Genomic DNA, 57422 nt, shown 5'->3' with positions numbered 1-57422 from the left:
ACCCTGCTGGCGCTGCTGGCCCTGGCCCGGCACCTGATGCAGAGCCGCTACGGCGAACTGCTGGTCGCCGTCCGCGACTCCGAGGAGCGGGTCCGCTTCCTCGGCTACGACCCGGCGACCGTGAAGCTCGTCGCGTACGTCGTCGCCGCCGGCATGGCCGGGCTGGCCGGTGCGCTCTTCGTGCCCGCGGTCGGCATCATCTCACCGGCGCTGATCGGGATCGTGCCCTCCATCGAGTTCGTCATCGGCGTCGCCGTCGGTGGTCGGGCCACCCTGCTCGGGCCGGTGCTCGGCGCGGTCGCGGTGGCGTGGGCGCGGACCGCCCTGTCGGAACGTTTCCCGGGCACCTGGACGTACCTCCAGGGCCTGCTCTTCGTGGTGGTGGTGGCGTTCCTGCCCGGCGGCCTGGCGTCGCTTATCGGCCTGGCCCGCCGGCGCGGCGACGGCGAGCCGCGGCCCGGGCTGCTCCGCCGACTACGCCGGTCCAGGGCGGAGGTGAGCTGATGACCGAGCAACTGCACGGCCTCTACGTACGCGACCTGCGGGTCAGCTTCGACGGGTTCACCGCCGTCGACGGGGTGAGCCTCGACGTCGCCCCGGGCGACATCCGGTTCCTCATCGGACCCAACGGAGCAGGCAAGACCACCCTGGTCGACGCGGTCACCGGGCTGGTCCGCGCCACCGGCTCGGCCCGCTTCGGCGACCGGGAACTGCTCGGCCGACCGGTGCACCGGATCAGCCGCCTCGGCGTGGGGCGCACCTTCCAGACCTCGACGGTGTTCGAGGAGCTGACGGTGCTGCAGAACCTCGACATCGCGGCCGGGGCCCGGCGCGGCTGGGCGACGCTGCTGCGCCGCCGGCACGGCGTACCCGACGAGGTGGCCGAGGCGCTCGACGTGATCGGCCTGGCCGGCCGGGCCGACCAGCTCGCCGGCACCCTCGCCCACGGGCAGAAGCAGTGGCTGGAGATCGGCATGCTGCTGGTGCAGGACGTCCGGCTGCTGCTGCTCGACGAGCCGGTGGCCGGGATGAGCCACGAGGAACGCGACGCCACCGGCGCGCTGCTGGAAAAGGTCAGCCAGGACCGCACGGTGGTGGTGATCGAACACGACATGGACTTCCTGCGCCGCTTCGCGCGGACCGTCACCGTGCTGCACGCCGGCAAGGTGCTCAGCGAGGGCACCGTCGCCCAGGTGCAGGCCGACCCGCGCGTGCAGGAGGTCTACCTCGGCCACCCGGTCGAGGCCGCCGCGACCCCGCTGGAGGCATGATGCTCAGTCTGCGCGACGTGTACGCCGGCTACGGGCGTAGCCGGGTGCTGCACGGCGTCGACGTGACCGTGCCCGGCGACGGGGTCGCCACGGTGCTCGGCCACAACGGTGCCGGCAAGTCCACACTGCTCCGGGTCGCCGCCGGCCTGCTGCGTCCGAGTGGCGGCCGGGTCGAGTTCGACGGCGAGGACATCACCCGGCTCGCCCCGCACCAGCGGGTCGCCCGGGGCATCGCGTACGTGCCGCAGGGCCAGCAGTGCTTCCCGCACCTGACCGCGGCGGAGAACCTGCGCCTGGTCGCCGACGGCCGGCCCGACGGGGCGGTCGCCACCGCCGAGGCGCTTGACCTGTTCCCGGCGCTGCGTCCGCTGCTGCGCCGCCGGGCCGGGCTGCTCTCCGGTGGCCAGCGCCAGCAGTTGGCGATCGCCCGGGCCCTGATCACCCGGCCCCGGCTGCTGATGCTCGACGAGCCCACCGAGGGCATCCAACCGTCGGTGGTGACCGAGATCCAGGACCGGATCGTGGCGCTCATCGCGCAGACCGGGTTCAGCGTCCTTCTGGTCGAGCAGCACCTCGGGTTCGCGCTGCGGGTGGCCGACCGCTACCACGTGTTGGAGTCGGGTCGGGTCACCTCGTCGGGCGACGGCGGCGCCACGGCGGAACGTACCGTCCGGGAGGCCCTCGCGGTCTGACCATGGCAGTGGCCGTCCGAGGTCTGGATACGGCAGTGGCCGTCCGAGGCGCGACGCACCCCGGACGGCCCCGCGCGGCCCGGGCCTGGGGTGGGCCGCGTCATCGTGTCCGCATCGACTACGCCAGCCGGATGGCGTCCCCGTCGACCGTGACGTTCGCGGTGGGCAGCGGGGCATTCGCCGGTCCACTGCGTACCGAGCCGTCCGCGATGTCGAACACGCTGTTGTGGCAGGCGCAGGTGATCACGCCGTCGGCGACCGAGGTGACCGTGCAGCCCTGGTGGGTGCAGGTCGAGGAGTACGCCTTGATGTTGCCCGCCGTGGGTTGGGTGACCACCACACCCGCGTCGGCGAAGATCTGCCCACCGCCGACCGGGATGTCCGCCAGGGTGGTCAGCGCCGGGGTGCCGACGTCCCCGCCGCCGGCTGCGGCGCTGCCGGACGGATCCGCCGACGGGTCGCCGCTGGCCGCCGGTGGCGCGGCGGGTGCGGGTGGGGCCGCCGTCGGCTGGCCGTACGTCGCGCAGCCGGTCAGCGCGGCCACTCCGACCGCACCGGTACCGGCCAGCATGGCCCGTCGCGACCGGCAGCAGCCGGCCTGCTCGTGGTTCATCCGATCTGCCTTGCCTTTCGAGGATCAGTGCTGCCGAGGATCGTGCTGTGGCCGCTGCCAGCAAGGATCAGAGCTGGAAGCCGAACGTGGTGAAGTACCAGACCGACGAGGTGAGGAAGATGCCGATCAGGGCGACGAAGACGGCCCCGCCGATCACCGGCAGCACCCAACCGGCGAGTCCGCGCTTGGGCAGGGTCAACATCTTGGTGGCGAACACCCCGAAGAAGAAGCAGCCCAGCAGGGAGTGCAGCAGCGTACGGGTGTCGTAGTCGGCGAAGCCGAGCGCGTAGAGGCAGTGCACGGCGACCGGGACGGTGAGCAGGAAGGCGATCCGGCCCGACCAACGGTGCGCCGGGCCGGCCCAGGACGGGGAGAACCCGCCGAGCCGGCCCCACATGGACAGCGCGGTGATCAGCTGGATGACGGCGAAGAAGGCCGCCGCGGTGCCCAACCACACCTTCACCGTCAACGGCGAGGAGAAGCCGGCCACGTTGACCGCGATCCCGGTCGGGGTGTGGGTGCGACCGTAGACGCCCAGGGCCACCGCGACCCCCGCCCCGACCACAAGCGGGACCAGCAGCGAGGGTCGGCGGCGCGGCGCGCTCGGCGAGGGGCTGTCGAAGTCGCGCAGCACCTCGACGGTGGGCTCGGGCGAGCGGCGCGGCACCGTGCGTACGCTGCTCATGCGGTGCTCGGCCATCACCGTGCCCCGGGGACGACCGGCTCGGCGGTGATTGTGACTCCGTTGACCACGGTGCTGTAGAAGGCGGGATCCAGCGGCGGCGCCGGGATCGGTTCGCCGTTCCAGGTGACGATGCCGATCTGGCTGCCGTCGGGCAGGAAGATCCAGCCGCCGTCGATGCCGGCCTTGCGGACCTCGTCGGTGGCGCGGTAGATCGCCGGAGTGGTGACCGAGCCCGACTTCACGATCGCCTCGTCCACCACCTTCTCCTCGGGCTGGGCGGTGAACTTCCACCGACGTACGCCGACGATCATCTCGCCGCTGGCGCTGTCGCCGCGGATGATGCCGCTCAGCTTCGCGTCCTTGCCGGTCAACTCGATCTTCCCGTCCCGCACCGTGCCGGAGAGCCACACCTCCATGGCCCGGCCGTCGCAGACGTACGCCTCGGCCTTGCCGTCGCGGACGGTGATCGCGATGGTCGCGCCGTTCTCCAGCTGGCCGATCCAGTTCTGTTCGACCGACGCGACCTCGGTACCGGCCGACGACGGGTCGGACTCGCGCGGTGGCGCGGTGCCGGGTGGCCGGGCGTTGGCGGGATCCGGTGCCGCCTCGTCCCCTCCGGCCTCGACATCGGCCTCCGGCTCGGGGTCGGCCTCCGGCTCGGCCTCGGGTGCCGGCGCGGCGGCTGGTGGACCGCCTCCGGCCACGGGTTGGGTGCTCGGCGGGGATGCCTGTGCACTCATCGTGAACAGCACGGCGGCCGTCACCGCCCCCGACAGGAGGGTCAGCAACGGAGTCAGGCGCTTCATGGGCCACTCCCTTCCCCCACAGGTACGCGCCCCACCCCCGCATCGGTTCAAAGGAAGGGCCCCTTATTAACGCCTCAGGTATAGGAAGGGCCCCTTCCTAACATCTCGTCCGGAGAGTCGGGGCCGACGCCTTCGGAAGCTGACGACGTCCCGGAGTGGTCTGGGTCACACTCGGCGGAGTGGATGTCGAAGTGTCGGCGGGTCGGTCGTCGCTCCAGTGGAGGGTGGCGCGGTGCCGCCCGCGAGGAGGCGAGGATCATGCGACTCACGCTCACCACGTTCCTGACCCTGGACGGCGTCATGCAGGGGCCCGGCGGGCCGGACGAGGACCGCAGCGGCGGCTTCGAGTCGGGCGGCTGGGTGGTGCCGCACTTCGACGAGACGCTCGGCGCTCACATGAGCGACATCTTCGCTCGGGCCGACGCCTTCCTGCTCGGCCGGAACACGTACGACATCTTCGCCGCCTGGTGGCCGAAGCAGGAAGATCCCGAAGACCCGATCGCCGTTGCGCTGAACCGCCTGCCCAAGTACGTGGCGACCACCCGCGACGACGAGCTGAGCTGGTCGGGCACCCGGCGCCTCGGCGGTGACCTGGCCTCGGCCGTCACCGAACTCAAGCGCCGCCCCGGCCGGGAGTTGCAGGTGCACGGCAGCGGACGGCTGGCCGCCGCGCTGATGCGCGAGGGGCTGATCGACGCGTACCACCTGATGATCTTTCCGGTGGTGCTGGGCGCCGGGCGCCGTCTCTTCGCCGACGGGGTGCCGCCCGCCGGCCTGCGCCTGGTCGACAGCCGTTCGTCCGACGCCGGCGTGACGATACTTACCTACCACGCCGTCGGCGCACCGGCCTTCGGCTCGATGGGGGGCTGACTCCGCGCCGACGCGTGGCTCAGACGGGTACGCCGGAGAGCGGTTTGGCTCAGACGGCCACGCCGGGGAGCGGGGTGGCTCAGACGGCCACGCCAGGGAGCGGTTTGGCTCAGACGGGTACGCGCGGAGCGGGGTGGCGGGCGGCGAGCGCGGGTTTCTGGGCGTTGACCCGGTGCCGGACGGCCTCGGCCGGGGTGACGTCGACCCGTACCACCTCGCTGCCGCCCCCGGCCGCGTCCAGTTGGGCGAGGGCGTCGTCCAGGGTCTCGAAGATCGGGAAGACCCCGTCGAGCTTCATCGTGTGCAGCACCGTGCGGATGAACCGCGACGGCGCGGCCAGACAGAGGCGGGCCTCGCGCTCGCGTACCTCCCGGTGGGCGCGGACCAGCAGGCCCAGCCCGACCGAGTCGATGACGTGGACCCGGGCCAGATCGACCACCACGGTCCCGCCCACCTCGACCGCCTCGCGCAGCGCGACGCGCAGCGCGTCGTCGGCCTCCGGGGCGAGTTCGTCGGAGTCGACGAGTACCGTCACGTCGCCGACCCGCGCGGTGTCGGCTCCCGTTCCGGCGGTGCGGCCACCGAGCGGGCCCGTGCCCGGCCCGGCAACAGGTTCACCGGGCGAGCCCGGGGCCGGCGGGAGCGTGCTGCACCGTGGGCAGCGATGCGGGCCGGTGGCGAAGGGTGAACCGCTCCAGCCGTGATCGGAGACGAGCGTCCAGACGACCTCGGCGTCGGGCAGCACACATGCGGTGCCGGTGGTGGTCTCGCCGCACGCGTCGCAGATCAGGGTCATCAGGTTGTCGTCCGGTACGACGGTCATCCTGCTTCCTCTCCGGTGCCTCGGCCGTCGCGGCCGGGTCACGGACTCGGGGCGTCGGGCGGAGGGCGCCGTCGCCATGCGGACGGTCAGCGGGAGTCGGAACGTTCCTTGCCGGCGGTGGCGACCACGATCACCACGCCGACCGCGGCGAGGCCGGCCTGCACGACCAGGCCCAGCAGGCTGAGCCCGCGGACTCCGGCGAGCCAGGCGCTGATGGCACCGAGCAGCGCGGCGACGGCACCGATGGTCATGGTCAGCCACAGCGGCACGCTCGACCGGCCGGGGACGACGAGCCGGCCGACCGCACCGACGGCGAGGCCGACGGCGAGGGCCGCGGCGATCCCGGCGACGGTCATGCTGCTCCTCGTACTCGCGGACGGCTGGTGCGGATCAGGTGCGGACGGTGACGGCCGCGCGGCCGTAGGCGGACTGGCGCGGCACGGTTCCCGGGAGCACGGGATCGCCGGCCGGCAGTTCCGTCCCGGTGGCGTCGCCAGTGTGCACCGGCAGGATCTGATCCAGCCGGGCGGCCTGGAGGATGCGGGCGATGCGCGGGTTGGGATTGCGCAGCGCCAGCACACCGCCGGCGCGCACCATCTGGCGGTGCACGTCGAGCAGCAGACCGATCGCGGCGGCGTCGATGTGCCGGCAGCCGGAAAGATCGATCACGACCTGCGTCGGTCGCAGGGCGAGCAACTGGTCGAACACCGCGCCCGTCTCCGGCAGGCAGGCCAGGTCGAACTCGGTGATGGCCACCTCCACGAGGGGCACGGTGCACTCGGGGCGGGGTGGCGTGGTCACGTCGGTGGCCTCCTCTCCTGTGGTCCCCAGGTCGGCTCTCACCCTGCCGACCAGGATTGGCGGGCACCGCGCGGACGTATGACAGTTGCATGACAAAAGACGCGCAGGCCGGGCGCGGTTGGCTGACCAGGTGCGGCCTTGGGGATGATTCCGGTATGACAGCGGTACTGGTGATCGAGGACGACGACCGGATCCGGTTGGCGTTACTGCTCGCCCTGGAGGACGAGGGTTACGAGGCGCGCGGCGCGGCTACCGCCGAGGAGGGGCTGCGCTCACAGCGCCGGGATCCCGCCGACTACGTGCTTGTCGACCTGATGCTGCCCGGGATCGACGGCTTCGAGGCCATCCGCCAGCTGCGCCGCGACGACGACGTGCCCATCGTGGTGGTCAGCGCCCGCGACGACACCCACGACATCGTCGCCGCGCTGGAGGCCGGTGCCGACGACTACGTGGTAAAGCCGGTGGCGATCAAGGAGCTGACCGCCCGGCTGCGGGCGCTGCGCCGCCGGGCCCGCGCGGTGCCGGCGGTGGAGACGCCGGTGCCGGTGCTCGCCTTCGGGGAACTGGAGGTCAGCCCCGAGGCCGGCGAGGTACGCCGAGCCGGCGAGCCGGTCGCGGTCACCCGCACCGAGTTCCGGCTGCTCTGCGAGCTGGCCGAGCATGCCGGGCGGGTGCTCTCCCGCCAGCAGCTGCTCAGCCGGGTCTGGGGGTACGACACCGGCGACGAGCGGCTGGTGGACGTGCACGTGGGCCGGCTGCGCCAGAAGATCGAGAGCGATCCGGCGAACCCTCGACACCTGGTGACACTGCGCGGGCTCGGCTACAAGCTGCAACGATGAGACGCCTCGGACTGCGGGCCCGGGTCACCGCCGCGTTCGCCGTGGGCGCCCTGTCGCTGTCGGCCTCGATGGCCCTGGTGTCGTACGAGCTGACCCGTCGGACGCTGCTCGACGAGCGGGAGCGCACCGTGCTGCGGGCGGCGTACTACGACGCGGCGGTGGTCCGCGCCGGCCTCGACAGCGAGAACCCGGAGGTCGCGGAGGCCCTGCGGACGCTGGACACCGGCACCAGCCGCCGAGCCCTGCTGCTGCTCGACGAAAGGTGGTACGGGCGGGCCGCGGAACCGGGCGTCACCGCCGCCATCCCGCTGCGGATGCGGGAACTGGTGTCGTCGGGTGAGCCGGCGGTGCAGCGGATCCGGGTCGACGACCAGCCGGTCCTGCTGGTCGGCGTGCCGCTGTCGGAGTCGGCCTCGTTCTACGAGATCGCCTCGCTGCGGGAGCTGGAGCAGACCTTCCAGGTGCTGGCGCTGGCGCTGACCGCAGTCGCGATCATGGTGGCCGGATCGGGAGCGGCGCTCGGCTGGTACGCCACCCGGCACGGGTTGCGCCCCCTGACGGCCGTCGCCGACGCGGCCGAGCGGATCGCCGCGGGTGACTTCACCACCCGCCTCGCCCCGGACACCGACCCGGACCTGAACCGCCTCTCCACGTCGTTCAACCGGATGGTCGACGAGCTGGCCCAGCGCATCGACCGGGACCGACGCTTCGCCGCCGACGTCAGCCACGAACTGCGCTCACCCCTCCAGACCCTCGCCGCCGCGGCGAGTGTGCTGGCCCGTCGGCGGGAAAGCCAGGACGAGCGGACGGCGACCGCGGCCCGGCTGGTGGCCGACGAGATCGACCGCTTCCAGCGGCTCGTCAACGACCTGCTGGACCTGGCGCGCAGCGATCAGCCGGTGCACCGGGAACCGGTCGAGCTGACCGAACTGGCCCGGCAGGCCTGCCGCGACCGGGACCTGCCGGAGTCGATGGTGCACCTGGCGGCGGACACCCCGGCGACCTGGCAGGTGGACCGGCGGCGGATCGCGCAGGTGCTGGCGAACCTGCTCGACAACGCCGAGCGCTACGGTGCCGGCCCGGTGGCCGTGCGGCTGCTCCGGGCGGAGGACGCGGGAGTGATCGAGGTGGACGACGAGGGACCGGGGGTGCCGGTGGAGGACCGAGAAGCGATCTTCGGTCGGTTCGTCCGTGGCCGGGCGGCCAACTACCGTGGCGGCGGCGACGGCACCGGCCTCGGGCTCGCGCTGGTGGCCCAGCACGCCGCCGCGCACGGCGGCGAGGCCTCGGTCAGCGACCGCCCCGAGGGTGGGGCACGGTTCCGGGTCACCCTGCCCGGGAGCCTCTCGTGACCTCCGTTCGCCCGCCGACCGCCAGGCGTCGCGCGCTGCCCGCCGGCCCGCCCGGCCGGCCCACCGCCGTGCTGCGGGCCGTGCTGCTGGTCGTCCTCTTCGGTCTGGTCGCCGCGTGCGGGGTGCCGGCCGAGGACCTGCCCCGGGCGGTGACCCCACCGCCCGGCCCGTTCCCGTCCCCCGCGACCGCCGCACCGGCGCCGGCCGAGACCGGCGCGGCGACCGAGCTGCTCTACCTCACCCGCGACGACCGGCTGGTACCGGTGATCCGCCGGGTCGACCAGGTGCCCGCGGTCGACGCGCAGCTGCGGAACCTGCTCGCCGGGCCGACCCCGACCGAGCGCGACGACGGCCTGACCAGCGCCCTGCCGGGCGCGTTCAGCAACGCCGTGGTGGCGCTCGTCGACGGACAGGCGCGGGTCACGGTGACGCCGGCCGACGCGGAGACCGGCCGCAACGACCAACCGCTCGCGTACGGGCAGATCGTCTGTACGCTCACCGCCCGCACCGACGTCACGGCGGTGATCTTCCTGCGGGACGGCGCGGCGCTGAGCGTTCCCCGGGCGGATCTCTCCCTGTCACCGGGGCCGCTCACCGCAGCCGACTACGCGGTCCTGATCAGCCCTCGCTGATCCCGGGACCGTTGCGGCGGCCGACGGCGGTTCATGACAGCCGTACGGCGGAAGTGTGACGGTTACCGCACAATGCGCGGTACGACAGGGGCTCGCGTTTGCCGGACCCGCCAACCCGGGCACCGTGTCTGGCGACGGAAACGCTCGGAGGGACGGCTCTCATGGAAATCCAAGGTTTCTTCACCGCCATCATCATCGGTCTGGTCATCGGGGCGCTCGGTCGGCTTGTCGTGCCGGGTCGGCAGCGCATTCCGTTCCTGCTGACCATCCTGATCGGTATCGTGGCCGCGATCCTCGGCACGTTGGTCGCCGGGCTGCTCGGCGTGGACGACACCGCCGGCATCGACTGGATCGAGCTGTTCATCCAGGTTGCCTTCGCCGCGATCGGCGTCGCGCTGGTCGCCGGCACGTACGGCCGTCGCCGCTGACCGCCAGTGTCGCCGCCACCGGCCCGCTCCGGCCGTGGAGCGGGCCGGTGGCCTGCGCGGGGCGGCGACGGTCCGATCCGGAGCAGCGACGCGCCCACCCGATGCACCCGGGTGGCGACGGATCGTATCCTTCTCCTGAATCGTCATGACTGACGGGGAGAGAGGGGACTCGGTGTGAACGACCGGACCGAGACGTTGGAATTCCAGGCTGAGGCGCGCCAGCTGCTCCAGCTGATGGTCCACTCGATCTACTCGAACAAGGATGTCTTCCTCCGCGAGTTGATCTCGAACGCCTCCGACGCGCTGGACAAGCTGCGCATCGCCGCGCTTGTCGACAAGGACCTCAGCGTCGACACCGACGACCTGCACATCACCATCGAGGTCGACCGGGACGCCCGTACCCTGACCGTGCGGGACAACGGCGTGGGGATGACCCGCGACGAGGTCGTTTCCGTAATCGGCACGATCGCCAAGTCCGGCACCGCCGAGCTGCTGCGCCAGCTGCGCGAGGCCAAGGACGCCGGGGCGTCGCAGGAGCTGATCGGACAGTTCGGGGTTGGCTTCTACGCCGCGTTCATGGTTGCCGACAAGGTCGAGTTGACCACCCGTCGGGCCGGCGAGAGTGGCGGCACCCGCTGGGAGTCCTCAGGTGAGGGCACCTACACCATCGCCGCGCTCGACGACGCGCCCCAGGGCACGGCGGTGACCCTGCACCTCAAGCCGGTCGACACCGAGGACAACCTGCACGACTACACCGCCGATCTGACGATCCGCGAGATCGTCAAGCGGTACTCCGACTTCATCGCCCACCCGATCCGGATGACCGTGCAGCGTCCGGGTGCCGACGGCGCCGAGGCCACCACCGAGACGGTGACGCTCAACTCGATGAAGGCGCTCTGGGCCCGCCCGCGCGGCGAGGTGGAGCCGGCCGAGTACCACGAGTTCTACAAGCACGTCAGCCACGACTGGTCCGACCCGCTGGAGACCATCCACATGCGGGGCGAGGGGACCTTCGAGTACGAGGCGTTGCTCTTCATCCCGTCGCACGCCCCGCTGGACCTCTTCTCCCCGCAGGGGCACCGCGGCGTGCAGCTCTACGTCAAGCGCGTGTTCATCATGGACGACTGCGACGCGCTGATGCCGAACTACCTGCGCTTCATCAAGGGCGTGGTGGACGCCCACGACCTGTCGCTCAACATCAGCCGGGAGATCCTCCAGCAGGACCGGCAGATCCGGGCGGTACGCCGCCGGCTGGTGAAGAAGGTCCTCGCCACCGTCAAGGACCTCAAGAACGAGCAGCCGGAGCGGTACCGCACCTTCTGGACCGAGTTCGGTGCCGCGGTCAAGGAGGGGTTGGTCGACGACACCGACAACCAGGACATCCTGCTGGAGGTCCTGTCGGTGGCCTCCACCAACGACCCCGCCGAGCTGACCGACCTGGCCGGCTACGTCAGCCGGATGAAGGACGGCCAGACCGACATCTACTACGCCACCGGCGAGAACCGCGCCACCATCGAGAACTCCCCGCACATGGAGGCGTTCCGGGCCAAGGGCTACGAGGTGCTGCTGCTCACCGACCCGGTCGACGAGGTCTGGGTGGAGCGGGTCGGCAGCTACGACGGCAAGACGCTGCGCTCGGTCGCCAAGGGCGAGGTCGATCTGGACACCGAGGAGGAGCGCAAGGAGGCCGAGTCCGAGCGGGAGCGGCAGCGTGCCGAGTACGCCGACCTGCTCACCTGGATGGGCGGGGTGCTTGCCGACTCGGTCAAGGAGGTACGCCTGTCGTCGCGGCTGACCACCTCGCCGGCATGCGTGGTCGGTGACGCCCAGGACATCACGCCGACGCTGGAGAAGATGTACCGGGCGATGGGGCACGAGGTGCCGAAGGTCAAGCGGATCCTGGAGCTGAACCCCGGCCACCCGCTCGTCACCGGCCTGCGCAAGGCGCACGAGCAGGGCGAGACCGGCAGCACCCTGGCGGAGACCGCCGAGCTGCTCTACGGCACGGCCCTGCTCGCCGAGGGCGGTGACCTGGCCGACCCGTCGCGGTTCGCCCGCATCCTCGCCGACCGCCTCGCCCGCACCCTCTGAGGTGTAAGGAAGGGCCCCTTCTTAACGCCTCGTGCATAGGAGGGGCCCCTTCTTAACGCCGCCCCCACGTCCGCGCCGTGTCCGCGTCCGCGCCGTGTCCGCGTCCGCGCCGTGTCCGCGTCCGCGCCGTGTCCGCGTCCGCGCCGTGTCCGCGTCCGCGCCGTGTCCGCGTCCGCGCCGTGTCCGCGTCCGCGTCACGTCCGCCCTCGGCGGGCGGGTGGTGCGGGGTCAGTCGCTGCCGGGGAGGCCGGCTCGCACGGGTGCGGTGGCCGGGGCCGGGGCGGGCGTCGTGCGTCGTCGGGTACGCCAGGCCAGGGCTCCGGCGGCGAGGCACCCGGCGGCGGCGAGGATGAGCGGTGGCCGACCGCCGAGTAGCACGGCGGCCGAACCGAGCGGGTTCGTCGCCGCGATCGGCCCGAACATGACCGTGTTGGCGGTGGCGGCGACCCGGCCGAGCAGCGCGTCGGGGCTGTGGGTCTGTACGGCGGTGACGGCCGCGACGAGGGCCCACGGTAGACCTACTCCGGCCACGACCGACGCGGCCACCACCGCCGGCCACCAGGGCAAACACCGCCCCAGGCAGCTCACGCCGAAGAGTACCGTGCCGGCGACGGCCACGGCCGTCGGGTCGAAGCGGGCGATCAGTCGGCCGACGACTACGCCGCCGGCCACCGAACCGACACCCTGGGCGCTGACCAGTACGCCCAGGAACGTGATCGGCAGCCCGAGGGCGTCGGTGACGATGGCGTAGCCGGCGGCGGTGGCGAAGCCGGACATGCCGATCGCCACGGTTGCCAGCACCACCGGCAGCCGGATCGCCGGCGAGCCGAAGAGCACGGCCAGGCCGGCGCGGACACCCCGGGCGCGGGGCGCGGCGGATGACGGCGTACGGGTCAGGCGCAGTGCGGCGTAGCCGGCGGCGGCCAGGGCCGGCAGGCCGGCGGCGAGCAGCGCGACGACGGGCCCGCCCTGCCAGGCGTACAGGCTGGCACCGGCCAGCGGGGCCACGAGTTTGACGCCCTCCTGGGCGCTGGAGCGCCAGCCGTTGACGTTGCCGAGTTCGGCGGGGGAGAGGGCGGCGGGCAGCAGGGCGCTCTCGCCGGCGTCGATCAGGACGTACGCGACGCCGTAGACCGTGGACACGACGTAGAGGAGCCACACCTGATCGGGCCCGCGGACCGCCAGCAGGGTGGGCAGGGCGGCGGCGAGGGTGAGGTTGGCGGCGATGATGACCGGGCGTCGGGGCAGCCGGTCGACGAGACCGCCGAGCCACGGGCCGGCGAGAGTGGGCGCGTACACGCAGATGGCGGCGAGCGCGGCCAGGCTGGGGGACGCGGTGAGGTCGAAGATCCAGAGGCCGGTGACCAGGGCCATGGTGCTGCCGCCGAAGCCGGACAGCAGGGACACCAGCACGAACAGGACCGCGTTGCGCCGCACGAGCCGCTCCCAGGATTGAGTCGAGGTGACTCAGAGCCTCACTCCTGAGTCGAGTAGAGGCAAGACAGGTCGGCGTAGGTCAATGATCTGTTGACAGCGCGTTGATCAGTTCCCGGGTGACACCGCGTACCGGCTTGGGTAGGCCCGGTCCGGAGCGGGCGAGGTCGGTGGCGACGTGCCGGGCCAGGTCGTGGAGGCCGCCTGGCTCGGCCGCCAGCGCGAGCGCGGTGGTCCGCCGGATCAGCGCGGCCCGGGGGAAGCGGTTGTCCCAGCGGCGGTCCGCGTCGATCCATCGGTGCAGGCTGGCGAGGACGGCCCGGAGGTTCGCCACATCTGTCGGCCAGTTCCGGTCGGCCGCCGCCCGACGGGCCTGCCGGGTGGCGACCAACCGCTGGCGGCGTTGTTCGGCGGCCTGCCGGCTGCCCAGCCCGAGCGCCTCGGCGACCTGGGTCCAGGTGGCACCGGACTGTCGGGCCCGATCGATGAGGTCCAGCTCGGCGTCGTCCAGCCGCTGGCGGGCGGATGGGATGGCGGTGAGGCGGTCCAGCGGCTCAGGCACCTGTCAACGCTACATTGACACCGTCGGCCGTCGGCCGGGCCATACGGGCGCCTCCGCAGTGGACTGTCGGCCAGCGGCCGGGCCCCGGAGGTGGGCTGCGTGCCGGGTCAGGCGGCGGCCGGGTTCCGGCCGGCACGCTCCTGGGCCCAGTTGGGCCGGGTGGCCGGTGCCGGCCAGTTCTGCTGCGGCGCCTGCGGCTGGGCCGCCTCGTCGGTCCGGTCGCCCTGGGCCAGGCTGAGGGCGCGCTGGGCCTGCTGCCACGGGCCGCAGGGCCATTCCTCGCCGGCGCAGATGAGGTGGACGCAGCCGCCCTGCTCGGCCGGGGCGTGAGTATCGGCGACGTCCAGGGCTAGCCGCCACAGCAGCGGATCGGTCACCTCGTCGGGACGGTCGGTGACGTGGCTTGGCCGGTCGGCGTTCTCGGACACGCGTGATCCCCCCTCGTTTCGAGCCTCAGGCTCCTGTCTCCAGTTTGCCCGCAGGTCAAACGCACTTCCGAGCCCGCTTGAAAAGAGGTGGGCAGCCTCACCTGTCCATTCTTTGGGATGATTGACAGACCGGCGAGCGCGGGCGAAGGATGTTCGCAACCTGATCACTCCTATGTGCCGGGGTGTGACGCTGCGTAATCGGTGCTGCGGGCAGCGTCCGCGCCGGGCGCTGCGTCGTGGCTGTTTACGGGGCTGAGACAGCCAAGGCGATGGCGCGAACTCCTCGTCCGTGCCGCACGCCGAGAAGAGGGGCCACAAGCCTCATGTCTCATCTCCGTACTCGTTCCAGGTGGCGCTACCGACTACCCGTCTCCGCCGCCGTGGCCACCGGCGCCGCCCTGCTGTTGCTGGCCAGCCCACCGGCGGTGGCCGTCGTGCCGCAGGCCACCGCCCCCGAACCCGCGTCCGCCTTCAGCCCCCCCGACCTCGGCCGACTTGCCGACGAGCAGGCCAATGTCATCGAGGTCCTGTTGGCCGACACCGACGAGTTGGATGCGCTGGTGGCTGCCGGCGTCGACCTCGACCACCACGTGGACCGGACCGAGGACGGCATCGTCGTGCACGCCGTGGTGACCGGTAACGAGGTCGCCACCCTGACCGCCGCCGGGTACAAGTTCGGCAAGGTCCTGCACACCCCGGCCGATTCCGCGGCCCGGATCGCCGAGCGCGAGGCGACCATCGCCGAGCACCTGGCCGACAACCAGGAGTTCAGCGCCGCGGCGGGGATGGCGGCCCGGGCGGCCGTCTCCGATGTCAAGATCATCCGCGCCGACTACTTCACCAACGGCACCACTCAGGTGCTGTCGGTGGAGGCGAAGTGGGCGCAGGGCCAGACCGTCAGCACCGCACTCACGGTGCAGCGGGACAGCGGGCCGGGCACCGAGATCGGTTCCGGCGGGTCGCAGAACATCACCCGCTTCGTCGACGGCGGGGTCTACATGTACCACCGGGGCGCGGCGACCGTGACCAGCAAGCCGGAGTACGTCCGGATCACCAGCCCCACCGGTGACGTTGCGGTGGCCAAGGTGACCGAATGGCTGCCCATCGAAGGCGACAGCCCCGAGGGTCCCGGCTACCAGAAGGACTTCGTCACCAGCTACCTGACCCCGACGGAGCTGTACGACCGGATCAAGGCCCTGGCCGAGCAGTACCCGACCCTGTCGGAGATTGTCGAGCTGCCGCACAAGACCAACGGTTACCGGCGTAAGGCCCAGGCCGTGCTCGGCACCGCCAACGCCAGCCGCGTCGGCGTGGACTCGGTGGCCTGGGGCCACGAGGGCGGCAACGACATCTCGGTCGAACTGGCCGACCCGGGTGCCGCGGACTCGGCGCTGACCGTGACCGTCACCGGCAACCAGGTCCGCGTCGCTCTCGCCACCAACGGCAGCGGCGCGGTCACCAGCACCGCCGCCGAGGTCGCCGCCGCGCTCAACGAGCAGGCCGGGACGCTGCTGACGGCGTACACCTACCGGGGCAACGCGGGAGCGGGCGTGGTCGCACCGGCCGCGCCGACCCAGCTGTCGGACGGCCTCTCCGCACCGGAATCGGTCTCCCGTGACCCGCACCCGGTGTACGCGATCCGGATCGGCAAGGACCGCGACGGCTCCAAGCTCGGTGTGCTCGCGTACGCCCAGGAACACGCCCGGGAGTGGGTGCCGCCGTTGGTGACCGTCGAGACGGCCGAGCGGCTGCTGCGCAACTACGCAAGTGACCCGAACACCCGCGAGCTGGTGGACAACCTGGACATCTGGATCGCGCCGTCGATCAACCCGGATGGCGGGCACTACTCGTTCTACGACTTCAACTCGCAGCGTAAGAACATGACCAACCACTGCACGCCGGAGACGAACGGAGACTTCCTCGGCCGTACCTCGTGGGGTGTGGACAACAACCGCAACTACACCGAGTACAGCCTCTTCGACGGCTACTCGGGTGCCTCGGCCAGCTGCACCAGCGGCACGTACGCCGGGCCCAGCGAGCTGTCGGAGCCGGAGAACAAGAACGTCGACTGGCTGGCCTCCCGCGGGAACATCAAGTTCTCGATGAACCTGCACTCCTCGGGCAACTACTTCATGTGGTCGCCCGGTTCGTACGCCACCCCGGGCCGGATCTCGGCGCCGCGGCCCACCCTGGCCGAGGAGTCGCTGTTCTGGGGTGCCTCGTCGCGGATCCTGACCGCCATCAAGCGGCACCGCAACCTGGCCGTCACCCCGGCGCGTACCGGCCCGATCGCGGACGTGCTCTACTCGGCGGCCGGCAACTCCGGTGACATGCTCTGGTACAAGTACGGCATCTACGCCTGGAACTTCGAGGTCGGCACCTCGTTCCAGCCGCCGTGGGCCTCCGCACACGAGGAGACCATGGAGTTCTCCAACGGCCTGGTGGAGATGCTGCGGGTGGCCCGTGACTACGACACGGACCAGGCGGCGCCGACCAGCTCGGTGCAGGTCGAGGGGAGCGCCACGGCCGGCATGGTCGACGTGACCTTCGCCACCAGCGAACCGGCGGCGGTGTTCTACACGGTCGACGGCACCCGTCCGACGCTGGAGTCCACGCTCTACGGCTCGGCCGGCGTCCGGGAAGGCGGGGAGACGCTTACCCTGCCGGCCGGCACGACCCTGCACTGGTTCTCGGTGGACGCCAGGGGCAATGTGGAGGGCGGCTACCTGCCCGACGGCTCCGGCGACAACCACCGGAAGCAGAAGCTGTACGACCCGCAGGAGCTGCCGCTGACGACCACCGTGCAGGTGCGGTGCGTGGCGGGCAAGGCGTACCTCGGGGTGCAGGCGTTCAACGACCACGACTCGGCCGTGGCGATCACCCTGGAGAGCGCGTACGGCAACAAGTCCTTCGCCAACGTCGCGCCGGGCGCGAACGCCTTCCAGCAGTTCAACACCCGGGCGAACGCGGTCTCGGCCGGTTCGGCCACCGTCCGCGCCACCGGAACGCTAAGCGGCGAGGCGGTGACGACCGTGGTGACCAAGGAGTACGCGGGCGTCAACTGCGCCGACCCCCGTCCAGCCCGGTAACTGTCAGCAACAACGGAGAATCGCATGAATACATGGAGTCGTAAGCGGCTGCTCGCGGCCGGTGCCGCGGGTGCCATGCTGGCCGGGTCGGTGGCGATGGCGTCGCCGGCGGCGGCCGAGCCGGGGGACAGCGCCGACGTGTCGGTGACCGTCGACATCGAGGAGATCAAGGAACCGGGGGTGCTGGCGCTCTCCATCGCCGGTGACTCGGTGGCGTTGGCCGAGGACGGTTCGACGCTGCTGGTCCGCCAGTTCGTCGGCACGCTGCCGACGGTGACGGTGACCGACACCCGCACGACGGACGAGGTGCCCGAGAACGCCGCCTGGGCGGTGCTGGGCAGCGCTACCGACTTCGTCGGCAGCGCCGGCCAGGATCCGATCGGCGCGGGCCACCTGGGTTGGAAGCCGCGGCTGCTGGACGGTGGCGACACCGGCCTGGTGAGCGAGGGCGAGGAGGTCGTGACAGTCATCGACGAGCCGACCCAGCCCGGTAACAACGTCGGTCTGGTCGACCAGGAACTGCTGGTCTCGACGTTCGACTCGGGTGCCGTCGCGGGTGGCGCGTACTCGGTAAACGCCGACCTGTTCCTGCGTACGCCGGCGGATGTCGCCGCCGGTTCGTACACCTCGACGCTGACCCTGTCGTTGTTCGAGTGAGGTGACGGGTGGCCAGGGGATCGCCGCGCGGCGGCCCCCTGGCCACCACGTCGTGGGGCGGACGTGCCGGTCAGGACGGCGCGGTCGCGGGCCGGTCGGCCGCGAGCGGCTGTGGCCGGCGGTCCGGACCGGGCGGCCGGTGGAACATCGCCTCGCCCTTGACCAGCCAGGCCACTCCGAAGGCGAGGACCGCCACCGCCTCGCACCAGAAGAACGGCCGCAGCGTGTCGCGGACCGGTTCGGCGAGGGCGTTGCTCGCCACACCGAGCGCGATCGCGGCGAGGATGGCGAGCCCACAGCTGCGGTAGACGGCGTTGCGCACCCGGGTGCCGCGGCTCGGTGGGCCGTTGACCGGGAACCGCCAGAGGCAGAACAGGGCGAGGATCGCGAAGAGTAGACCGGCGGCGATCCCGTGCACCCGGCCGAGCGGGAACGCCCCGTCGGCCAGGGCGGCGGGCGGGGCGTCGGTGGAGGTCGGCACCAGCGCCACCACCACCGCGAGTACGCCGGCCGTGGTGCTCAGCACGTCGTCGAGGCGCCGGTACCGGTAGTTGATCAGGAACACCCCGATCGCGCAGAGGCTGCCGACGAAGACGTCCCGCATCTCGCTGTGGTAGTAGCTGCTGATCGAGCTGAGCAACTCGAACCGCTGGCTGGCCAGGGCCTGACCGGCCGACAGGACGATCGGTAGGGCGATGCCGAGCGCCCCGACGCCGAGTCGCAGCCGGCGTAGCGTTCGGGCGTCCGGCGCGGGCGGGAGCGGTGCGGGTTCCATGTTTCCTCCCAGTGGGCCCGGACCAGTTCAGGTAGCTTTACTCAGCGTGTCCGCGATCAGTCGCAGCACCTGTTCGGGCGTCCAGTTGCCGGGCGGGCCGGACGGGCCGGGCGGACCCGCCGGACCAGGGGCACCAGGCGGGCCCGAGTCGCCCGGCTTGCCCGCGAAACGCTGCACGTACGCCCGCAATACCTGCTCGTATGCCGCGGGGCTGTAGGTGTCGCCGTTGGTGACCGTGCTTCCCATCGCCTTGCGACACGCGAGCAGAGCTGCCGAGGTTGCCGGGCCGTAGTGGCTGTCGATCGCACCCTTGTAGTAGCCGAGGGTTGCGAGCTGGCGTTGCAACGCGGCTACGGCGTTATTTTGATCATTGATTTTGCAGAACATGAGAGGGACTCCTCCCGTCGCGCCAGGGATGACCCACGGCTGCTCGGAGCGTTCGTGGCTCTCCCGGGTATTCCAGTGGACATGCGCGGTGTGCGGGCTGCTGCCGGTGTAGATCCGACGCTCCCACCCGAAGCTGCGGTTGGCGATCTGGCGATCGTGAATCCAGTACTGCGAGGACTCGTGCTCCTCGAAGACCACTTTGAGGCGTTCGACATCTTCCCGGTATGGTTTGCCGACCCCGTTGACCTCTACGTCCATGTCCCAGGCATCCACGGAACCGTCGGCATCGGGGTTGTGATCGCTGAAGCTTCCCTGGTGAGCAGAATCCCCGATGGTGCCGTCGGAGCGCTTGTCCCGGTTCGGGTACGCGGCGTCGACGGCCTTACGGAAGTTGGTCAGGGCTCGGTTCAGGTACCAGTTGACAGCCACCAAAGTCACCTTCTCTCTTGGCTCGGCGGGGCCGCCGCGCGTGCGTCGGTAGGCAAAGGTGTGGATCGTAAGACTCGTTGGCGTCGAGCCACGGCTGCTGGGCTTTCCAGCGACCTCAATGCGATTTGAGCGTCACTTCTCAGCCCTCGCGCCGCGGGGCTGTGTTCTCGGTAAAATGCCTGGTCAGCATGCGTCTGTAATTAAGTCGTAGCACGGTGGTGAGGCCACCGCCCAGCGGGAGCGGTGACGCGTACCGGACAGTTCCGTCCCTCGTTCGGGGGACATTTCCCGGTTCGCCGATCCCCTGCCCGGGTAAAATAAGAATTCTTCTCATGACAAGAAGGCGAATCTCGTGCGGGAAAAGGATGCGGGCCGGGTGCCTCCTGCTCGTCGTCGGGTTGGCTGCGGCCTGTAGCGCCCCGACGAAGAAGGACAACCGGCCTCCGTCGGAGACGACCGGCACCCGGGCCACCCTCACCGTGGTGGCCGCCGGTGACCTGCTCGTCCATCCCGAACTCAGCGAACAGGCAGCCGCCGATGCCCGGCAGGCCGGCCGCGCCGGCCACGACTTCACCCAGGTGCTCGCGGCGGTACGCCCCCGGGTCAGCGCCGCCGACCTGGCCATCTGTTACATGGAGACGCCGCTGGCCCCGCCGCAGGGGCCGTTCACCGGGTGGCCGTACTTCAGCGTGCCGCCGCAACTGGCCGACGCCGCCGCCTGGGCCGGCTTCGACACCTGTTCCACCGCCTCCAACCACTGTCTGGACACCGGGGTCGAGGGCATCGCCCGCACCCTCGACAACCTGGACCGGGTCGGCCTGCGCCACACCGGCACCGCCCGCAACCAGGCCGAGGCGCACCGCCCGAACGTGTTGGAGGTGAACGGCGTCAAGGTCGGCCACCTGTCGTACACGGTGAGTTTCAATGGGATCCCCGCGCCGCAGGGCCGCCCGTGGGCGGCGAACATGGTCGACGCGGACGCCATCCTCGCCGAGGCCCGCCGGGCCCGCACGGCCGGCGCGGAGATCAACATCCTGTCCCTGCACTGGGGTACGGAGTACCAGTCCGCGCCGAACGAGGAGCAGATCGACCTCGCGCGCCGGCTGCTCGCCTCGCCGGACATCGACCTGATCGTCGGCCACCACGTGCACGTGGTGCAGCCCTTCGAGAAGATCGGCGGGAAGTGGGTCGCCTACGGGATGGGCAACCTGACCACCCGGTTCGGCGACGGCTCGCCGGAGAACACCCAGGACGCGGTGGTCCCCGAGTTCACCTTCAGCCGCAACCCCGCCGGCCGCTGGGAGGTGACCGCGGTGAACGTCCTGCCGACCTGGATGCAGTACCACCCGGCCGCCCGGGTGGTCGACCTGAGCACCGCGACCAACGACCAGACGCTGCCAGCCGAACAACGCGCGCAGTTCGCCGACGCCCGCAAGCGGATCACCGGCATCGTCAACGAGCGGGGTGCCGCCGCCGCCGGCCTGAGCATGCCGGAGTGATCGCGTCGGCCCGGCCACTGTGACCCGGCCGACCACCGGCCCCGCTGCCGACTGGCCGGTCCTGGCCGCCCGCTGGCCGGACCCCGTCAGTCGGCGGGGCGGTCCGGGCCGCCCGCTGGCCAGACCCGTCAGTCAACTGGCCGGTCCGGGCCGTCGGCTGGTCGGGCCCCGTCAGTCGGCGGGGCGGTCCGGGCCGTTGGCTGGCCGGTCCTGGTGGTGGGCGAGGGCGCGGCGGAGGTTCGCCCCGAAGACGTCTGCCCGCTCGGTCGGGCAGAGCTGCTCCAGCCCGACCGGTTCCAGGGTCTGGCTGAACGAGACGTTGTCCAGGCTGGGCGGGAAGTCCGACCCCCAGTAGAGCCGGCGGGTGCCGAAGTGTTCCAGCAGCAGCTCGACGAAGGGACGGGCCGCCGGATGTGGCCAGGCGTGCGCGGGCTCGCTGACCGCGTACAGGCCGGAGATCTTCACCCCGACCTGCGGCAGCCGTGCCAGGTCGAGCAGCGGCCGTAGGGTCTCGGCGGCCGCCTGCGGCGTCGGCGGTGCGGGCCGGCTGCCGGGTAGCCCGAGGTGGCTGAAGAGCACCGGGCAGGCGTCCAGGCCGGCGAGCGTGGCGCCGAGCCGGGCGGTGGCGGCCGGGGTGGCGTTGAGGCTGATCAGCGCAGCGGCGGCGGCCAGCCGGGTGCTCGCCCTGGTCACCCAGGCGGCGAAGCGGTCGGCCTGGTCGGCGTCGGCCAGGTATGCGGCCACCCCGACGAACCCGGCGGCCCACAAGCGTTCCAGTTGCCCGTCGGTCGGGCCGTCCGGTGCGACGTAGGCGACCGGGGCGATCCAGGGGTGGGTGGCGGTGAGGCTGGCCAGGTAGTCGTTGTTGCCGGCGAAGCGTGCCTCGCCCTCGTAGCCGATGACAAGCGCCCGGTCGATGCCGTGCACCCGGCGGAAATCCTGGTACATGGCGAGCTCCTCGCCGCCGGCGGGGGAGCGCCCGTACCGGCCCGGGTAGCCGTGCGCGAACAGGTGCAGGTGGGCGTCAGCGCGATCCATGGTCACGGACCATAGCCCAAATTTTGGCTGGTTATTGACGTGGCCACCCCCCTGATTTAGGTTCTTGTCTCAATTAGGTCCGGATTGCAGGCCGCGAGCGAGGGGTGGACCGAGTGGTGCGGGGACATGACGGGGTTGATGAGCTGGTACGGCTGAGGCGTCAGCTCCACCGCCACCCGGAGCTGCGGTTTGCGGAGCAGCAGACGGCCGCCACACTGGCCGCCAAGCTCCAGCCGCTCGGTCGGGTACGTACCGGCGTCGCCGGCACAGGGCTGCTCCTGGAACTCGAAGGAGCCCTTCCCGGGCCGATGGTCCTCCTTCGGGCCGATATGGATGCCTATCCCGTTCAGGACACCAAGACCGAGCCGTACGCGTCGGCCAACGCCGGGGTCTGTCACGCCTGCGGACACGACGTGCACATGACCGTCGCGTACGGCGTGGCGGCCCGGCTCGCGGCGGAACCACCGGCTCGGGGCGGCCTGGCCGTGCTGTTCCAGCCCGCCGAGGAGATTCCGTTCGGCGAGGAGTCCGGGGCCGCCGCCGCCCTCGCCGACGAGGGGCTGCGCGGTCGCCGCTTCGACGCGGTGCTCGGCCTGCACTGCTGGCCGCAACTGCCGGTCGGCACGCTCGGCGTGGACCGGAGCACGGCGATGGCGGCCAAGGACGCGTTCCGGATCGAGATACTCGGTCGGGCCGCGCACGCCGCCACCCCGGCGCTGGGCCGCGACGCGATCCTCGGCCTCAGCGGCATCGTGAACCTGCTGCACGCCGCAGTGGCCCGGGCCCGCAACGCCGACGAAATGGTGGCGTTCAACATCGGCACCATCGCCGGTGGCGCCAGCCAGAGCCAGGTCGCCGGGTACGCGGAGGCGACCGGCACGCTGCGCACCCTCGACGAGGGCACCCGCGAGCGGCTCAAGACGGTAATCGAGCGGGTCGCCCGCCAGCAGGCCGCCGCGCTCGACCTCGGTGTCCGCTTCACCTGGGCCAACGAGATGCCCGCGGTACGCAACGCGGCCGAACTGGTCGCGCTGGCGCACGCCGAACTGCCCGGCCTGGTGGAGGTGGCCGACCTCGCGGTGCCGCCGCTGACCACCGACGACTTCGCGCTGCTCGGCGCGCTCGGTCCCAGCCTGTACGTCAAGCTCGGCGTCACCGGTGAGCGGGGCGGCGCGTCACTGCACTCCGGCGCGTTCGACGTCGACGAGCGCTGCCTCGAGGTCGGCGTGACCGCGCTGGAACGACTCACCCGGGCCGTGCTCGACGGACGACTCGCCACCGCCCCGGTGGCTGCCAACCCGACCGTGCCGGCCGCCACCACGTCCGGGCCGGACGCGACCGCCGCGGCGCTGCCGGTATGAGGCACCAACGCATCGAGGTCGCCGTGGTCGGGGCGGGCGCGTTCGGGCTGCGGCACGTGGCCGCGTACCGGTCCCTCGGAGTCGCGGTGACCGCGCTTGTCGACCCGGATCCCGGCGTACGGCAGCGGGTCGCCGCCGAGTACGACGTGCCGCGCACCTTCGGCACGGTCGAGGACCTCCTCGCCGCCGGGGTGCCGCAGGCGGCCTCGGTGTGCGTGCCCGGACCCGCGCACCGGGCGGTCGCCGTCGCCCTGCTCGGCGCCGGCGTGCCGGTCCTGGTCGAGAAGCCCCTCGCGGCGACGGTGACCGACGCCGCCGCGATCGTCGCCGCGGCGCGCACCCACGAGGTGATCTGCCAGCCGGGGCACATCCTGCGGCACAGCGCCCCACACCGGGCGCTGTACGACGCGGTCCGGGCCGGTGGGCTCGGACAGGTGCTGGCCGTCTCCTCCCGTCGGGACCGGCCGCGCACGCTCAGCCGGCTCTTTCCCGACGAGCACCCGGCCCTGCTCACCGCCGTGCACGACATCGACCTGGCGATCTGGTACGCCCAGTCGCCGGTGGTCGAGGTCCGTGCGGCGGCCCGGACCCGACCCGGATCGGCATCACCGGTCCTGGTGTGGGCGGAACTTCGGCACGCCAACGAGGTGGTGTCGTCGATCCGCAACAGTTACCTCCTGCCCGAACACACGCCCAACCACACCTCGGACCTGGTCGAGGTGTACGGCACCGACGGGGTCGCGCACGTCGACCTCGGCCACCCCACCCTGCTCGTCCAGGGCGAGCAGACCGAGGCGCCGGACTGGCTGCTTTCGCCGGTCGACGGCGGCGGTGCCCTCGCCGCCGAACTGCGCCACTTCGTCGGTCAGGTGACCGGCACCGAGTCGTCGGCGGTCGTCCCGCTCGCCGACGGGTTGCACGTGGTGCAGGTCGCCACGGCCATGGCCGACAGTGCCGCCGCCGGTGGCGCGCCCCGTCGGATCTCCCCCGAACCCCTCTCCTGACAGGAGTTTGCGCCGATGTTTCGACGTAGATTGACAGGTGTCCTCGCCGCCGGTGTGGCCACCGCCGCGCTGCTCGCCGGATGTGGCGGTGGTGGTGACGCCGCCGCCGACGGCCCGGTGACCCTCAAGGTGCTCACCTGGGAACCGGGCGGCACCGAGTACTGGCAGCAGGTGAAGACGGCCTTCGAGGCCAGCCACCAGAACATCAAGCTGGATCTTCAGTCGGTCCCGTTCGACAAGTACCCGGAGGTGCAGGGGCCGTACATCACCTCGCAGTCCGGGCCGGACGTGATGGCCAACAACGCCGGGCTGGAGCTGTTCGACCGGCGCGGGGCGTACGTGCCGCTGGGCGACAAGGCCGCCGAGATCAACAAGGATCTGGTCACCTACAGCGGGGCCTGCGAGGAGTTCGACACCAGCAAGCCCTGCTACGGCGTGCCCTTCTCGTACCAGGGCAACGTGCTCTACTACAACAAGGACGTGCTGACCGCGGCCGGGCTGGACCCGGAGAACCCGCCGGCCACCTGGGACGAGTTCGGCGCGGCCTGTGACGCGGTCAAGAATGCCGGCAAGACCTGCCTGGCGCTGGGGCTCTCCGGCACCTTCCCGGCGTACTGGGACTTCCCGGAGATCGCCCGCAACTACCTGACCGAGGACGACATCCGCGGCCTGCTCAACGGCACCCTCTCCTGGAAGGACCCGAAGCTGGTCCAGGTCCTGGAGAAGCTGGCCGAGATCACCACCAAGGGCTGGACGAACAAGAACGCCCCGTCGATCACCATGCTGCCCGACGGTGCCGACATCTTCCAGCGCGGTGACGCCGCCTTCGCCGGCACCATCATCTCCGACGCGGTGAACTGGGAGGCGTTCGGCAAGGCCCTCGGCGACGACAAGCTCGGCGTCACCCGCTGGCCGACGATCAACCCGGCCGCGCCGCTGGCCGGCAAGTTCTCCGGCATCGAGGGCGCCGTCTACGGCGTGACCAAGTGGAGCGAGAAGAAGGAAGCCGGCCTGGAGTTCATCAGCTGGCTGGCCGGCAAGGAGAACGGCGAACTCTGGGTGAAGTACGCCAAGGGGCAACCGCTGAACAAGAACGTGGACCCGGCGCTGCTGCCCTCGTCGCCGGCGTTCAAGAAGATCCAGGAACTGATCGCCGACCCCACCCTGCACGCCGGTGTGATGCTCTCCGGCCCGGAGGCCGACGCGCTGGCCCGGGGCTGGCAGCAGATCACCCTCGGCCAGCTCACCGTCGACAAGTGGGCCGAGCAGATGCAGCAGGCGCTGGAGCGCAGCCCGACGAAGCAGCAGGGCAAGTAGTCGCCGCGGGTGGGGTGGCCGGACGCCACCCCACCCGACAGCCCGGGGGAGGACAACCCGATGAGCATCTCCACCGCGCCGGCCGCCGAGCCGGCCGTCGCGCCGACCCCATCCTCGCCGGTACGCCGTGGCCGGCGGCCCCGGCACGCTCGGGAGTGGTGGTTCGGTGCCCTGCTGGTGCTGCCGGCACTGGCCCTGGCGGTCACCTTCAAACTGGTGCCGCTGATCCGGGGCGTCATCACCAGCTTCGAATCCTCCAGCGGGTTCGGCGACAGCTCCTTCGCCGGGTTCGACAACTACACCCGGATGTTCGACGACCCGGTGGTGCTTGCCAGCTTCCGCAACGCCCTGCTGGTGGTGGCCACCCTGCCGGTCTGGATCGTGGTGCCGCTGGTGCTGGCGGTCCTGATCCACCAGCGGGCACCGGGCTGGAAGTTCTTCCGAGCCGTCTACTTCGTCCCGTACACCATCGCGCCGATCGTGGTCGGCATCATGTTCCGGCAGATCCTCTCCCCGGACGGCCCGATAAACGCCCTGCTGCGGTCGGTCGGGTTGGAGCCGCTGGCCATCGAGTGGCTCAACGGGCAGAACAGCGCCCTCTTCTCGCTGGTCGCGGTGGCGCTGTGGAGCTTCTTCGGCCTGGGTGTGATGACCTACCTGGCCGGGCTGTCCACCATTCCGGAGGAGGTGCTGGAGGCCGCGTACCTCGACGGTGCCGGGTTCTGGCGGCGACTCTTCGCCGTGGTGGTGCCGATGCTGCGCCCGACCGTGGCGTACTGGAGCGTGCTCTGCGCCTCCGGCGTACTGATCTGGCTCTTCCCGCTGATCTACGCGCTGACCCAGGGTGGCCCCGGCAACGCCACGATGCTCCCCGAGTACCTGGTCTTCCTCACCACCTTCCAGTTCCTGGACCGGGGGTACGGCTCGGCCATCGGCATTGCCCTGTTCGTCTTCGTCGCCGTGTTGTCGATCTTCAGCGTGCGGCACATGTTCAAAGAGGGGACCCGGAAGTCGCGATGAACCGACGACACTCCGCCCAGGTCGGGCGCTACCTGTTGGTCTTCGCGTTGGTGGTGGTCGCGGTGGCGGCGCTCTACCCGCTGCTGTTCACCGTGGTCAGCTCGCTCAAGACGCAGACCGGGTTCGCCCGGGACCCGCTGGGGCTGCCGGCCGGGATCACCTTCGAGAACTACGTCGAGGCGTTCAAGCGGATGGACATGCCCCGCCTGCTGCTCAACTCGATCATCACCACGCTCGGCGGGCTGGTGCTCTCGGTGCTGGCCGCGATGCTTGTCGCGTACACCGTCACCAAGCTCCGGTTCCGCGGCGGCAAGCTGGTGTTCCTGTTCATCATCATCACCCTGACCATTCCCAGCCAGGCGATCATCTACCCGCTCTACCAGACCGTGCTGGACCTGGGCATGTCCGGGGAGTACCAGGGGCTGATCCTGGCGTACGCGGCGTTCGGTCTGCCGCTGGGCACGTACCAGCTCGCCGGCTACTTCCAGCAGGTGCCCGACGAGCTGATCGAGGCGGCCCGGGTCGACGGCGCCGGACACTTCACCATCCTGTTCCGGCTGCTCGCCCCGATCGCCACCCCGGCCCTCGCGGCGCTTGCCATCTTCAACTTCGTCTGGATGTGGAACGACCTGCTGCTGCCGCTTGTCATCATGGGCGGCTCGGACTCGAAGACGTTGATGGTCGGTGTCTCGCTGCTCAGCGGCCAGTACGACGTTTCGGTGCCGCTGGTCAGCGCCGGCCTGATCGTGGCCCTGCTCCCGGTGCTCATCATCTACCTGGTGTTCCAACGCCAGCTGGTCTCCGGCGCGCTCGCCGGCTCCGGCAAGTGAGTACGCCGCCGGACCGGCCCGACCCGGGCACGCCGACGTGTCCGGACGCGGGTCGACCCGGTCCCGTCCCCGATCCCGGCACCGGATCGGGGGCGGGACCGGCCCATGGTCCGGGGATCCAGGTGTGCCACCTGTACCGCCTGCGCCCCGGCGCGGAGGCCGAGTACGAGCGCCGGCACGTCGAGCTGTGGCCGGAGATGGCCGCCCTGCTCGACGAGGCCGGCGTGTACGACTACCACATCTACCGGCACGGCCTGCTGCTGATCTGCGTGCTGCGTACCCGGTGGGGCTTCGAGCACGCCAGCCGGGTCACCGGCGCCTCGCCGGTGCAGGCCCGGTGGACTGCCTCGCTGGCGCACCTGTTCGCCGAGATCGCCGACGCCGACGGCGAGCCACTCTGGGCGTACCCGGTCTTCCACCACCCGGGCCGCCCGCCCGACCCGGACCGCCCGCCCGACGCGGACTGCCCGCCCGACGCGGGCCGCCCGCCCGACGCGGGCCGCCCGCCCGACGTGGACTGCCCGTCGGACGCGGGCCGCCCGCCCGACGTGGACTGCCCGTCGGACGCGGACTGCCCGCCCGACGCGGGCCGCCGGTCGGACGCGGAACGTTAAGAAGGGCCCCCTGCTATGCACCAGGCGTTAACAGGGGGCCCTTCCTTACAGCTAGACGGCGTAGGCGATGGAGCCGTCGGCGCGGTGCGGGATGCGGGTGAGCGGGCGGCCGGTCAGGTCCAGTGGGGTCTCGTCGGTGAGGTCCAGGGTGACGCCGAGCCCGGGTGCCTCGGGGATCGGCAGGAAGCCGCCCTGGCGGCGGACGCAGGCGCGGGCCGGGCCGTCGGCGAGCTGGTCGTCGAGGGGGGAGTACTCCTGCGTCACGAAGTTCGGGATCGCCGTGTCCAGCTGCACCGAGGCCATGGTGAGCAGCGGCCCGAGGCAGTTGTGGCTGACCACGGCCGCGTGGTACGACTCGGCCAACGCGGCGATCTTGCGGGCGTGGCTGATCCCGCCGGCCAGGCCGAGATCGGGGCGGACGTACTGGGCGCCGCCCTGCGCCAGCAGCTCCTTGAATTCCCAGATGGTGTGCAGCCGCTCGCCGTTGGCCATCGGTACCCCGAGCGCGCGCCGGGTGACCTCGGCCTGGCTGCTCACGCTGTCGATCTGGATCGCGTCCTCGACAAGCAGCGGGTGCAGCCGGCCGAGGGCCGGGACCACCGCCTCGGCCTGCAACGGGGTGAGCTTGCGGTGCAGCTCGATGAGCAGGTCGACGTCGGGGCCGACCGTGTCGCGGACGGCGGCGGTGGTCGCCTCGGTCTCGGCGACGAGCCGGGCCAGCGACAGGTCACCGTAGTTCGCCGGCAGCGGGTCGAACTTCACTGCGGTGAACCCGTCGGCGACCGCCGCGCCGGCCTGCTCGGCGAGGTCCGGCGCGCCGGTGCCGGGCAGCAGCAGGTGCAGCCGGATCCGGTCGCGGACCCGGCCGCCGAGCAGCTGCCAGACCGGCACCTCGAAGCGTTTGCCGAGCAGGTCCCAGAGCGCCAGGTCGATCGCGGAGACGGCGGCGGTGAGCACCGAGCCACGGAACGGGCCCATCCGGTAGAGGTGGTGCCAGTGGTGCTCGATCCGGTTCGGGTCGGCACCGAGCAGGTACGGGCGGAACGCCTCCACGACCGCGTGCACGGCGGTCGGATAGCCCCAGCAGGCGGACTGCCCGACGCCGACCAGCCCGGTCGACGTGTGCACCGCGACGAAGTGCGCGTCACCCCGCACCACCGACTCGACGGCGGTGATCTCCATGCTGCCCCCAAATTAGAGACCTATAACGGCCACAAACTTGCTCATGCACTCTTCCATAGCTTGATGTCCCTGGTCTAGGCTCCAATCCGAACGAGCCGGAATAGGGCTCTAAATCATCTGAGGGGGTGTGATGGGTCTGCCGGACGACTACCGGGCGATGGCCCGGATCCGCCGGTTCGAGGAGCGGCTGACCGCCCTCAAGGACGCCGGCGAGATCCCGGGCTCGATCCACCTGTGCAACGGTCAGGAGGCCATCCCGGTCGGCGCCGCCCGCACGCTGCGCGACGGTGACCACGTGACCGCGACCTACCGCGGGCACGGTTGGGCGCTGGCCCGGGGCGTGGACATGGCTGGGTTGTTCGCCGAGATGATGGGCCGCGACTCGGCCATCAACGGCGGTCGGGCCGCCTCGCCGTACCTGTCCGACCCGGGACGCTGGTTCCTGGGGGAGAACTCCATCGTCGGCGCCGGGGTGCCGATCGCCACCGGCGCCGCGCTCACCGCACAGCGCACCGGCAGCGGTGCGGTCTCGGTGGTCAGCATCGGCGACGGCGCGATGAACCAGGGCAACGTGCACGAGGCGATCAACCTCGCCGCCGTGCTCGACCTGCCGCTGGTGCTGGTGGTGGAGAACAACGTCTACTCGGAGATGTCCCGCATCGAGGACATGGTCCGGATCCGTCAACTCGCCGAGCGGGCCGCCGGGTACGGGATCCCCGGCCGGGTCGTTGACGGCAACGACCCCGACGCGGTCGCCGAGGCCGTCGCCGAGGCGGTCACCCGGGCCCGGGAGGGTTCCGGCCCGTCCATCGTGGAGGCGATGACCGAACGCCTGGTCGGCCACTACAGCGGCGACGTGCAGCACTACCGGCCGGCCGGCGAGGTCGCCGCCGCCCGGGAACGCGAGCCGCTGGCCCGCATCCGGGCCGCCGCCGACCCCGACCTGACCGCCCGACTCGACGCCGTCGACGCCGAGGTGGCCGCCGAGGTCGAGGCCGCCGTCGCCGCCGCCCGCGCCGTGCCGTACCCGGACCCGGCGACCGTCAAGGAGTACGTCTATGTCTGAGTCGTTGCGGTACATCCAGGCCGTCAACGCGGCGCTCACCTGGGCGCTGGACAGCCGGTCCGACACCGTCTACTTCGGCGAGGACGTCGCCCTGCCCGGCGGCCCGTTCGGCGCCACCAAGGGGCTGCACAAGCGGTTCGGCTCCGACCGGATCTTCGACACCCCGATCTCCGAGACCGGGTTCCTCGGCATGGCGCTCGGCGCGGCCATGACCGGCCTGCGGCCGATCGCCGAGATCATGTACGCCGACTTCTCCTTCGTGGCGATGGACCAGATCGTCAACCAGATCGCCAACATCCGCTACGCCAGCGCCGGCCGGTGGAAGGCCCCGCTGGTGATCCGGATGCAGCAGGGGTACTCGCCGGGCGCGTGCGCCCAGCACTCCCACTCGGTCGAGGCGTACTTCGCGCACACCCCCGGGCTGCGCCTGGCGCTGCCGTCCACTCCGGACGACGCGTACCAGATGTTGCGTACGGCGGTGGTGAGCGACGACCCGGTGGTGGTCGCGGAGGCCCGGATGCTCTACCCGACCCGTGGCCCGGTCCGCACCGACGCGCCGGTGGAGCCGGTCGGCGGGGCCCGGGTGGTCCGCGACGGCCGGGACGCCACGGTGGTGGCCTGGTCCCGGATGGTCCCGGCGGCCCTGGCCGCCGCCGACCAGCTCGCCGAGGAGGGCATCGAGACCGAGGTGGTCGACCTGCGCTGGCTCAACCCGCTGGACTTCGACACCGTCGGCGCCTCGATCTCCCGCACCGGCCGGCTGGTCGTCGCCCATGAGGCGAACCTGACCGGCGGGTTCGGCGCGGAGATCGCCGCGCGGGCCGCCGCCGAGTGCTTCACCGACCTGCGCGCCCCGGTGGCCCGGGTGGCGGCACCGGACGTGCCCATGCCGGCCGCCCCGGCGCTCCAGCAGGCCGTGGTGCCCGAGGCGGAGGACGTGGCCGAGGCGGTCCGCCGGACGGTCCGCCGGTGACCGCGGTCGCTCCGGCGGCGGCGGGCCTGCTCGCCGGCCGCCGGGTGGTCGTCGTCGGCGGTGCCTCCGGCATCGGGCTGGCCACGGTGCGGTCCGCCGCCACGGCCGGGGCGGCCGTCGCCGTGCTCGACGCCGACGCCGACGGCGCGGCCGGCGCCGCCGAGCAGGCCCGGGCCGCCGGGGCGACCGCCTGCGCCCACCCGGTCGACGTGACCGTGGAGGCGCAGGTCGCCGCGGCACTCGACGCGGTCGCCGCCGAACTGGCCGGCATCGACGCGGTGCTGCACGTCGCGGGCGTCATGCGGGCACAGGGGACCGACGTGGCCGAACTGCCGCTGGAGCTGTGGCAGCAGGTGATCGCGATCAACCTCACCGGGCCGTTCCTCGTCGCCAAGCACGCCGTACGGCACCTGACCGGCGCTGACCCGGTGCTGGTGCTGGTCGGCTCGAAGGCGGGCGTGCTGACCGGATCCGGGTCGGTACCCTACGGCGCGAGTAAGGGAGGACTGCACGGCCTGGCGCTGACGCTGGCCCGGCAACTCGGCCCACGCGGGATCCGGGTGCACACCCTCTGTCCCGGCGACATCGACACCCCGCTGATGCGGCGGTCGCTGGACGAGGCGCGGGACAACGGCGTCGACGGCGCCCAGGTCGCCCGGATCGAGGCGGCCCTGGGCCGCCCCGAGGACGTGGCGTCGGTGCTGGCGCTGCTGGCCGCACCGGCCAGCGCCGGCATCGCCGGCACCGTCTACACCGGCTGAGCAGCCCGACCGACGGCGAGGGCGACGACGTGGAGGCGGCAGCGTGATCGGGATCATCGGCCCGGAGGACTCGATCCGGCTCGTGCAGGAGGTGGCGGCCGGGGAGGGCCGCGCGGAGGAGGTGACCACCCGCGCGTACACCGACCCCGAGCAGGCCCCCGAACTGGCCCGCGAGCTGGACGACCTGTGCCAGGTGCTGCTCTTCACCGGGCGCATCCCGTACGCCTTCGCCGCCGGCACCGGTCAGCTGCGCGCCGAGATCGACTACATCCGGCACGCCGGCATCGACCTGTACCGCACCCTGTCCCGGATGCTGCTGGCCGGCGGCGGCCGGCTGCCCCGGGTCAGTGTGGACACCATCGAGGCGGACACCGTCCGGGAGACGTACCACGACATCGAACTGACCCCGCCCACCGACATCCTGCCGATCGCCGACTCGTCGGGCCTGCTCTTCTCCGGCCTGGCCGAGATCACCGCCTACCACCGCGAGCGGTACGAGTCCGGGGCGGTCGAAGCCTGCCTGACCTGCCTCGGCGCGGTGCACCGGGAGTTGCGGGAACGCGGCGTGCCGGTCTGGCGCGTCGAGCACACCCGCGCCTCGGTACGCGACGCGCTGCGCCGGGCCTGGCTGGCCGCCGAGGTACGCCAGTCCCGGGCCACCCAGATCGCGGTGATGATGATCGAGGTGGCCGAGTCGGCGCACCGGCCGCACGACCCGTACCAGGCCGAACGGCAACGCCTGCGGCTGCGCGAGGCGTTGCTGGAGCACGCCGAGCGGATGCGCGGGCGGCTCAACACCATCGACGACCGCACCCTGGTCATCACCACCACCCGGGGCACCGTCGAGAGCGCCATCGCCCGGCACCGCGCCGGGCACGCCTCCCTGCTCACCCTGCGCGGGGTCGACGGGGAACACGTCGTCGGCTTCGGCGCCGGCACCACCATCGCCGCCGCCGAGGCCAACGCCCGCCAGGCGCTCGCCCTGGGCCGGGGCGGCGACACGAACGTGGTCTTCCCCGACGGGGAGATCTACTCCACCCGCGAGAGCGCGGTCAAGCAGCGGCTGCGCGAGACCGCCCCCGGCGTGCTTCGGGTCTCCGAGCAACTGCGCCTCGGGCCGCTGTCCACCCGGCGGCTGCTGGAGGCGCTGCACCAGATGGACCCCAACCAGGTCACCGCCAGGGGGCTGGCCGACGCGTACGGGGTGGAGACCCGCTCGGCGCGCCGGCTGCTCAAGTCGCTGCGCGCGGCCGGCTTCGCCGAGGAGGTCGGGGTGCACGTGAGCACCGGCGCCGGCCGGCCGCAGAGCGTCTACCGGGTGGCCCTGCAACGCCTCGTCAGCGCGATCGGGGCGGACACGTGAGATTCGAATCGACCTGGCTGGTCACCGCCACCTTCGCCGCCGACGCGGCCCGACGCCGCGAACCGCACCGGGCGGCCCACCTGGCGTACGTGCGGCAACTGCTTGCCGACGGCACCGCCCTGATCGCCGGAGCCCGCGCCGACCTGCGCGCCTCCGTGCTCGTCCTGCGGGCTGCCGACGCGGCGGCGGCCCGTGCCCTTGTCGAACACGATCCGTACTGGCAACACCGGGTGTGGACGGCCGTCGACGTAGTCGACTACCTCGCCGCCACCCCGCAGTCCCTCGGGAGGTCATGATGTCGTACCGCCAGCTCTCCGGCGTCCAGGTGCTCGGTGCCGAACACGCGCCGTTCGCGGCAACCCTGCTGACCGGGACGTTGCGGGAGGGGGCGGAGCCCGTCCGGTTCACGCCCGACCCGACGCTGCCCGAGGGCGCCTTCCGGGTCGAGGTGCCGGCCACCGGCGAGATCCGGATCACCGGCGACCCGTTCGCCGGCCTGATCTACGCCGTGCGGGACCTGCTGGGCCGGGCCACCCCGGCCGGGCTGCCCGTCGGGGCGTACCGCAGCGCACCCGGGCTGCCGCTGCGCACCCTCTGGACCTGGGACCACTCCACCAACTGGGACCTGCGCCAACTCGGCCAGCAGGAGATCGGCGCGCTGAACCCGTACGCGAAGGGGGCCGACGCCTTCGGTGCCGACTACCGGCGGCTGGTGGACTTCTGCAGCGCCGAACGGATCGGCGGGATCGTGGTGTACGGGCTGCTGCGCGACGCGCACGGCGGCGTCGACGCGGCCCGCGAGCTGTGCGAGTACGCCAACGCCCGGGGCGTGCGGATCATCGCCGGGGTGGGCATCAACGCCTACGGCGGCATCTACTTCGACGGCCGGCACCGGTACAACCTCGCCACCTGGCTGCGCCAACGCCCCGACCTCTCCGCCGAGCTGCCGAAGAAGGTCGGCTTCGACATCGACGATTTCGGCGACCTGCACTTCCCGGCCAGCGAGTACATGATGGCCGCCTGCCCGTCCCACCCCGAGAACCTGGCCTGGCACCGGGACGCCATCGACTGGCTGCTGGACACCGTGCCGGTCGGCGGGATCAACTTCGAGACCGGCGACTACGGCAGCTGCGCCTGCGCGCGGTGTGCCGCCCGCACCGGCGGCGAGCGCACCTCCTGGTCGTACGAGGCGATGCGGTCGGTGTATCCGACGCTGCTGGACACCGCCCGGCGGCCCGGCCCGGCCGGGGTGCCGCTGCGGCACCTGGTCGAGGTGTACTGGGACAACATCTTCGACCTCGACGCGCAGCGACCGCTTGCCGACCTGCCCGACGACGTGGCGTACCAGTACTGCGTCAACCGGGGCTTCTGGTACGACAACCGGGACCGGCTGACCGGCGACCATGTGGCGGCGCTGCCGCACAGCACAAACGTGCTGCGCACCCACGCCGGATCGCAGTGGAACCGGCAGCGGCACTCCTGGGTGCCGGAGATGTACACCGACATGGCGACCCGGACCGCCGCCGCCGGGATGCGCGGGTTGACCATCTTCGCCGAGGCGTCGGCCTACCACCCGACCAACGAGATCAGCTACCTGGCGTACGCCCGGTTCACCTGGAACCCGGAGCTGACCTGGGCCGACTTCTGGCGCGACGAGGTCGCCCCCCGGTTCGGCGGCTCCGCCGAGGCGGAGGCGTTCCGCGACGGCGCGGCCCTGCTGGACGAGCCGACGGCCGACCCGGACGCGCTGGGCAAGGTGCGCGGCGACGCCCTGACGATGGTCGCCGCCACCAGCGGCGAGGTGCAGCGGCGCTGGCTGTGGCTGGCCGAGCGGGCCGCCCGGCACGCCCACAGCGCAGCCTGACCGCCCCATAGGACGTGGATATCAAGTGCCGGACCTCGTCGACTCACTGTTGTTTCGACCCGAATACAACTACTTCACCGTCCGCGATTACACACTCGTTGATCGTCCGGGTGTCGAAGCTGCACTTCGTGCAGCCAGATCGAACGTAGCGGCATCCAGCGGGGAAGAGGTCGTGGTGTCCTGCGCGCAGGGCCTCCTGAAGGTCCGGGTGTCGGTCAACATCCTGCCGCCCGGCTCCGAGCGCATGGTGGAGGCGATGACTCCACCAGCGGACTTTCACTTCACCCTTCCGTTTCCGTCCGCCCAGCTGCACGTCGGAGATGCCTTCGGAAACGCGCTGGTCCTCGACCTTCCCTCGGCCGGCCATTACGGCGTCGAGCTCCGATATCGAGGACGCGAGGAAGCTGAAGCGAAATCCAGGGAGGTGGACGAGCAATTCGTCGCGATGCCCCTGGTCGACGGTATGGCCTGGCTCGAACAGTGGGCCGGAATCGAGGAATACTGGATCGTCCTCAAGCGTTTCGCCGGCACTGTCTCTGACTAGAGGGTAAGCATCCAAGGATGCTCCTGAAGCTACCGGATGGCCTTCTCGTGCCGGGTGCCGGCAAGCAGCAGCAGGGCGAAGGCCAGCCAGCACGCGAGCAGCGCCACGCCGAAGATGCTCGGCTCCGGCAGGGGCAGTTCGGCAACCCGGTCAGTCGCGGCGCTGACGTCCTGCACAGTTGCGGTCGCGTCCTCGGGCCGCAACTGCTGCATGCTCGATCCATCGTGCCCGGCCCGGGTCGACCAGAGCAGGGTAGTGATCAATACGGCATTTCCCACAGTGAACCAGTGGAGCCTCGCCACCCAATCCTGTGGTTGTTGCGCTTTCCTGGCCAGCAACCACAGGGCGCCAACCGCAACGATGGCGGCGAAGATCGCCAATGCGAGCAGCAGATTGGTCCGAGTCACCGTGCCGTTGACGGCGGTGAGCATCTCTCGGAGATTCTCACCCTCGCGCAGGTCACGCGCACCCTGCCGGAGCAGGAACCACCGCAACGAGACCGCGAGCACCACCACTAGGGAAGCACCGAATCCCAGTGCCCTGGCTCGCGTCGCTGTCATCGCTCGACCTTCCCGTGAGTCCAGCCGCCGGCTCGCGCGGAACCGCACCGTATCAGGGGTTCGTCGACGCCGATCACTCCACCGGTTTCCGGACCTGGGGCAGGATGGTGCGGCTGCGGCCGGGGCGGGGATACGCCTCGGCGGCAGCGGCCAGCCGGGCGGCCCGTTTGACCTCCTCGACACCGTGGCCGCGCTTGGCGGCGTCGAGCACCCGGTCCGAGCCGGACTGGGCACCGACGATGATGTTGTTGTTCGCGCAGTACTTCTTGACCAGCCGCAGCGCCTTCCGGCTGACGTGCTCGGGCCGGATCTCGCTCGGGAAGGAACCGAAGAAGACCCGCGTGCACCCCACCGGCGAGGTGCGCCACGTTCGGCGCGTCGGCCAGGCCCCGGATCTGCGCGAGTTTCCCGGCCAACGCCTCGGCGTCGGGGGAGTAGAACGACCAGAGCACCAGCACCCGCTTCGCGCCGGTCGCCGCCTCCCGGATGTGTTCGGCGGTCGCCTCCGGGCTCTGGCCGAAGCGCACCTCGTACCGGGTCGCGGTGGGGTGGGTCTCCAGCGCGCCGAGCAGGACGTGCAGGCCGTACGTCACCGCCTTGGGTACCGCAGCACCAACACCAGCTCGGCAGCGCTCATGGCCGCCGATTGTGCCGGGCCGGGCCGGGACCGGGAGATCCAGGCACGGTACGCCGGGGTCGGCCCCGTGGCCGACCCCGGCGTTGCCCGGTACTACCCGGTCAGTACCGCAGCTTGTGCAGGTAGCGGTAGCCGACCTCGGCCGTGCGCTGGGGCGTCACGTCGGGGGTGTCGTTCTCGACGATGTACTCCAGCACCGAGTGCTTCCGGAAGATCCGGCCGAAATCGATCATGCCGGTGCCCAGGTCCGCCATGTCGCCGTCGGCCGCGTGCCGGTCTTTGACGTGATATTGCAGGGTCCGCTGCGGCGCGGAGCGGATGACGTCCAGGGTGAAGCCCTCGGGGTCGGCCACCCCGTCGCCGGACTGGATGCCGCCGGTGACCGCCCAGTAGAGGTCGATCTCCAGGTGGACCAGCTTCGGGTCGAGCTCGGCGGTCAGGATGTCCCAGGGACGCCGGCCGTTGCCGAGGTCGATTGTGAACTCGTGGGCGTGGTTGTGGTAGCCGTAGCGCAGGCCGGCCCGGGCCGCCGCGGCGGCCTCGGTGTTCATCTGCTCCGCCCAGCGCTTCCAGTCGTCGGCGTTCTCCGAGTACAGGTACGGCACCACAATGAACTTCTGGCCCAGTACGACCGCGTTCTGGATCTTCTGTCGCAGCGCGGCCGGGTCGGCGCTGATCCCGTCGTGGCTGGAGCTGGCCTTGATCCCGATGCTGTCCAGGAAGCGGCGCAGCTGGGCGGCGCTGCGCCCGAAGTAGCCGAGCGCCAGTTCCACCCTGGGGTAGCCGATCCGGGCGAGGTGCCGGAGCGTGGCGTCGTACCCCGGCTCGCCGTTGAGCGCGTCGCGGACCGTCCAGAGCTGGATGCTGATCAGCCCCGGAGGAACCCGCCGCCGGCCGGTGTGCCCCGGGCCGCCGGCCATCGCGGCGCCCGCGCCGATCCCCGACGAGGCGAGCCCGACACCGGCGGCCACCGCCAGTGAACCGCGCAGCAGACCTCGCCGGTCAGTGACGGATCGCCGTAACGCGGCCATCCCGTCGTAGCCGTAACACATGATGACTCCTCTCCTGGTCTACCGGCTCGGCACGATCACGACCTCGTCCGTCCCGGTCAGGGCGGGCAGGCCGTCGCCACCGGGGTCGGTGTAGGACGCGACGAAGACGGCGAACAGGTTGTCGGTGGCCGGGTCGTGACCCGACGGCACGGTGGTGAGAATGGAGCCGGTGCACCCGTTGGCGGTGGTCTGCGGGTGGCCGTGGTCGTCGTGACCGAGGATGTAGGTCACGCTGACCCGGGCACAGTCCACCGGCTGGTCGTCGGTGACCTGTACCTCGTACCGGACGGTGTCGCCGAAGTTGAACGGCTGGCCCGGCACCGGCGCGATCAGCTCCACCACCGGCGCGGCGTTGCCGACCACGACCCGCACCGACGCGGAGGCCGAGCGTCCACGCTTGTCGGTCACCTTCAGCGTCGCGTCGTAGATGCCGTTCTTGCGGTACGTGAAGGTCGGGTTGGCGGCCCGCGAGTCGACCTTGTTGTCGTCGTCGAGGTACCACTCGTACCGCAGCCGGTCACCGTCCGGGTCGGTGGTGCCCTCGCTGGAGAACTCCACGGTCAACGGGGTGACCCCGTTGGTCAGGTCGGCGGAGACCTGCGGCACCGGGCTGTGGTTGCCGTCCCAGCCGATGTAGTCGATCCGGGCGAGCTGCGCCTCAGGGTTCTCGCTGAAGAAGCCGTCGCCGTACTCGAGGACGTAGAGCGCGCCGTCCGGGCCGAATTCCAGGTCCATCGGGTTGTCGAAGACGACCGAGGGGAGCACCGACTCGATCCCGCTGAGGTTGCCGCGCCGGTCCAGCTGGAAGGCCTTCACGTAGTCCCGGGTCCACTCGTAGAACAGCGGCTTGCCGTCGTAGTACGCCGGCCAACCGGACGGGGTACGCCCCCGCGTCGTCGAGCGGTCGAACCGGTACGCCGGCCCGGCCATCGGCCCGATGCCACCGGTGCCCAGCTCCGGGAAGTGCGGAGAGAGGGTGTAGCCGTAGGAGACCTCGGCCTGCTCGACGGGCGGAAGCTCGCGCAGCCCGGTGTTGTGCGGCGAGTCGTTCACCGGCGCCGCGCAGTCGAAGGGCTGCCCCGACTGGCCGGTGGCGAAGTCATAGTCGACGTACGGCTGGTTCGGGCCGATGCAGTACGGCCAGCCGTGGTTGCCAGGCTTGCGGGCCACCAACCACTTGCCCTCGCCGGCCGGGCCACGTCCCGGGTCGGGTTGGCGGGCGTCCGGCGAGTAGTCGCCGACGTACAGCTCGCCGTTCTCGCGGTTCAGCTCGATCCGGAACGGGTTACGCAGGCCCATCAGGTAGATCTCCGGCCGGGTGCCCGGGGTCCCCTTCTTGAACAGGTTGCCGCTCGGGATGGTGTAGCCACCCTTGGCGCCCACCTTGATCCGCAGGATCTTGCCGCGCAGGTCGTTGGTGTTGGCCGAGCTGCGCTGGGCGTCGTACGCCGGGTTGCGGCCGTCGCGCTCGTCGATCGGCGCGTAGCCGCCGGACTCGAACGGGTTGGTGTCGTCGCCGGTGGAGAGGTACAGGTTGCCCTTGGCGTCGAAGACGATGTCCCCGCCGACGTGGCAGCAGATGCCCCGGTCGACCGGGACGTCGATGATCTGCTGCTCGGTCTTCAGGTCCAGGGTGTCCTTGACCAGGCGGAACCGGGACAGCCGGATCACCCCACGGAAGGGCGCGAAGTCCTCCTCGGTGCCCCAGGCCGGCGCGTCGCCCTCGTTGACGTCCGGGGTGGACGGGTCGTCGACCGGAGTGTCCATCGGGGGCGAGTAGTACAGGTAGACCCAGTTGTTGCCGCCCTTGCCGAAGCCGGGGTCGATCGCGACGTTCTGCAGGCCCTCCTCGTCGTGCTGGTACACGTCGAGGGTCGCGGCGATGGTGTTGCGGCCGGTGGCGGGGTTGTGCAGCCAGACGTCGCCGGCACGGGTCACGTGCAGCACCCGACCGTCGGGCAGTACGGCGAGGTCCATCGGTTCGCCCGGGCGGTCGTTGAGGGTGACCTTCTGGAAGTTCGTGTCCGGGGGAGGGCTTGTCGTCTCTGCGGCGGCCGTCGGATTGGTGGGCGCGGCCATCGAGGTGGCGGGCGGGGCGACGAGCGCGATGGTCGTCAGGCCAGCCACGGCGAGCGCGAGTCGTCTCTTCAACTGCCTCTCCTTCTGGTGAGGATCTGGTCGGGGCAGGTCGGGGACGTCCTGTCGGGGGTCTCCTCTCGGGGGTGCTCAGGCAGCACGGATCCGCCCGTCGTCGCGACGCGGGCACCGGATTCAGGCAAGGTGGGGACGGGGGCGGTCGGGGGCGGGGGAGGTCACGGTCGAGGCGATCGTCCCGTCTCGTTCACCTCGACGTAACATCCGGGCTGAAGCTAACAAAAGCAATGTCGATGTGTCTATGGCTTTCGGCAGGATCGGTGGAAACTTTCCTTCACTACAGCGAAAGCATTGTCCACACAGGAAAAACCGCTCTCAGGCCAGGTAGCTGACCTGAGAGCGGCGGGGCCGCCGGGTCGAGGGCGGCGTGACCGTCGGGTCGAGGGCGGCGGGGCCGTCGGGTCGAGGGCGGCGTGACCGCCGGGTCGAGGTTAGTCGCCGAGCCGGACGACGGCCGAGGTGGAGAGCACCGAGCGCTCCCCGTCCAGCGCCCGCACCTGGAAGTACGGGCCGGGGTCGGCCGTGCCGACCGCCGTCTCGAATCCGGTACGCATGGCGTGTTCGACCACCACCGTGAGTGACTCCGGATCGGGGCCGGCGAGCAACTGCCAGGCCCGGGTCTCCGTCGAGCCGTTCCACGAGGCGTACGCGATCCGCTGCGAACCCTCCTGCCGCAGGGCCAGGCTGGGTGGCTGCTCCGGGGTGCCGGTCCACTCGCTGCGGAACACCCGGTAGGAGACGTTCTCCCCGGGCATCCGCGCGGCATAGCGCAGGCTCCGCCAGCCGTCGCCGACGGTGTTGCCCTCGCCCGCGTACTCCGCGTAGTAGGGGTGCTGCCCCCAGCCGACGAACTCGTTGCCGTTCGGCAGCGCCTGTACGTTGCCCTGGGCGGGCGACGACAACCCCGGCCGGTGGAAGTACGTCCGCTCCATCGTGGCGGTGCCCTGCTCGACGTCCAGGTGCAACAGCAGACCGTGCGGCTGCCGCAGCGCACCGCTACCCGGCTGCCGGCCGGGGGTGCCGCCGGGCGGCAGCGGGTCGGGGCCGATCGGCTCGGGGCAGCAGCCGCCGTCGAAGAGGCTGATCCGGTTGTCCGGTCGGAACCGGGCGTCGTACTGCCAGGCGAAGTCCGCGTCCGGGCCGAGGGTGAAGTCGCTGCGGTCGCCGCCGAGCCGCCACCGGATCTGCCCGCCGGCCCGGTCGATCGCGTAGACCGTCCAGGTGTTCCGGAGCGAGATCAGCAACTGCCCGTCGGGTCCCTCGTCGACCGAGCTCAGGTGGTACGCGTCCCACACCCCGTCGGAGTGCCACGCCGCCGAGGCGGACACCCGCGACTCGGCCGGGTCGACGTGCTCCCGGACGTTCCAGGAGAAGACCAACTCACCCGTTGTCAGGTCGACCTCCTGCACCTCACTGTTGACTATGGTGCCGTCGGCCGGCCCACCGTACGGCCGCAGGTCCGCCGGCTCCACCCGGGACGCCAGGAACAGCGCCGTGCCCCGCTCGGTGAGCTGGAAATCGTACGGTTCGGCGTGGAAGCCATGATGTGCGGTGACCGTCTGGCGTAGCCGGTAGCGCGAATCCATCAGATAGAAACAGCCACCCGCCGTACGCTCCGCCGGCCCGGTCGCCAGGCTGCCCTGCCACCAGGTCAGCACCGGCTCCGTCGTCCCGGTCGCCGGGTCGAGCCAGCTCTGCACCTTGAAGTCGGCGTTGTGCAGACTCGCCGAGGGCAACGGCCGGAACCAGACCGGCTGCCCGCCGTCGTCGAGGATCAGCGCCCCGGTCTGGCCGACCAGCTCCGACCTGCTGTAGGGGGCGACGAAGATCCGACCGGGCGCGGCACCGGCCCGATGCGCGGTGACGTTCACCCGCATCGGCTGCAACTCCGGCTCGGAGACGAAGCTCCACACCTGGTCACCCGAGGTGACCACCGCCGGTTCGGCACCCTCCGGCATCGCCGTCGGCTCGGTGGCGCACGGCTGCGCGTACGCCACCGGGGTCGGTTCGAAGGGGGTGACGCCGGCAGCCGGGAGCGGACCGGCACCGGCCAGCACGACGACCGCCAGCGCTGCCGGCAGGCCGACTCTCCTCGCCCGGGCCGGCCGCGCCAACCCGATCGGGTGCGACACCATCACCACCTCCGCACTCCGGAGGGAATGTGAATATGGCTCCTACCTGGTCAAGCTACCAGTTTCCGGACGGCGAGAAGTGCTCTTCCGCTCACCTGCGCCCGGCCGCACGCAGGTGCATGACCAGCACCTCCGCCGGGATGCCCAGCACCCCGGCCAGCAGCGTCAACGGCTCCGGATGACCGCCGGCGTTCAGGTCCTCGTAGATCTCCAGCAGGCCGCGCAGCCGGGCGTCGGCGTCCTCCGGCCGCGCCGGCAGCTCGGCCAGCCGCGCCTGCACGTACCGACGCGTCACGATCCGGTCCGGGACGACCTCCCCGCCCGGGCAGGGGACGAGATGCGACTTCATCGGATGCCTCCTTCCTGAGTTGGTGGCGGCTATTGGTAAGAGCGCCGCAGGGGGCGGATTCGTACCAAGATCCGCAGGGGAGATCAGAAATTTGTGCCAGCTTTGCGGCCAGCGGCCGGGGCTATCCCGCTCACCGACGTCTGGCGGCACGCAGGTGCAGGACCAGGGTCTCCACCGGGATGCCCAGCACCCCGGCCAGCAGCGTCAACGGCTCCGGATGACCGCTGGCGTTCAGTTCCTCGTAGATCTCCAGCAGGCCCCGCAGTCGGGCGTCGGCCTCCTCCGGCCCGGCCGGCAACTCGGCGAGCCGCTCCCGCACGTACCGGCGCGTCATGCCCTGGTCCGCGACAACCTGCTCGTCGCCCGGCCGCGGCTCCTGTTCCTGTTCCTGTTCCTGTTCCTGCGGCATTGTCTGCCCACTCAACCGGCGGCGCGGCCGGGCCCGACCCAGCCACCCACGCCCACGACCCCACGCTGACGAATGACCATCGGCTGCAACTTCATCCGGTGCTCCCTCCGGGGGTGAACTGGTTGACGTTCGGTTGCTCAGGCGGTGCCGGCCTGGCGCTCGGTGCGCAGGCCGTGCTGGCGACGCTCGGCCGGTCAGCTCGTGCTGGCGACGCTCGGCTGGTTGGCTCGTGCTGGCGGCGCGCGGCCGGTCAGGTCGTGCTGGCGGCGTGCCAGTCGCGGAGAAACGCCGCGACCAGGGCTTCCGCGCGAGGGTGCGGATCGAATGCCTCCGCCACGCGGCGGCGGGCCATCAGCCCTGGATCTTGGTCCGGAACGGCCCCTATGGGGGCGCTCGCGGACCAAGGTCTCGGAGAGGTGGGTGGGTTCAGCTCAGGGCGACGGTGACGCCGCCGGAGAACGGCGAGTCGTGCAGCTTGAGTTCGGTGAGGGTGACGTCCTTGGGGATGTCGAAGACAACGACGCCGGTCACCTGGTTGCCGGGGTTGATGTCGTTGAGGAAGGTCTCGGCGTTCTTGTTGGCGTAGAGGGCCGCCTCGCCGTCGGTGGAGTACTCGGTGCCGTCGGCCGCGTACGCCTTCTGGCTGCTGCCGTCGAAGAGCTGCGCCTCCTTGCCGATGTTCTTGACCTTGAGGGTGACCAGGCAGTACTGGCCCTGGGCCTTGGCGCCGAGCAGGTCGTTGCCGACCTTGCGGACACCGCACTTGGCCGACTTGACGGTGAACTCGAACTTTCCGTCCCGCACCGCGTCGCCGATCTTCGCCGCCTTGGCGGGCTTCTCGGCACTGCCGGCGGCGGTGTCGGCGGCGGTGTCGCCACCGGCGGCGCTGCCGACCTCCTCGGCGGCTCCGGCGCCGCAACCGAGCGCGACGAGGGCGGTGGCGAGCAGGGCGAAGGTCGTGGTCTTGCGCATCGTTGTCCTCCCGATGTGAACGTGGCGGCGTCAATAAGAGCATCATCCGTGAACGCTGTCAACGGATATGATGCTTGACGGGTGTGACACACTGCGAAGGTGCAGGAAACAGCGACCATCACGGCGGCGGAGATCGCCCGGCTCGCCGGGGTTGGCCGGGCTGCGGTCAGCAACTGGCGCAAACGGCACGCCGACTTCCCGACCCCGGTGGGCGGGACGGCGACCAGCCCCGAGTTCGACCTGACCGAGGTCGAGCAGTGGCTACGCGCCCAGGGCAAGCTCCCCGAGCTGGCCACCGCCGACCGGCTCTGGCGCCGCCTCGCACCGGCCGCCGACTCCCCGGCCGCCGGCCTCGCCGCCGTCGGGACGCTGCTGCTGGCCCGGCAACGCGGTAAACGCCCCCGGCCAGCCGACCCCCACCTGGCACCGCTGCTGCCCGAGATCGACACGCTCGCCGACGAGCTGGGCACGCAGGACGCCTTCGACGCCCTCTGGCAACGCTTCTCCGCCCCCGGCCCCGGCCGCCCCTTCGCCACCCCCGACGACCTCGCCGACCTGATGGTCGGGCTGGCCGGCGTCGGCCCTGGTCGGGTCGGCGACTCCGCCGCCGCGCCACCCGGCACCGTCCTCGACCCGGCCGCCGGCACCGGTGCCCTGTTGCGCGCCGCCGTGCGCGCCGGCTGCACCGCCGCGTACGGGCAGGAACTCGACGGGGACCTGGCCCGGCTCGCCGGACTCTGGCTGGCCCTGCGCGAAGTCCCGGAGGAGGTGAGCGTGGGTGACTCGATGCGCGCCGACGCGTACCCCGGTCGCGTCTTCGACACCGTGCTCTGCCACCCGCCGTTCGGCGCCACCAACTGGGGAGACGACGAACTCGGCCACGACCCACGCTGGATCGTCGGCACCACCCCGCGTACCGAACCGGAGTTGGCCTGGGTGCAGCACGCCCTGGCCCACCTGCGGGTCGGCGGGCACGCCGTACTGCTGATGCCGCCCACCGTGGCCAGCCGCCGCGCCGGCCGGCGGATCCGCGCCGAACTGCTGCGCCGGGGCGCACTGCGCGCGGTGATCGCGCTGCCGGCCGGGGTGGCCGCGCCGCACGGCGTACCCCTGCACCTGTGGGTGCTGCGCCGGCCCGCGCCCGACGCGCCACCACCGGCGCGGACGCTGCTTGTCGACGCCGCTTCCGGCGACCTGGCCGCGACCGCCCCGCGCATCCTCGACGCCTGGCGCACCTTCGACGCGGACGCCGAGGTCGACCAGGCCGGCTTCGCCAGCGCGGTACCGGTCATCGAGCTACTGGACGAGGAGGTCGACCTCACCCCCGCACGCCGGCAACCCGCCGTCGCGGGCGAGGCCACCGGCGAACAACTGGTACGCACCAGAGAGCGACTGGCCGCCGTCGTCGGCGACCTGCCGGCGCTGATGCCGCAGGTCAGGCCCCTGCCCGAGGGGCCGGACGGCGACTTCCTGACGGTGGGGGAGCTGGCCCGCTCCGGCGCGCTGCACCTGCTCGGCCCGATCCGCGCCACCGCCACCGACGCTTCTTCCGGGGCCGGCGATCCGGCCGGAAGCGGCCCGCTGGTGCTGACCGTTCAGGATGTGCTCGGCGGCGAACCACCCTCCGGTCGCGACGACGGCCGACTCGGCCAGCAGATCCCGCTCAAGGCCGGCGACGTGGTGGTGCCGATGGTCGCCCGGCAGCTCACCGCCCGGGTGGTCACCGTCGAGGGCGTCCTGTTGGGGCGCAACCTCTACCTGCTGCGCCCCAACCCGGCGACCCTGGATCCGTGGTTCCTGGCCGGGCAGCTGCGTACCTCGACCAACGAGAAGCAGGCGTCCAGCCTCTCCGGCACGCTGCGCTTCGACATCCGCCGCGCCCAGGTCCGCCGGCTCCCACTGGCCGAGCAGCGTACGCACGGCGAGGCGTTCCGCCGGCTGGACGCCTTCGAGTCGGCGCTACGGCAGGCCGCGACCCTCGGCGCGGAACTGGTCCAGCTCACCGCCGACGGCCTGGCCCGGGGCACCATCCGGCCAGACGGAGCACCGGGCTGAGCTCAGACCTCCAGGATCTCCCAGCCGTCACCGAGCACCGTCCGGATCTGGTCGGGGTGGGAGGTCACGACGCCCGCCTGGTTGACCATCGCCAGCCAGGCGGCGTGCGCGGAGCCGAGTCGACCGGTGTGCCGAGCCAGGCCACCGATTGTCGGTGCCTCGTCGCCGTCGTCGAGATTCAGGGTGGGCACGACGGTGACCACGGCCGGATTCCGGCGCAGCATTCGCAGCAGCTCATGCTCGGTCGGGTCGAGCCGGCTGTACGCCTCCAACAGGCAGGCCAGCGGCACCGCCACCGTTCCCTCGACGTCGGCCACCGCGACCAGCGCCTCGCCGACGGCCGGCACCCCCTGCACGTACGCCAGCAGCGCGCCGGTGTCGAGCACCCAGTAGGCCCGGCTCATGCCGCCGAGGCGTCGTTCAGCTCCGAGCGCAGCTCCTCGGCCGACCGGCCCAGCAGCCCGGCGACCCGGGCGACGGCCGCCTCACGAGCCTCCGGCGTGACCTGGTGGGCGGCGAGTCGCTGGGCTGACCCGGCGGGGTCGTACGGGAACTCGCCGTGCCCGGCTGCCCGGAGCGCGGCCCGCATGTCGTCGGATATCCGGCGACGGCGCAGCGCCTCGGTGACGTACGCGGACACCTGACGGGCTGGGAGCGCGTCTAGCTGTTCCGCCACGTCATCTGGCACGGAGATCGTCACACGCCGACTCATACTCCGGAGCCTAGCGGAGTATGAATCTTGCCTCGGCGCCGACTCGCCGACCGGGCAGACCCCGGTGATCCAGGTTGACGCCGAATAACTGACAACGGCTCACATTCGGTCGGATATCCGACGCTGGTGTGACACCCCCTGGTGTCGGCGGATCCGCGCCGGTCGGAGGCGGATCACACTGTCGACTGTGGTCCGTCGGGGTGCCGTAACGCGCCAAAGGGACGGTAGCTCTCGATGGCACAGCGTTGTACGGTCATGCGTTCGTGCGGCCCGAGCGTGCCGCGAACAGGGGCACGCTTCTGGGGGCAGGGGCCATTGTGGAGGGGACCGGATGACGCTGGGCAACATCGGCGGCTACACGCTGGTCAGGCCGCTCGGGTCCGGTGGCATGGGTGACGTCTTCTTCGCGGTGTCGCCGATCGCCCAGCGGGTCGCGCTCAAGGTGATCAGAAAGCACCTGATCGAGACGCCGACGATCCGGGACCGGTTCGCCGCCGAGGTGGAGAGTCTCAAGCTGGTCTTCGGCTCCCGGGTGGCGCGCCTCGAGGACGCCGACGCCACCGGCGATCCGGCCTGGCTGGCGGTGGAGTACGTCCCCGGCGCCACCCTGCGCCAGCACGTCGACGCCCGGGGCCCGCTGCCGCTGCCGCTGGCCGCGATGGCCGGTGCGATGCTCGCCGAAGGGCTGGGCAAGGTGCACCAGGCCGGGCTGCTGCATCGGGATCTCAAGCCGCAGAACATCATCCTCGGCCCGGACGGCCCGAAGCTGATCGACTTCGGGTTGGCGGTACTCATCGACCGCAACGACTACCTGACCGAGCCGGGCGCCATGGTCGGCACCCCGGCCTACATGTCACCGGAGCAGGTCCGCGGCGAGCGGAAACTCAGCCCAGCGGTGGACGTCTACGGTCTGGCCGCGATCCTGGTCTTCGCGCTTACCGGCCACGCCCTCTATCCGCCGACCAACTCGTGGAACCTGCTGCTGCGGATCACCGAACCGAGCGACCTGCCCGACCTCTCCGGCGTACCGGCCGAGCTGGTGCAGCTGCTCGGCGCGATGCTCGCCTTCGACCCGACCGCCCGGCCGGCGCTCGCCGACGTCCAGGCCCGGTTGCTGGCCGTGGCCACCGCCACCGGCGGCAGGAACGTCCACGACCTGCGGCAGGAGGTCGCCGCGCGCACCTACGACAGCGCGACGGAACTGCTGGTCCCACCGGATCTTCAGGACCCGCACGAGGATCCCGAGGCCCCGCGGATGATCGAGCAGGGCAACACCCTCGAAGACGAGCAGGGCAACACCCTCGAAGAGGGGACGAGCACCGTCGCGGAGCCCGCACCCACGAAGGTCGACCCCGATCGGCCCGGGAGCGGCCCGCCGGTCGACGTGACCTGGCTGGTCGAGAAGCTGCGCAACCAGTACGCCCGCCGATCCACCCTGTAGGAAGGCCGCACCACCGATGACCACCCCCCAGGGCGCGACCTTCGCGCCCGGCTCCCGCATCGTCGTCCGCGACGAGGAGTGGCTGGTACGCAGCGTCAAGACCGGCACCGCCGACGGCACAATGATCAAAGCGGTCGGGGTCTCCGAGTTCGTCCAGGACGTCGAGGCCACCTTCTTCACCGCCCTTGACGCCGTCGCGCCGATGCGCCCCGAGGAGACCCAACTCGTCCGGGACACCTCCTCCCGTTTCCGGCAGAGTCGACTGTTCCTGGAGGCGGTGCTGCGGCGTACGCCCCTGCCGCGTACCGAACGCGGCCTGGCGCTGGCCGACCGGTTCCTGCTCGACCCGCTCACCTACCAGCAGCGCCCGGTCGAGCTGGCCCTCGCTGGCCTGCGCCCACGGATCCTGCTCGCCGACGTGGTCGGCCTGGGCAAGACCCTGGAGATCGGGCTGATCCTGGCCGAGCTGATCCGCCGGGGTCGGGGCGACCGCATCCTGGTGGTCTCGCCGCAGCAGGTGCTCGAACAGTTCCAGCGGGAGCTGTGGACCCGGTTCGCCATCCCGCTGGTACGCCTCGACTCCACCGGCATCCAGCGCATCCAGCAGGAGATCCCGGCCGGGCGTAACCCGTTCACCCACTTCAAGCGGGCCATCATCTCCGTCGACACGCTCAAGGACGCCGGCCAGTTCGGCCACCACCTCGACGCCACCACCTGGGACGCGGTGGTCATCGACGAGTCACACAACCTGATCAACAAGGGCACCAAGCGCAACGAGCTGGCCCGCCGGCTGGCCGCGAAGACCGACGCGCTGCTGCTGGCCAGCGCCACCCCGCACAACGGCGACAAGGAGTCCTTCGCACAGCTCATCTCGCTGCTCGACCCGGCGGCCATCGCCAACCCGAAGGACTACCAGGCCAGCGACATCGCCCACCTCTACCTGCGGCGTACGAAGATCAGCCCGGAGGTACGCGACCAGATCGGCGACCGCTGGGCCGACCGTGGCCCGTCACAGGCCATCCCCTGCCCGGCCGGCGAGATCGAGGAGCAGATCTTCGACGAGCTGACCGACGTGTGGTTGGCCGGTAAGTGGAGCGACGAGGCGGTCACCGGCCAGCACCGGCTTTTCCCGTACACCTTGTTGAAGTCTTTTCTCTCCTCGCACCGTGCGCTGCACGAGACGGTGACCAACCGGCGCAAGAAGGCCACCGGCACCGAAAGCGCGGCGCTGGACCGGCTCGCGGAGCTGACCTCGGCGATGACCGACCAGGATTCCAGCAAGCTGCGCCACCTGGTCGAGGAGCTGAAGCGGATCGGCGTCGGCCGGGGCAGCGACACCCGGGCGGTGGTCTTCTCCGAGCGGGTGCCGACCATCAAGTGGCTCGCCGGGACCGTCCCCGGGCTGCTCGGGCTGAAGCCGGACGCGGTCAGGGTGCTGCACGGCGGCGTGGCCGACAAAGACGAGCAGACGATCCTTCAGGAGTTCGAGTTGGCCGGCAGCGGGGTGCGGCTGCTCTTCACCGGCGACGTGGCCTCCGAGGGTGTCAACCTGCACCAGCAGTGCCACCACCTGATCCACTACGACATCCCGTGGAGCCTGATCCGGATCGAGCAGCGCAACGGCCGCATCGACCGCTACGGGCAGCGCCACCAGCCGCAGTTCCGCGCGCTGATCCTCACCTCCGCCCGCGAGGACGCCAAGGACGACCGCACGGTCTCCCAAGTGCTTCTCCGCCGAGAGGAAACAGCGCACCGAACCCTCGGCAGCGTGGAGGCCGCGACCGGCCTCTACGACGCGAAGGCCGAGGAGGACCGCCTGGTCCGCGACCTGCTGCACGGCAGGACCGTGGACGAGTCGTACGCGCACGTCGAGGTGGATGTGCTTGCCGACCTCTTCGGTGATGTCGGCTCCGCCCCGGTCGCCGCCGAGTTGCCGCAGGCCCGGGTGCCGAAGCTCTTCGACTCGACCCGGGATTTTGTCGACGTCGCCCTGCACGAGGTCTACGACGACCGGCCCGAGGACCGTATCGACCTGCGCCGCGAGGACGAACTGCTCACCTTCCTCGCCCCCGACGACCTGGTGCACCGGCTCACCGACCTGCCCCGCTCCTACCTGCGCGCCCACCGTGAGGGCGAGCAGCTGCGGCTGAAGGTGACCTTCGACCGTCCGCTGGCCCAACGCAAGCTCGACCAGGCCCGGCAGCGCAAGACCCCGATGTGGCCGGAGATCGCCTTCCTCAGCGACGTGCACCCGATGGTCGACTGGCTCGTCGACAAGGTGCTGATCCGGCTGGGCCGCCAGCAGGCCCCAGTGCTCACCGCCGACGTGACCGACCCGACCTTCCTGATCCAGGGCGTTTACGCCAACCGGCTCGGTCAACCCACGGTGGTGCAGTGGATGGCCGTCTCCGGCCTGCCCGGCGAGCCCACCATCGCGCCGATGGACGAGGTGCTGCGGGCGGCCGGGGTCGGCCCCGACATGGTCAACCGGGCCGAGACCATCGACACCGCCCCGCTGAGCGAGTTGCTGACGCGGGTGGTGGCCGCCGCCCGCGACCACCTGGAAGGCAAACGCGCCGAGTTCGACGCCGCCAACGCCGAGCCGCTGCGCCGCCACCGGGAACGGCTGGCCGCCTTCCAGCAGGCCAGTCTGTTCGGTGAACTGCCCGGCGCGCACCGCGAACGTCGCCGTCAGCGCGTCGACGCCACCGTCGCCGAGCAGCACGACCTGCTCGACCGCCTGGAAACCGACGGCGCACCGCTGCTCCGCGTCCTCGCCGTCCTCGTCCCCGCCGCAGAGCACGGAGTGCAAGCATGAGTTTCGAGTCGCTGACCAACCGCGGCGAATATCTCTCCGCGCACTACCTCGCCGAGATCCTGCCCACCACGCTCAAGAACAGCGACCTGGTCAAGGGCTGGACCAAGGCCGAGAAGGCCAACCAGCAGACCCCACGCACCGGCCTGCGGAGCCTGCGCCGCCCCTACTTCGACGCCAAGACCGAGCTTGCCGACGAGGAGTTCTTCGACCCGGAACGGCTCCGCAAACTGCACGACCAACTGCTGGCAGCCCTCGGTTTCGAGCCGCATCGGCAGACCATCACCGTCGAACGCGCCGGCCACGAGCAGGAGATCACCGTCGCGTACGCCGAACTGGGCACCGCGCACGGCATCGTCGCGCTGGACTGCGGCTGGGCCGTCGACACCGAGGCCGCCCAGGACCCGGACGGCGCCGGCCGGCTGCTGGACCCGGTGACCCTGCCCGGCAACGAGACCATCACCACCGGCGCGAAACTCGCCTCCTGGCTATTCGCCACCGAGCGGCCACCCCGCTATGTGCTGATCCTCAGCGGGGGAGTGGTGACTCTCGCCGACCGGGCCGCCTGGGGCGAGGGCCGATACCTGGCCGTCAGCCTGGACACCGCGTACGCCCGAAATGACGACCGGGAGTACGACGTCGTCGCCGCCCTCTTCGGTGCCGATTCGCTGCGCCCGCCCGCCGAGGGCGGCACCGAACCCCTCGCCGACCTGGTCGCCGGCTCCCGCCAACACGCCGTCGGGGTTTCCAGCGAACTGCGCGAGGGCCTGAAGGTCTCCGTCGAACTCATCGCCAACGAGGTGCTCGACCGCATCCGCGCCGCCGGCTACCAGCCGCAGCAGGTGATGATGCTTGACGAGCTGGCCAAGGAACTCGGCCGCGAGGCGCTGCGCTACCTCTACCGGATCCTCTTCCTGCTCTACGCCGAGGCGCGACCGGAGCTGGGCGTGCTGCCGGTGAACGATCCGCAGTACGTCGAGGGCTACAGCCTGGCCCGCATCGGCGACCTGGTCTCCCGCCCTCTGCCGCCCTCCGCCAAGGACGGCACCCACCTCTACGAGTCGCTGGACCTGCTGTTCCGCATGGTCAACGACGGCCACCGCCCGCGCGGCGGCACCGAGGTCGAGGAGAATGCCAGCGAGGGCGAGGGCCTGCGCTTCGAGCCGATGAAGTCGGACCTCTTCCTGCCCGAGAAGACCCGCCTGATCGGCCAGCTCATCCCCGCCCCCGGCGACGACGACGAGGACGACGCGGACGCCCCGACCATCGACACCCGGCTGCGTAACAAGGTCCTCTACGAGGTGCTGCGCCGGCTGATGCTCACCAAGGGCAGCAAGCGGCGACGCGGCGGCTTCATCTCGTACGCCCAACTCGGCATCAACCAGCTCGGCGCGGTCTACGAGGGCCTGATGTCGTACACCGGTTTCGTCGCCACCGAGCAGCTCTACGAGGTCGCCAAGAACGGCGACCCGAAGGACGGCTCGTGGATGATCCCCGCCTCCAAGGCCGACGAGTACGACGACAACGTCTTCGTCTACCGCGAGAACGCCTACACGGGCGTGCGTAGCCGGGTCAGCTACGACCCCGGCCAGTTCGTCTACCGGCTCGCCGGCCGGGACCGGCAGACCAGCGCCTCCTACTACACCCCGCAGTCGCTTACCGAGGTCACCGTCCAGCTCGCCCTGAAGTACCGCCTCGACCAGGAGGACACGGTCACGCCCGCCCGTGAGCTGCTGGACTGGACGATCTGCGAACCGGCGCTCGGCTCCGGCGCCTTCCTCAACGAGGCCATCAACCAGGTCGCCGCCGAATACCTGCGCCGCCGGCAGAAGGAACTCGACAGCACCCTCGACCCGGAGGACTACCACCTCGAACTCCAGCGGGTGAAGGCGTACATCGCCCTGCACAACTGCTACGGCGTAGACCTCAACCGCACCGCCGTCGAGTTGGCCGAGGTCTCCCTCTGGCTCAACGTCATGCACGCCGGCCTCCAGGCCCCCTGGTTCGGCCTGCACCTGCAACGCGGCAACTCCCTCATCGGCTGCGGACGCAAGACCTACGACGCAAAGCAACTCGCCGACAAGTCCTGGCTCACCACCGCCCCGCAGGAAAAACCCTTCCGCGACGGCCCGATCGACACGGACACCATCCACCACTTCCTGCTTCCCGCCGACGGCTGGGGCGCGGTAGCGGGCGAGAAGGAAGCCCGCGAACTGGCGCCGGCCGAAACCGCGCGGTTGAAAGCTTGGCGTACGGCGATGAAGCGCACCCCGTCCGCCAAGGGCAAAAACTCCCAGGTCAAACGCCTCCAGGCGTTGGGTCGTCGGGTCGAGTTCCTGTGGGGTCTGGTGCAGCAGCGCCTCGCCATCTCCGAGCGGGAGATCCGCCGCGACATCCCCGTCTGGGGTGCCGACGACCTGCCGCCGGTCACCGAGGCGGTGCCCCGGGACCGCATCCTCGCCGACCTGACCGCGCCCGGCACTCCGTACTGGCGACTCAAGACCCTGATGGACGTCTGGTGCGCGCTCTGGTTCTGGCCCCTGGACAAGGTCGGTCTCCTCGATGGCTCCGACACCGACGCGTACCCGCCGGCCCCCGTCCAGGTCACCCACGTCAAAGACCAGCCAGCGTACGACGAACAGCCCGCCTACGAAGCCGCGGACCTTTTCGGCAACGTCCAGCCGCAGCAGATGAGACTCCCCACCAAGCCCACCGGCGGCACGCGCCGGATGACCGTCGCCGAACAACTCCGCCAACAGGTCCCCCTGACCAACCTGGACGACTGGCTAACCTTTACCGAAGCCCTGATCGGCCGCACGGACGCCGACGAGGCGACCGAAGCCTTCTACGGCCGCAAGCTCACCAGCCTCGCCGAGATGAGCGACTTCGAGCAGAAACTCGACGGCGTGATTGGCGTGGACTCGCCGTTGACGCTGGCCGACCGCTTCCCGTGGCTCCTCACCACCGAATACATCGCCAACCAACAGGGCTTCTTCCATTGGGAACTAACGTTTGCGCAGGCGTTCGCCAAGGGCGGCTTCGACCTCCAGGTGGGCAATCCGCCTTGGGTGCGTCCCACGTGGAAGGAAGACGTGGTACTAGCCGAACCCGATCCGTGGTTTCGGCTTATCGAAAAGCCGTCGGTTGCAGACTGGCGCCAACGCCGAGAGCTATTGCTTAACCGGAGAGAATTTCGTGGAGTCTTTTTGATAGAACTGGCAGCCAACTCGGCTGTCGCTAATTTTCTCAGTAGCTCCGCAAGCTACCCGCTGCTTGCGGGAACTCAGCCTGACCTGTACCGAGCATTCATGTGTCGAGTCTGGAAGCACCTCGCGCCTCGTGGTGCTGCTGGCCTAGTGCATCCTGACACCCACTTCGGGGGAGCAAGGGAGGGTGCTCTACGCGAGGAAGCGTACAAGCATCTCAAGGTTCACGGTGGTTTCATCAACGTTGCCAACTGGGCTTTCGAGGATGCTAGTCGAAACATTGAGTTTGGTGTGCATATCTATGGATTTCGTGGTCCTGTAAGGTTCAAGCACCTCAGTCGACTTTTCGGGCCGACTGTTCTTTTGGAATCGCTCCTTCACGAGGGGGGTGGCCCTGTTCCCGGACAGCGACAGAACGGAAAGTGGGATATTCGACCGCACACGATGCGAGTCGTAGAGGTTGACAAGGGTGTACTTGCCGGCTGGCGAAGGTTGAGAGGCTCGGACCTCCCGGTTGAACAAACACCGCTGCTGTATCCGATCACGAAGCAGGAGGGGGAGGCGATTTCGGCGCTCGCTCGTTTTGGGTCGCGTGTCGGTCAGGGTGCATATATAAGTAGCGGTTACCACGAGAACGGTGCCAAGCAGGCAGGGCTCATACGGTGGAGGCAGGAGGTTCCAGCCTCATTGGACAGGGTCGTTCTTCAAGGTCCACATTTCGGAATTGCAACTCCGATTGCAAAAGTTCCCCGCAAGCCATACCGAAGCAATAATGATTGGCAGATTGTAGACCTCACCGCGCTGCCAGACCACTTTATACCGCTGACGAACTACGTTGCAGTTGGCGAAGAGGCAGAGCTTCATGCTGCTCAGGATGAATGGGGTGGGCGTCGGTGCACACAGTATTATCGCCTTGCTTGGCGAAAGATGATCGCTTTCAATACGGAGAGGTCCCTTTTTGCGGCATTGATTCCCCCTGGCCCGTCTCATGTGCATGCCGTCCATAGTCTGGCGTTCGCTGACAATCTCCGGACTGTTCTTGCTTGTGGCTTTTGGGCCTCGCTGGTCTTGGATTATTTTGTCCGAATAACGAATCGATCAGATTTGCAGCACAGTGAAGCTAGAAGTATGCCTATGCCGCAGCCGGATCACCCTTTAGTATCGGCATTATTGCTGCGAGTGCTTCGGCTTAATTGTCTGACATCCGCCTACTCGCCACTGTGGTCGGAGCTTTTTATGGATGATTGGCTCAATGAGGGGTGGACGGTAGATTCGGCCGGAATGCCATCTCCCGGAAGTGGTATCGGGCCGGGATGGAATCGACAAGTTCCGTATCGGACTGAGCGGAGTCGCCGCGCTGCCTTAGTCGAGATTGACGCACTGGTCGCAGTGTGGCTGGGGATTGGGGTTGAGGAGCTCTTGGCGCTTCTGCGATCCCGATATCCCATACTTACCGAGCGTGAGAGCCAGATGTGGTTTGATGCGCGAGGTCGCAGAATTTCGGCTGATCCATATGCGTTCGGAAATGGGCAGGTAAAGGAACATTTCGAGCAGCTTGTGGCGCACCTGGCTAGCCCTCAACGGCATCCGGTGCCGGAAGGATATGCAGCCCCGTTTTACAGGGCGGATCGAGAGAGCGAGTATCGGCAAGCTCACGCAGTGTTCACTAAGCGAGTTCAGGATGCGATCGACGCGGGGTGGCGACCGTCGTAGCCGCACGCCCCCTTCTTGCTTGGCGCAGCGAATCGTTTCGCAAGAGCATATTATCGATTTGGATGGTGGGGTTCGAATTAGGACAGTGATCGGGTGGTCTTGAGTCATCTAAGCCGCCTTTAGGAATTACCCTCGGCCTCGTCGCTACGGCCTTCGTGGCCCGCGCTGCTGACCCGTCGACATAATCTAAACGTCGGCATATACTGAACGTTATGTCTCATAGCGAATCAGGCAGTCCGCATCTATATGTTGCGACTGGATTGCGGTGGACAGCTCCGCCGAACTGGCCAGAGGCGCCACCGGACTGGACGCCCACAGTGGACTGGCGGCCCGATCCTGCTTGGGGACCACCACCCATAGGCTGGGCCTTCCTGAGACTGAGTGACTGTGCTGCTGACGCCGATCTGCCGCTTGAATATCGTGACAGTGACTTGGACGAGAAGTTAAGGCCGCATATCAGCAACCCTCGGTACCCTGCACGAGCATTCGTCGACTTCCTCAGTAGTATCACCAACATTGTTAGCTCCGCATTCGAAGTGACCGGCGAAGTGGAGCGCGTTGGCAGAAGCTACCGTGAGTCGGCATTGAGGTCCGTAAGCGATGCGGCGGATCTGCTCGAACGAGCCGAACGCTCAGGAAAAGCCGTACCGTTCGTATTCTTTGCTTGTGTGCAAGACGCTGTGAGTGCCGTTAAAATGTTTGCCGCAGCAGCAGACCAGAGTGTTGATGATGGACAAAAGGAAGCGAATCTTGCGGCTTTTTCGACCACCGAGTACGACGATGATCGCCTATCTTTCAGTACTACAAGCGCAGAGCAGGAGGTTGGCGAGAAGTTCCAACTTCTGTTTGATGCGGCAGTCGCACGTGTGTTGGCCGTTATTGAGGAAGCCGTACGTCAGTCCCAGCTTCCCGGAGGGCGCGGCATGGCGGCTAGAAGCGCTCTGAAGGAGTTGGACGAAGCAAAGCGATTGGTCGAGCAAGCTGGCGCGGGCCGGATCGGACTCGACGAGGCATTGCGGATTGTTGACCTACTGGACGCCGTGAGTCTGCGAGTGGCTGCCACGCTCGGAATCTCGCCGGATCCAATCGCTCCTTCGGCGTCCGAATCGGCGGCC

At 70.4% G+C, this 57422-nt stretch carries 52 protein-coding genes and 1 pseudogene (1 of these 53 running past the window's edge); 30 read left to right on the top strand and 23 right to left on the bottom strand.

Annotation, left to right across the window (positions count from 1 at the left end; genetic code table 11):
* The 3 genes in view from urtC to urtE are tightly spaced (each overlapping or abutting the next) and all read left to right on the top strand, a layout consistent with a single transcriptional unit that may run on beyond the window.
* Positions 1-504 carry the 3' portion of an urea ABC transporter permease subunit UrtC gene (gene urtC, locus AC507J_RS26830; RefSeq protein ID WP_496292302.1) on the top strand. It extends 660 nt beyond the left edge of the window, so 504 of the gene's 1164 nt are visible here — the last part of the coding sequence; the start codon falls outside the window, past its left edge; it ends in the stop codon at positions 502-504.
* Positions 504-1271 carry an urea ABC transporter ATP-binding protein UrtD gene (gene urtD / locus AC507J_RS26825; protein ID WP_496292300.1) on the top strand — a complete coding sequence of 256 codons (768 nt, stop codon included), beginning with the start codon at positions 504-506 and terminating at the stop codon, positions 1269-1271. Before urtC ends, urtD begins: the two co-directional genes overlap by 1 nt.
* Complete coding sequence (gene urtE, locus AC507J_RS26820) at positions 1271-1963, top strand: urea ABC transporter ATP-binding subunit UrtE (RefSeq protein WP_496292298.1); 693 nt, start codon at positions 1271-1273, stop codon at positions 1961-1963. Before urtD ends, urtE begins: the two co-directional genes overlap by 1 nt.
* 118 nt (positions 1964-2081) lie before the next feature.
* Here the strand turns inward: urtE and AC507J_RS26815 are convergent, their stop codons facing one another.
* From AC507J_RS26815 to AC507J_RS26805, 3 genes are all read right to left on the bottom strand, one after another.
* Entirely contained in the window at positions 2082-2576 is a 495-nt protein-coding gene (locus tag AC507J_RS26815; protein ID WP_496292296.1) for a Rieske (2Fe-2S) protein, read from the bottom strand.
* 67 nt (positions 2577-2643) lie between these two features.
* Positions 2644-3261, bottom strand: coding sequence for a DUF6529 family protein (locus AC507J_RS26810; RefSeq protein WP_496292294.1), 618 nt, complete (start codon positions 3259-3261; stop codon positions 2644-2646).
* A gap of 14 nt (positions 3262-3275) precedes the next feature.
* Positions 3276-4067, bottom strand: coding sequence for a hypothetical protein (locus tag AC507J_RS26805; protein ID WP_496292293.1), 792 nt, complete (start codon positions 4065-4067; stop codon positions 3276-3278).
* A gap of 258 nt (positions 4068-4325) precedes the next feature.
* Between AC507J_RS26805 and AC507J_RS26800 the strand changes: the two genes are divergently transcribed.
* Complete coding sequence (locus AC507J_RS26800) at positions 4326-4937, top strand: dihydrofolate reductase family protein (protein WP_496292291.1); 612 nt, start codon at positions 4326-4328, stop codon at positions 4935-4937.
* A 241-nt stretch (positions 4938-5178) separates the two neighbouring features.
* Here AC507J_RS26800 and AC507J_RS26795 read toward each other — a convergent pair.
* The 3 genes and pseudogenes from AC507J_RS26795 to AC507J_RS26785 all read right to left on the bottom strand — a co-directional run.
* Positions 5179-5760 (bottom strand): annotated as a pseudogene (locus AC507J_RS26795) (STAS domain-containing protein); the annotation flags it as partial.
* Between the two features lie 86 nt (positions 5761-5846).
* Positions 5847-6116, bottom strand: a complete 270-nt coding sequence (locus AC507J_RS26790) for a GlsB/YeaQ/YmgE family stress response membrane protein (protein WP_496292289.1) — start codon at positions 6114-6116, stop codon at positions 5847-5849.
* Between the two features lie 34 nt (positions 6117-6150).
* Complete coding sequence (locus AC507J_RS26785; protein ID WP_496292287.1) at positions 6151-6561, bottom strand: STAS domain-containing protein; 411 nt, start codon at positions 6559-6561, stop codon at positions 6151-6153.
* Between the two features lie 155 nt (positions 6562-6716).
* On the opposite strand from AC507J_RS26785, the gene AC507J_RS26780 reads away from it, so the two are divergent.
* The 5 genes from AC507J_RS26780 (at position 6717) to htpG (ending at position 11903) form a co-directional block, all read left to right on the top strand.
* Positions 6717-7400 (top strand): response regulator transcription factor, encoded by a 684-nt coding sequence (locus tag AC507J_RS26780; protein WP_496292285.1) that lies wholly within the window; start codon positions 6717-6719, stop codon positions 7398-7400.
* Positions 7397-8752, top strand: coding sequence for a sensor histidine kinase (locus tag AC507J_RS26775; protein WP_496292283.1), 1356 nt, complete (start codon positions 7397-7399; stop codon positions 8750-8752). The genes AC507J_RS26780 and AC507J_RS26775 overlap by 4 nt, the downstream gene beginning before the upstream one ends.
* A gap of 71 nt (positions 8753-8823) precedes the next feature.
* A complete protein-coding gene (locus tag AC507J_RS26770; RefSeq protein ID WP_496292311.1) occupies positions 8824-9384 on the top strand; it encodes a GerMN domain-containing protein in 561 nt (186 codons plus the stop codon).
* A 161-nt stretch (positions 9385-9545) separates the two neighbouring features.
* Positions 9546-9812 (top strand): GlsB/YeaQ/YmgE family stress response membrane protein, encoded by a 267-nt coding sequence (locus tag AC507J_RS26765; RefSeq protein WP_496292281.1) that lies wholly within the window; start codon positions 9546-9548, stop codon positions 9810-9812.
* 174 nt (positions 9813-9986) lie between these two features.
* Positions 9987-11903, top strand: coding sequence for a molecular chaperone HtpG (htpG, locus tag AC507J_RS26760; RefSeq protein WP_496292279.1), 1917 nt, complete (start codon positions 9987-9989; stop codon positions 11901-11903).
* A 228-nt stretch (positions 11904-12131) separates the two neighbouring features.
* Here htpG and AC507J_RS26755 read toward each other — a convergent pair whose 3' ends face one another.
* The 3 genes from AC507J_RS26755 to AC507J_RS26745 all read right to left on the bottom strand — a co-directional run bounded on the left by AC507J_RS26755 (position 12132) and on the right by AC507J_RS26745 (position 14327).
* Positions 12132-13340 carry an MFS transporter gene (locus AC507J_RS26755; RefSeq protein ID WP_496292277.1) on the bottom strand — a complete coding sequence of 403 codons (1209 nt, stop codon included), beginning with the start codon at positions 13338-13340 and terminating at the stop codon, positions 12132-12134.
* A gap of 79 nt (positions 13341-13419) precedes the next feature.
* Positions 13420-13899 carry a hypothetical protein gene (locus AC507J_RS26750; RefSeq protein ID WP_496292275.1) on the bottom strand — a complete coding sequence of 160 codons (480 nt, stop codon included), beginning with the start codon at positions 13897-13899 and terminating at the stop codon, positions 13420-13422.
* A gap of 107 nt (positions 13900-14006) precedes the next feature.
* Positions 14007-14327, bottom strand: coding sequence for a hypothetical protein (locus tag AC507J_RS26745; protein WP_496292273.1), 321 nt, complete (start codon positions 14325-14327; stop codon positions 14007-14009).
* A 323-nt stretch (positions 14328-14650) separates the two neighbouring features.
* Between AC507J_RS26745 and AC507J_RS26740 the strand changes: the two genes are divergently transcribed.
* Together AC507J_RS26740 and AC507J_RS26735 are read left to right on the top strand one after the other, a co-directional pair.
* Complete coding sequence (locus AC507J_RS26740) at positions 14651-17416, top strand: M14 family metallopeptidase (RefSeq protein WP_496292271.1); 2766 nt, start codon at positions 14651-14653, stop codon at positions 17414-17416.
* Between the two features lie 24 nt (positions 17417-17440).
* Complete coding sequence (locus tag AC507J_RS26735; RefSeq protein ID WP_496292269.1) at positions 17441-18073, top strand: hypothetical protein; 633 nt, start codon at positions 17441-17443, stop codon at positions 18071-18073.
* A 70-nt stretch (positions 18074-18143) separates the two neighbouring features.
* Here AC507J_RS26735 and AC507J_RS26730 read toward each other — a convergent pair whose 3' ends face one another.
* Entirely contained in the window at positions 18144-18848 is a 705-nt protein-coding gene (locus tag AC507J_RS26730; protein WP_496292267.1) for a hypothetical protein, read from the bottom strand.
* Positions 18849-18875: 27 nt separating this feature from the next.
* A complete protein-coding gene (locus AC507J_RS26725; protein ID WP_496292265.1) occupies positions 18876-19664 on the bottom strand; it encodes a peptidoglycan-binding domain-containing protein in 789 nt (262 codons plus the stop codon).
* Positions 19665-19996: 332 nt separating this feature from the next.
* On the opposite strand from AC507J_RS26725, the gene AC507J_RS26720 reads away from it, so the two are divergent.
* A complete protein-coding gene (locus tag AC507J_RS26720) occupies positions 19997-21163 on the top strand; it encodes a CapA family protein (RefSeq protein ID WP_496292263.1) in 1167 nt (388 codons plus the stop codon).
* A gap of 171 nt (positions 21164-21334) precedes the next feature.
* Here the strand turns inward: AC507J_RS26720 and AC507J_RS26715 are convergent, their stop codons facing one another.
* Positions 21335-22201, bottom strand: coding sequence for an amidohydrolase family protein (locus AC507J_RS26715; RefSeq protein ID WP_496292261.1), 867 nt, complete (start codon positions 22199-22201; stop codon positions 21335-21337).
* Between the two features lie 113 nt (positions 22202-22314).
* On the opposite strand from AC507J_RS26715, the gene AC507J_RS26710 reads away from it, so the two are divergent.
* From AC507J_RS26710 to AC507J_RS26685, 6 genes are all read left to right on the top strand, one after another.
* On the top strand, positions 22315-23562 hold the full coding sequence (locus AC507J_RS26710; protein ID WP_496292259.1) for a M20 metallopeptidase family protein: 1248 nt from the start codon (positions 22315-22317) through the stop codon (positions 23560-23562).
* A complete protein-coding gene (locus AC507J_RS26705; protein ID WP_496292257.1) occupies positions 23559-24566 on the top strand; it encodes a Gfo/Idh/MocA family protein in 1008 nt (335 codons plus the stop codon). Before AC507J_RS26710 ends, AC507J_RS26705 begins: the two co-directional genes overlap by 4 nt.
* Before the next feature lie 15 nt (positions 24567-24581).
* Positions 24582-25883 (top strand): ABC transporter substrate-binding protein, encoded by a 1302-nt coding sequence (locus AC507J_RS26700; protein WP_496292255.1) that lies wholly within the window; start codon positions 24582-24584, stop codon positions 25881-25883.
* 60 nt (positions 25884-25943) lie between these two features.
* Entirely contained in the window at positions 25944-26903 is a 960-nt protein-coding gene (locus AC507J_RS26695; RefSeq protein WP_496292253.1) for a carbohydrate ABC transporter permease, read from the top strand.
* Positions 26900-27733 (top strand): carbohydrate ABC transporter permease, encoded by an 834-nt coding sequence (locus tag AC507J_RS26690; protein ID WP_496292251.1) that lies wholly within the window; start codon positions 26900-26902, stop codon positions 27731-27733. The genes AC507J_RS26695 and AC507J_RS26690 overlap by 4 nt, the downstream gene beginning before the upstream one ends.
* Positions 27734-27855: 122 nt before the next feature.
* Positions 27856-28347: an L-rhamnose mutarotase gene (locus AC507J_RS26685; protein WP_496292249.1), complete on the top strand. Its 492-nt coding sequence runs from the start codon at positions 27856-27858 to the stop codon at positions 28345-28347.
* 51 nt (positions 28348-28398) lie between these two features.
* Here the strand turns inward: AC507J_RS26685 and AC507J_RS26680 are convergent, their stop codons facing one another.
* Entirely contained in the window at positions 28399-29529 is a 1131-nt protein-coding gene (locus tag AC507J_RS26680; protein WP_496292247.1) for a mandelate racemase/muconate lactonizing enzyme family protein, read from the bottom strand.
* Between the two features lie 130 nt (positions 29530-29659).
* Here AC507J_RS26680 and AC507J_RS26675 point away from each other — a divergent pair, with 130 nt between their 5' ends.
* From AC507J_RS26675 to AC507J_RS26645, 7 genes are read left to right on the top strand one after another with little or no spacing between them, the layout of a single operon-like run.
* Positions 29660-30595 (top strand): thiamine pyrophosphate-dependent dehydrogenase E1 component subunit alpha, encoded by a 936-nt coding sequence (locus tag AC507J_RS26675; protein ID WP_496292245.1) that lies wholly within the window; start codon positions 29660-29662, stop codon positions 30593-30595.
* Positions 30588-31568, top strand: a complete 981-nt coding sequence (locus AC507J_RS26670; protein WP_496292243.1) for an alpha-ketoacid dehydrogenase subunit beta — start codon at positions 30588-30590, stop codon at positions 31566-31568. The genes AC507J_RS26675 and AC507J_RS26670 overlap by 8 nt, the downstream gene beginning before the upstream one ends.
* On the top strand, positions 31565-32329 hold the full coding sequence (locus AC507J_RS26665) for an SDR family NAD(P)-dependent oxidoreductase (protein WP_496292241.1): 765 nt from the start codon (positions 31565-31567) through the stop codon (positions 32327-32329). The genes AC507J_RS26670 and AC507J_RS26665 overlap by 4 nt, the downstream gene beginning before the upstream one ends.
* Positions 32330-32372: 43 nt before the next feature.
* Positions 32373-33692, top strand: a complete 1320-nt coding sequence (locus AC507J_RS26660) for a hypothetical protein (RefSeq protein ID WP_496292239.1) — start codon at positions 32373-32375, stop codon at positions 33690-33692.
* On the top strand, positions 33689-33988 hold the full coding sequence (locus AC507J_RS26655) for a YciI family protein (RefSeq protein WP_496292237.1): 300 nt from the start codon (positions 33689-33691) through the stop codon (positions 33986-33988). The genes AC507J_RS26660 and AC507J_RS26655 overlap by 4 nt, the downstream gene beginning before the upstream one ends.
* Entirely contained in the window at positions 33988-35556 is a 1569-nt protein-coding gene (locus AC507J_RS26650) for a hypothetical protein (RefSeq protein WP_496292235.1), read from the top strand. Before AC507J_RS26655 ends, AC507J_RS26650 begins: the two co-directional genes overlap by 1 nt.
* 25 nt (positions 35557-35581) lie before the next feature.
* Entirely contained in the window at positions 35582-36100 is a 519-nt protein-coding gene (locus AC507J_RS26645; RefSeq protein WP_496292233.1) for a hypothetical protein, read from the top strand.
* Between the two features lie 29 nt (positions 36101-36129).
* On the opposite strand, the gene AC507J_RS26640 is transcribed toward AC507J_RS26645, so the two are convergent.
* From AC507J_RS26640 to AC507J_RS26605, 8 genes are all read right to left on the bottom strand, one after another.
* Positions 36130-36609 (bottom strand): hypothetical protein, encoded by a 480-nt coding sequence (locus AC507J_RS26640; RefSeq protein WP_496292231.1) that lies wholly within the window; start codon positions 36607-36609, stop codon positions 36130-36132.
* 124 nt (positions 36610-36733) lie between these two features.
* Positions 36734-37012 (bottom strand): hypothetical protein, encoded by a 279-nt coding sequence (locus AC507J_RS26635; RefSeq protein WP_496292229.1) that lies wholly within the window; start codon positions 37010-37012, stop codon positions 36734-36736.
* A 386-nt stretch (positions 37013-37398) separates the two neighbouring features.
* A complete protein-coding gene (locus tag AC507J_RS26630) occupies positions 37399-38349 on the bottom strand; it encodes a sugar phosphate isomerase/epimerase family protein (RefSeq protein ID WP_496292227.1) in 951 nt (316 codons plus the stop codon).
* A gap of 18 nt (positions 38350-38367) precedes the next feature.
* Positions 38368-40500 carry a PQQ-dependent sugar dehydrogenase gene (locus tag AC507J_RS26625; RefSeq protein ID WP_496292225.1) on the bottom strand — a complete coding sequence of 711 codons (2133 nt, stop codon included), beginning with the start codon at positions 40498-40500 and terminating at the stop codon, positions 38368-38370.
* Positions 40501-40934: 434 nt separating this feature from the next.
* On the bottom strand, positions 40935-42635 hold the full coding sequence (locus tag AC507J_RS26620; protein WP_496292223.1) for an arylsulfotransferase family protein: 1701 nt from the start codon (positions 42633-42635) through the stop codon (positions 40935-40937).
* 91 nt (positions 42636-42726) lie between these two features.
* Positions 42727-42984, bottom strand: a complete 258-nt coding sequence (locus AC507J_RS26615; protein WP_496292221.1) for a hypothetical protein — start codon at positions 42982-42984, stop codon at positions 42727-42729.
* 130 nt (positions 42985-43114) lie between these two features.
* Positions 43115-43393, bottom strand: a complete 279-nt coding sequence (locus AC507J_RS26610; RefSeq protein ID WP_496292219.1) for a hypothetical protein — start codon at positions 43391-43393, stop codon at positions 43115-43117.
* Between the two features lie 426 nt (positions 43394-43819).
* Positions 43820-44365, bottom strand: a complete 546-nt coding sequence (locus tag AC507J_RS26605; protein WP_496292217.1) for a DUF4352 domain-containing protein — start codon at positions 44363-44365, stop codon at positions 43820-43822.
* Positions 44366-44464: 99 nt separating this feature from the next.
* On the opposite strand from AC507J_RS26605, the gene AC507J_RS26600 reads away from it, so the two are divergent.
* Positions 44465-46420 carry an N-6 DNA methylase gene (locus AC507J_RS26600; RefSeq protein WP_496292215.1) on the top strand — a complete coding sequence of 652 codons (1956 nt, stop codon included), beginning with the start codon at positions 44465-44467 and terminating at the stop codon, positions 46418-46420.
* 2 nt (positions 46421-46422) lie between these two features.
* Here the strand turns inward: AC507J_RS26600 and AC507J_RS26595 are convergent, their stop codons facing one another.
* A complete protein-coding gene (locus AC507J_RS26595; protein ID WP_496292213.1) occupies positions 46423-46824 on the bottom strand; it encodes a hypothetical protein in 402 nt (133 codons plus the stop codon).
* Entirely contained in the window at positions 46821-47132 is a 312-nt protein-coding gene (locus tag AC507J_RS26590) for a hypothetical protein (protein ID WP_496292211.1), read from the bottom strand. Before AC507J_RS26590 ends, AC507J_RS26595 begins: the two co-directional genes overlap by 4 nt.
* Positions 47133-47463: 331 nt before the next feature.
* Here AC507J_RS26590 and AC507J_RS26585 point away from each other — a divergent pair, with 331 nt between their 5' ends.
* The 4 genes from AC507J_RS26585 to AC507J_RS26570 form a co-directional block, all read left to right on the top strand.
* Positions 47464-48573: a serine/threonine-protein kinase gene (locus tag AC507J_RS26585; protein WP_496292209.1), complete on the top strand. Its 1110-nt coding sequence runs from the start codon at positions 47464-47466 to the stop codon at positions 48571-48573.
* 16 nt (positions 48574-48589) lie between these two features.
* Positions 48590-51391, top strand: a complete 2802-nt coding sequence (locus AC507J_RS26580) for an SNF2-related protein (protein WP_496292207.1) — start codon at positions 48590-48592, stop codon at positions 51389-51391.
* A complete protein-coding gene (locus AC507J_RS26575; protein ID WP_496292205.1) occupies positions 51388-56307 on the top strand; it encodes a DNA methyltransferase family protein in 4920 nt (1639 codons plus the stop codon). The genes AC507J_RS26580 and AC507J_RS26575 overlap by 4 nt, the downstream gene beginning before the upstream one ends.
* Before the next feature lie 431 nt (positions 56308-56738).
* Positions 56739-57422 (top strand): hypothetical protein (locus AC507J_RS26570; RefSeq protein ID WP_496292203.1); only part of this gene is annotated, 684 nt, incomplete at its 3' end.

Source organism: Micromonospora sp. PRAS1 (assembly GCF_059553435.1).
This window is presented reverse-complemented; position numbering and strand designations above follow the sequence as displayed.

Excerpts from the sequence above, each read along its gene's own strand:
- urtD (WP_496292300.1), top strand. The coding sequence starts at position 504 with ATGACCGAGCAACTGCACGGCCTCTACGTACGCGACCTGCGGGTCAGC.
- urtE (WP_496292298.1), top strand. The coding sequence starts at position 1,271 with ATGCTCAGTCTGCGCGACGTGTACGCCGGCTACGGGCGTAGCCGGGTG.
- AC507J_RS26815 (WP_496292296.1), bottom strand. The coding sequence starts at position 2,576 with ATGAACCACGAGCAGGCCGGCTGCTGCCGGTCGCGACGGGCCATGCTG.
- AC507J_RS26810 (WP_496292294.1), bottom strand. The coding sequence starts at position 3,261 with ATGAGCAGCGTACGCACGGTGCCGCGCCGCTCGCCCGAGCCCACCGTC.
- AC507J_RS26805 (WP_496292293.1), bottom strand. The coding sequence starts at position 4,067 with ATGAAGCGCCTGACTCCGTTGCTGACCCTCCTGTCGGGGGCGGTGACG.
- AC507J_RS26800 (WP_496292291.1), top strand. The coding sequence starts at position 4,326 with ATGCGACTCACGCTCACCACGTTCCTGACCCTGGACGGCGTCATGCAG.
- AC507J_RS26790 (WP_496292289.1), bottom strand. The coding sequence starts at position 6,116 with ATGACCGTCGCCGGGATCGCCGCGGCCCTCGCCGTCGGCCTCGCCGTC.
- AC507J_RS26780 (WP_496292285.1), top strand. The coding sequence starts at position 6,717 with ATGACAGCGGTACTGGTGATCGAGGACGACGACCGGATCCGGTTGGCG.
- AC507J_RS26775 (WP_496292283.1), top strand. The coding sequence starts at position 7,397 with ATGAGACGCCTCGGACTGCGGGCCCGGGTCACCGCCGCGTTCGCCGTG.
- AC507J_RS26765 (WP_496292281.1), top strand. The coding sequence starts at position 9,546 with ATGGAAATCCAAGGTTTCTTCACCGCCATCATCATCGGTCTGGTCATC.
- AC507J_RS26740 (WP_496292271.1), top strand. The coding sequence starts at position 14,651 with ATGTCTCATCTCCGTACTCGTTCCAGGTGGCGCTACCGACTACCCGTC.
- AC507J_RS26735 (WP_496292269.1), top strand. The coding sequence starts at position 17,441 with ATGAATACATGGAGTCGTAAGCGGCTGCTCGCGGCCGGTGCCGCGGGT.
- AC507J_RS26730 (WP_496292267.1), bottom strand. The coding sequence starts at position 18,848 with ATGGAACCCGCACCGCTCCCGCCCGCGCCGGACGCCCGAACGCTACGC.
- AC507J_RS26720 (WP_496292263.1), top strand. The coding sequence starts at position 19,997 with ATGACAAGAAGGCGAATCTCGTGCGGGAAAAGGATGCGGGCCGGGTGC.
- AC507J_RS26715 (WP_496292261.1), bottom strand. The coding sequence starts at position 22,201 with ATGGATCGCGCTGACGCCCACCTGCACCTGTTCGCGCACGGCTACCCG.
- AC507J_RS26705 (WP_496292257.1), top strand. The coding sequence starts at position 23,559 with ATGAGGCACCAACGCATCGAGGTCGCCGTGGTCGGGGCGGGCGCGTTC.
- AC507J_RS26700 (WP_496292255.1), top strand. The coding sequence starts at position 24,582 with ATGTTTCGACGTAGATTGACAGGTGTCCTCGCCGCCGGTGTGGCCACC.
- AC507J_RS26695 (WP_496292253.1), top strand. The coding sequence starts at position 25,944 with ATGAGCATCTCCACCGCGCCGGCCGCCGAGCCGGCCGTCGCGCCGACC.
- AC507J_RS26690 (WP_496292251.1), top strand. The coding sequence starts at position 26,900 with ATGAACCGACGACACTCCGCCCAGGTCGGGCGCTACCTGTTGGTCTTC.
- AC507J_RS26680 (WP_496292247.1), bottom strand. The coding sequence starts at position 29,529 with ATGGAGATCACCGCCGTCGAGTCGGTGGTGCGGGGTGACGCGCACTTC.
- AC507J_RS26675 (WP_496292245.1), top strand. The coding sequence starts at position 29,660 with ATGGGTCTGCCGGACGACTACCGGGCGATGGCCCGGATCCGCCGGTTC.
- AC507J_RS26670 (WP_496292243.1), top strand. The coding sequence starts at position 30,588 with ATGTCTGAGTCGTTGCGGTACATCCAGGCCGTCAACGCGGCGCTCACC.
- AC507J_RS26650 (WP_496292235.1), top strand. The coding sequence starts at position 33,988 with ATGTCGTACCGCCAGCTCTCCGGCGTCCAGGTGCTCGGTGCCGAACAC.
- AC507J_RS26630 (WP_496292227.1), bottom strand. The coding sequence starts at position 38,349 with ATGTGTTACGGCTACGACGGGATGGCCGCGTTACGGCGATCCGTCACT.
- AC507J_RS26615 (WP_496292221.1), bottom strand. The coding sequence starts at position 42,984 with ATGAAGTCGCATCTCGTCCCCTGCCCGGGCGGGGAGGTCGTCCCGGAC.
- AC507J_RS26610 (WP_496292219.1), bottom strand. The coding sequence starts at position 43,393 with ATGCCGCAGGAACAGGAACAGGAACAGGAACAGGAGCCGCGGCCGGGC.
- AC507J_RS26605 (WP_496292217.1), bottom strand. The coding sequence starts at position 44,365 with ATGCGCAAGACCACGACCTTCGCCCTGCTCGCCACCGCCCTCGTCGCG.
- AC507J_RS26595 (WP_496292213.1), bottom strand. The coding sequence starts at position 46,824 with ATGAGCCGGGCCTACTGGGTGCTCGACACCGGCGCGCTGCTGGCGTAC.
- AC507J_RS26590 (WP_496292211.1), bottom strand. The coding sequence starts at position 47,132 with ATGAGTCGGCGTGTGACGATCTCCGTGCCAGATGACGTGGCGGAACAG.
- AC507J_RS26585 (WP_496292209.1), top strand. The coding sequence starts at position 47,464 with ATGACGCTGGGCAACATCGGCGGCTACACGCTGGTCAGGCCGCTCGGG.
- AC507J_RS26580 (WP_496292207.1), top strand. The coding sequence starts at position 48,590 with ATGACCACCCCCCAGGGCGCGACCTTCGCGCCCGGCTCCCGCATCGTC.
- AC507J_RS26575 (WP_496292205.1), top strand. The coding sequence starts at position 51,388 with ATGAGTTTCGAGTCGCTGACCAACCGCGGCGAATATCTCTCCGCGCAC.